The sequence below is a fragment of the Nocardiopsis sp. iso_25 genome (assembly GCF_056173305.1).
In genome coordinates, this window is the sequence record NZ_CM149667.1 from 341,161 (window position 1) to 397,913 (window position 56,753).

Annotated in this window: 52 protein-coding genes (2 of these 52 only partly in view); 32 read left to right on the top strand and 20 right to left on the bottom strand. The window is 73.2% G+C overall.

The window, feature by feature from the left end; all coding sequences use genetic code 11:
• Positions 1-1,076, bottom strand: partial view of an MDR family MFS transporter gene (locus AC0VX6_RS01555; protein ID WP_475469236.1) — the 5' portion only. The gene continues 691 nt to the left of window position 1, outside the view; only the first 1,076 of its 1,767 coding nucleotides appear in the window; the start codon lies at positions 1,074-1,076; its stop codon lies off the left edge, out of view.
• 206 nt (positions 1,077-1,282) lie between these two features.
• On the opposite strand from AC0VX6_RS01555, the gene AC0VX6_RS01560 reads away from it, so the two are divergent.
• On the top strand, positions 1,283-1,900 hold the full coding sequence (locus AC0VX6_RS01560; protein WP_274975889.1) for a TetR/AcrR family transcriptional regulator: 618 nt from the start codon (positions 1,283-1,285) through the stop codon (positions 1,898-1,900).
• 108 nt (positions 1,901-2,008) lie between these two features.
• The gene (locus AC0VX6_RS01565) at positions 2,009-2,665 is read left to right on the top strand and encodes an SAM-dependent methyltransferase (protein ID WP_274975890.1); all 657 of its coding nucleotides are present in this window, start codon (positions 2,009-2,011) and stop codon (positions 2,663-2,665) included.
• 63 nt (positions 2,666-2,728) lie between these two features.
• Here AC0VX6_RS01565 and AC0VX6_RS01570 read toward each other — a convergent pair whose 3' ends face one another.
• Positions 2,729-3,109, bottom strand: a complete 381-nt coding sequence (locus AC0VX6_RS01570; protein WP_047868469.1) for a RidA family protein — start codon at positions 3,107-3,109, stop codon at positions 2,729-2,731.
• Positions 3,110-3,292: 183 nt separating this feature from the next.
• Between AC0VX6_RS01570 and AC0VX6_RS01575 the strand changes: the two genes are divergently transcribed.
• Both AC0VX6_RS01575 and AC0VX6_RS01580 read left to right on the top strand, forming a co-directional pair.
• Positions 3,293-4,891 carry an N-acyl-D-amino-acid deacylase family protein gene (locus tag AC0VX6_RS01575; RefSeq protein ID WP_475467231.1) on the top strand — a complete coding sequence of 533 codons (1,599 nt, stop codon included), beginning with the start codon at positions 3,293-3,295 and terminating at the stop codon, positions 4,889-4,891.
• Positions 4,888-5,850, top strand: a complete 963-nt coding sequence (locus AC0VX6_RS01580) for a sugar kinase (RefSeq protein ID WP_475467233.1) — start codon at positions 4,888-4,890, stop codon at positions 5,848-5,850. Before AC0VX6_RS01575 ends, AC0VX6_RS01580 begins: the two co-directional genes overlap by 4 nt.
• 16 nt (positions 5,851-5,866) lie before the next feature.
• Here AC0VX6_RS01580 and AC0VX6_RS01585 read toward each other — a convergent pair whose 3' ends face one another.
• Positions 5,867-6,184 carry a hypothetical protein gene (locus AC0VX6_RS01585; RefSeq protein ID WP_013156478.1) on the bottom strand — a complete coding sequence of 106 codons (318 nt, stop codon included), beginning with the start codon at positions 6,182-6,184 and terminating at the stop codon, positions 5,867-5,869.
• Between the two features lie 232 nt (positions 6,185-6,416).
• Here AC0VX6_RS01585 and AC0VX6_RS01590 point away from each other — a divergent pair, with 232 nt between their 5' ends.
• Entirely contained in the window at positions 6,417-6,707 is a 291-nt protein-coding gene (locus AC0VX6_RS01590) for a DUF6412 domain-containing protein (protein WP_013156479.1), read from the top strand.
• 131 nt (positions 6,708-6,838) lie between these two features.
• Entirely contained in the window at positions 6,839-7,558 is a 720-nt protein-coding gene (locus tag AC0VX6_RS01595; RefSeq protein WP_475467235.1) for a YidC/Oxa1 family membrane protein insertase, read from the top strand.
• A 43-nt stretch (positions 7,559-7,601) separates the two neighbouring features.
• On the opposite strand, the gene AC0VX6_RS01600 is transcribed toward AC0VX6_RS01595, so the two are convergent.
• The 3 genes from AC0VX6_RS01600 to AC0VX6_RS01610 all read right to left on the bottom strand — a co-directional run bounded on the left by AC0VX6_RS01600 (position 7,602) and on the right by AC0VX6_RS01610 (position 9,496).
• Positions 7,602-8,219, bottom strand: a complete 618-nt coding sequence (locus AC0VX6_RS01600) for a superoxide dismutase family protein (RefSeq protein ID WP_274975894.1) — start codon at positions 8,217-8,219, stop codon at positions 7,602-7,604.
• Between the two features lie 63 nt (positions 8,220-8,282).
• Entirely contained in the window at positions 8,283-8,777 is a 495-nt protein-coding gene (locus AC0VX6_RS01605; protein ID WP_274978020.1) for a DUF3291 domain-containing protein, read from the bottom strand.
• 20 nt (positions 8,778-8,797) lie between these two features.
• Positions 8,798-9,496 (bottom strand): helix-turn-helix transcriptional regulator, encoded by a 699-nt coding sequence (locus tag AC0VX6_RS01610; protein WP_274975895.1) that lies wholly within the window; start codon positions 9,494-9,496, stop codon positions 8,798-8,800.
• Between the two features lie 80 nt (positions 9,497-9,576).
• Between AC0VX6_RS01610 and AC0VX6_RS01615 the strand changes: the two genes are divergently transcribed.
• Together AC0VX6_RS01615 and AC0VX6_RS01620 are read left to right on the top strand one after the other, a co-directional pair.
• Positions 9,577-10,197 (top strand): YigZ family protein, encoded by a 621-nt coding sequence (locus AC0VX6_RS01615; protein WP_475467236.1) that lies wholly within the window; start codon positions 9,577-9,579, stop codon positions 10,195-10,197.
• Positions 10,198-10,306: 109 nt separating this feature from the next.
• On the top strand, positions 10,307-11,890 hold the full coding sequence (locus AC0VX6_RS01620; RefSeq protein WP_475467238.1) for a hypothetical protein: 1,584 nt from the start codon (positions 10,307-10,309) through the stop codon (positions 11,888-11,890).
• Positions 11,891-11,946: 56 nt separating this feature from the next.
• On the opposite strand, the gene AC0VX6_RS01625 is transcribed toward AC0VX6_RS01620, so the two are convergent.
• A complete protein-coding gene (locus AC0VX6_RS01625; protein WP_475467239.1) occupies positions 11,947-13,404 on the bottom strand; it encodes a hypothetical protein in 1,458 nt (485 codons plus the stop codon).
• 317 nt (positions 13,405-13,721) lie between these two features.
• On the opposite strand from AC0VX6_RS01625, the gene AC0VX6_RS01630 reads away from it, so the two are divergent.
• The 8 genes from AC0VX6_RS01630 to AC0VX6_RS01665 all read left to right on the top strand — a co-directional run bounded on the left by AC0VX6_RS01630 (position 13,722) and on the right by AC0VX6_RS01665 (position 27,871).
• Positions 13,722-18,428: a hypothetical protein gene (locus AC0VX6_RS01630; protein ID WP_475467240.1), complete on the top strand. Its 4,707-nt coding sequence runs from the start codon at positions 13,722-13,724 to the stop codon at positions 18,426-18,428.
• Positions 18,429-18,463: 35 nt separating this feature from the next.
• Complete coding sequence (locus AC0VX6_RS01635) at positions 18,464-18,790, top strand: hypothetical protein (protein ID WP_274975900.1); 327 nt, start codon at positions 18,464-18,466, stop codon at positions 18,788-18,790.
• A 29-nt stretch (positions 18,791-18,819) separates the two neighbouring features.
• Positions 18,820-19,467 carry a hypothetical protein gene (locus AC0VX6_RS01640; RefSeq protein ID WP_475467241.1) on the top strand — a complete coding sequence of 216 codons (648 nt, stop codon included), beginning with the start codon at positions 18,820-18,822 and terminating at the stop codon, positions 19,465-19,467.
• Between the two features lie 155 nt (positions 19,468-19,622).
• Complete coding sequence (locus AC0VX6_RS01645; protein WP_017563317.1) at positions 19,623-19,919, top strand: WXG100 family type VII secretion target; 297 nt, start codon at positions 19,623-19,625, stop codon at positions 19,917-19,919.
• A 95-nt stretch (positions 19,920-20,014) separates the two neighbouring features.
• The gene (locus AC0VX6_RS01650) at positions 20,015-24,415 is read left to right on the top strand and encodes an FtsK/SpoIIIE domain-containing protein (protein ID WP_475467243.1); all 4,401 of its coding nucleotides are present in this window, start codon (positions 20,015-20,017) and stop codon (positions 24,413-24,415) included.
• A 131-nt stretch (positions 24,416-24,546) separates the two neighbouring features.
• On the top strand, positions 24,547-26,181 hold the full coding sequence (locus AC0VX6_RS01655; RefSeq protein ID WP_475467244.1) for a serine/threonine-protein kinase: 1,635 nt from the start codon (positions 24,547-24,549) through the stop codon (positions 26,179-26,181).
• A gap of 29 nt (positions 26,182-26,210) precedes the next feature.
• Positions 26,211-26,612: a spore-associated protein A gene (locus AC0VX6_RS01660; RefSeq protein ID WP_274975904.1), complete on the top strand. Its 402-nt coding sequence runs from the start codon at positions 26,211-26,213 to the stop codon at positions 26,610-26,612.
• A 20-nt stretch (positions 26,613-26,632) separates the two neighbouring features.
• Positions 26,633-27,871, top strand: coding sequence for a sulfotransferase family protein (locus tag AC0VX6_RS01665; protein WP_274975905.1), 1,239 nt, complete (start codon positions 26,633-26,635; stop codon positions 27,869-27,871).
• Positions 27,872-28,016: 145 nt separating this feature from the next.
• Here AC0VX6_RS01665 and AC0VX6_RS01670 read toward each other — a convergent pair whose 3' ends face one another.
• Together AC0VX6_RS01670 and AC0VX6_RS01675 are read right to left on the bottom strand one after the other, a co-directional pair.
• Positions 28,017-28,793 (bottom strand): DUF4184 family protein, encoded by a 777-nt coding sequence (locus tag AC0VX6_RS01670; RefSeq protein ID WP_274975906.1) that lies wholly within the window; start codon positions 28,791-28,793, stop codon positions 28,017-28,019.
• Positions 28,794-28,821: 28 nt separating this feature from the next.
• Positions 28,822-29,556, bottom strand: a complete 735-nt coding sequence (locus AC0VX6_RS01675) for a hypothetical protein (RefSeq protein WP_274975907.1) — start codon at positions 29,554-29,556, stop codon at positions 28,822-28,824.
• Positions 29,557-30,165: 609 nt separating this feature from the next.
• On the opposite strand from AC0VX6_RS01675, the gene AC0VX6_RS01680 reads away from it, so the two are divergent.
• From AC0VX6_RS01680 to AC0VX6_RS01700, 5 genes are all read left to right on the top strand, one after another.
• Positions 30,166-32,100 (top strand): methylmalonyl-CoA mutase family protein, encoded by a 1,935-nt coding sequence (locus tag AC0VX6_RS01680; protein WP_475467246.1) that lies wholly within the window; start codon positions 30,166-30,168, stop codon positions 32,098-32,100.
• On the top strand, positions 32,097-34,313 hold the full coding sequence (scpA, locus tag AC0VX6_RS01685) for a methylmalonyl-CoA mutase (protein ID WP_274975909.1): 2,217 nt from the start codon (positions 32,097-32,099) through the stop codon (positions 34,311-34,313). Before AC0VX6_RS01680 ends, scpA begins: the two co-directional genes overlap by 4 nt.
• A gap of 224 nt (positions 34,314-34,537) precedes the next feature.
• Positions 34,538-35,698: a methylmalonyl Co-A mutase-associated GTPase MeaB gene (gene meaB, locus AC0VX6_RS01690; protein ID WP_475467248.1), complete on the top strand. Its 1,161-nt coding sequence runs from the start codon at positions 34,538-34,540 to the stop codon at positions 35,696-35,698.
• Positions 35,699-36,118: 420 nt separating this feature from the next.
• Positions 36,119-36,490: an STAS domain-containing protein gene (locus tag AC0VX6_RS01695; RefSeq protein ID WP_061079278.1), complete on the top strand. Its 372-nt coding sequence runs from the start codon at positions 36,119-36,121 to the stop codon at positions 36,488-36,490.
• A gap of 38 nt (positions 36,491-36,528) precedes the next feature.
• On the top strand, positions 36,529-37,164 hold the full coding sequence (locus AC0VX6_RS01700) for a class I SAM-dependent methyltransferase (RefSeq protein ID WP_475469238.1): 636 nt from the start codon (positions 36,529-36,531) through the stop codon (positions 37,162-37,164).
• Between the two features lie 32 nt (positions 37,165-37,196).
• Here the strand turns inward: AC0VX6_RS01700 and AC0VX6_RS01705 are convergent, their stop codons facing one another.
• From AC0VX6_RS01705 to AC0VX6_RS01720, 4 genes are all read right to left on the bottom strand, one after another.
• On the bottom strand, positions 37,197-37,886 hold the full coding sequence (locus tag AC0VX6_RS01705) for a hypothetical protein (protein WP_475467249.1): 690 nt from the start codon (positions 37,884-37,886) through the stop codon (positions 37,197-37,199).
• 16 nt (positions 37,887-37,902) lie between these two features.
• A complete protein-coding gene (locus AC0VX6_RS01710) occupies positions 37,903-38,298 on the bottom strand; it encodes a hypothetical protein (RefSeq protein ID WP_475467250.1) in 396 nt (131 codons plus the stop codon).
• Between the two features lie 376 nt (positions 38,299-38,674).
• Positions 38,675-39,235, bottom strand: coding sequence for a hypothetical protein (locus tag AC0VX6_RS01715; protein ID WP_475467252.1), 561 nt, complete (start codon positions 39,233-39,235; stop codon positions 38,675-38,677).
• Positions 39,232-39,600 carry an MFS transporter gene (locus AC0VX6_RS01720; protein ID WP_274975914.1) on the bottom strand — a complete coding sequence of 123 codons (369 nt, stop codon included), beginning with the start codon at positions 39,598-39,600 and terminating at the stop codon, positions 39,232-39,234. The genes AC0VX6_RS01715 and AC0VX6_RS01720 overlap by 4 nt, the downstream gene beginning before the upstream one ends.
• 286 nt (positions 39,601-39,886) lie before the next feature.
• Between AC0VX6_RS01720 and AC0VX6_RS01725 the strand changes: the two genes are divergently transcribed.
• The gene (locus tag AC0VX6_RS01725; RefSeq protein ID WP_475467254.1) at positions 39,887-40,504 is read left to right on the top strand and encodes a DUF1707 SHOCT-like domain-containing protein; all 618 of its coding nucleotides are present in this window, start codon (positions 39,887-39,889) and stop codon (positions 40,502-40,504) included.
• A gap of 146 nt (positions 40,505-40,650) precedes the next feature.
• Here the strand turns inward: AC0VX6_RS01725 and AC0VX6_RS01730 are convergent, their stop codons facing one another.
• Both AC0VX6_RS01730 and AC0VX6_RS01735 read right to left on the bottom strand, forming a co-directional pair.
• Positions 40,651-41,118: an NUDIX domain-containing protein gene (locus AC0VX6_RS01730; protein WP_274975916.1), complete on the bottom strand. Its 468-nt coding sequence runs from the start codon at positions 41,116-41,118 to the stop codon at positions 40,651-40,653.
• Positions 41,119-41,125: 7 nt separating this feature from the next.
• Positions 41,126-41,866 (bottom strand): helix-turn-helix domain-containing protein, encoded by a 741-nt coding sequence (locus AC0VX6_RS01735; protein WP_274975917.1) that lies wholly within the window; start codon positions 41,864-41,866, stop codon positions 41,126-41,128.
• Between the two features lie 152 nt (positions 41,867-42,018).
• On the opposite strand from AC0VX6_RS01735, the gene AC0VX6_RS01740 reads away from it, so the two are divergent.
• The 5 genes from AC0VX6_RS01740 to AC0VX6_RS01760 all read left to right on the top strand — a co-directional run bounded on the left by AC0VX6_RS01740 (position 42,019) and on the right by AC0VX6_RS01760 (position 45,643).
• The gene (locus AC0VX6_RS01740; protein ID WP_274975918.1) at positions 42,019-42,195 is read left to right on the top strand and encodes a hypothetical protein; all 177 of its coding nucleotides are present in this window, start codon (positions 42,019-42,021) and stop codon (positions 42,193-42,195) included.
• 10 nt (positions 42,196-42,205) lie between these two features.
• On the top strand, positions 42,206-43,426 hold the full coding sequence (locus AC0VX6_RS01745; RefSeq protein ID WP_274975919.1) for a JmjC domain-containing protein: 1,221 nt from the start codon (positions 42,206-42,208) through the stop codon (positions 43,424-43,426).
• The gene (locus tag AC0VX6_RS01750) at positions 43,423-44,154 is read left to right on the top strand and encodes an aldo/keto reductase (protein ID WP_274975920.1); all 732 of its coding nucleotides are present in this window, start codon (positions 43,423-43,425) and stop codon (positions 44,152-44,154) included. Before AC0VX6_RS01745 ends, AC0VX6_RS01750 begins: the two co-directional genes overlap by 4 nt.
• Positions 44,151-45,026, top strand: a complete 876-nt coding sequence (locus AC0VX6_RS01755) for a protein kinase family protein (protein ID WP_274975921.1) — start codon at positions 44,151-44,153, stop codon at positions 45,024-45,026. Before AC0VX6_RS01750 ends, AC0VX6_RS01755 begins: the two co-directional genes overlap by 4 nt.
• A 131-nt stretch (positions 45,027-45,157) precedes the next feature.
• Complete coding sequence (locus AC0VX6_RS01760; protein ID WP_475467257.1) at positions 45,158-45,643, top strand: HIT family protein; 486 nt, start codon at positions 45,158-45,160, stop codon at positions 45,641-45,643.
• A 71-nt stretch (positions 45,644-45,714) separates the two neighbouring features.
• Here AC0VX6_RS01760 and AC0VX6_RS01765 read toward each other — a convergent pair whose 3' ends face one another.
• Positions 45,715-46,353, bottom strand: coding sequence for a hypothetical protein (locus AC0VX6_RS01765; protein WP_475467258.1), 639 nt, complete (start codon positions 46,351-46,353; stop codon positions 45,715-45,717).
• Positions 46,350-46,898, bottom strand: a complete 549-nt coding sequence (locus AC0VX6_RS01770; protein WP_475467259.1) for an ATP-binding protein — start codon at positions 46,896-46,898, stop codon at positions 46,350-46,352. Before AC0VX6_RS01770 ends, AC0VX6_RS01765 begins: the two co-directional genes overlap by 4 nt.
• A 389-nt stretch (positions 46,899-47,287) precedes the next feature.
• On the opposite strand from AC0VX6_RS01770, the gene AC0VX6_RS01775 reads away from it, so the two are divergent.
• From AC0VX6_RS01775 to AC0VX6_RS01790, 4 genes are all read left to right on the top strand, one after another.
• Complete coding sequence (locus AC0VX6_RS01775; protein WP_475467260.1) at positions 47,288-48,130, top strand: helix-turn-helix domain-containing protein; 843 nt, start codon at positions 47,288-47,290, stop codon at positions 48,128-48,130.
• Positions 48,130-48,342 carry a DUF397 domain-containing protein gene (locus AC0VX6_RS01780; protein WP_475467261.1) on the top strand — a complete coding sequence of 71 codons (213 nt, stop codon included), beginning with the start codon at positions 48,130-48,132 and terminating at the stop codon, positions 48,340-48,342. Before AC0VX6_RS01775 ends, AC0VX6_RS01780 begins: the two co-directional genes overlap by 1 nt.
• Positions 48,343-48,441: 99 nt before the next feature.
• Positions 48,442-49,113, top strand: a complete 672-nt coding sequence (locus AC0VX6_RS01785) for a hypothetical protein (protein WP_475467262.1) — start codon at positions 48,442-48,444, stop codon at positions 49,111-49,113.
• Between the two features lie 134 nt (positions 49,114-49,247).
• Positions 49,248-50,231 (top strand): LacI family DNA-binding transcriptional regulator, encoded by a 984-nt coding sequence (locus AC0VX6_RS01790; RefSeq protein ID WP_475467263.1) that lies wholly within the window; start codon positions 49,248-49,250, stop codon positions 50,229-50,231.
• Between the two features lie 324 nt (positions 50,232-50,555).
• Here AC0VX6_RS01790 and AC0VX6_RS01795 read toward each other — a convergent pair whose 3' ends face one another.
• From AC0VX6_RS01795 to AC0VX6_RS01805, 3 genes are all read right to left on the bottom strand, one after another.
• The gene (locus AC0VX6_RS01795) at positions 50,556-51,122 is read right to left on the bottom strand and encodes a hemerythrin domain-containing protein (protein ID WP_475467264.1); all 567 of its coding nucleotides are present in this window, start codon (positions 51,120-51,122) and stop codon (positions 50,556-50,558) included.
• A 229-nt stretch (positions 51,123-51,351) separates the two neighbouring features.
• The gene (gene xylA, locus AC0VX6_RS01800; protein WP_475467265.1) at positions 51,352-52,509 is read right to left on the bottom strand and encodes a xylose isomerase; all 1,158 of its coding nucleotides are present in this window, start codon (positions 52,507-52,509) and stop codon (positions 51,352-51,354) included.
• A 55-nt stretch (positions 52,510-52,564) separates the two neighbouring features.
• A complete protein-coding gene (locus tag AC0VX6_RS01805; protein ID WP_475467266.1) occupies positions 52,565-54,568 on the bottom strand; it encodes a beta-galactosidase in 2,004 nt (667 codons plus the stop codon).
• Between the two features lie 85 nt (positions 54,569-54,653).
• Between AC0VX6_RS01805 and AC0VX6_RS01810 the strand changes: the two genes are divergently transcribed.
• Positions 54,654-56,753 carry the 5' portion of a glycosyl hydrolase family 95 catalytic domain-containing protein gene (locus AC0VX6_RS01810; RefSeq protein WP_475467267.1) on the top strand. Its footprint extends 384 nt past the window's final position, so 2,100 of the gene's 2,484 nt are visible here — the first part of the coding sequence; it begins with the start codon at positions 54,654-54,656; its stop codon lies beyond the right edge, outside the window.

Here is a 56,753-nt window from a genome sequence, read left to right on the forward strand (position 1 = left end):
ATCTGGAGGTACTGCGGCATGTAGATGATCAGGCCGAACATCATCATCCCGACGCAGGCCGACCCGAGCGAGGACAGCACGAACGTCCGGTCGCCGAACAGGCGTGCCGGGATGATCGGCTCCCGCGCCCGCCGCTCGACCACCACGGCCGCGGCGGTGAGCAGGAGGGCCCCGGCGCCCAGGGCGTAGGACAGCGGCGAGTTCCACGGGAACTGGGTGCCGCCCAGGCTGAGCAGCACGATCACGGTGCTCGCGGCGCTGAAGATCAGCCCGGCGCCCAGCCAGTCCACCGGCGCGTCGCGGCGGGGGACGAAGGGCATGGTGAACATGAACTGGATGACGACGAAGGCGAACAGGGCCAGCGGCACGGTGATGAGGAAGCACCACCGCCAGCCGAGCGGGCTGTCCACGAGGAACCCGCCCACCAGCGGCCCCAGCACGGTGGACACCCCGAACACCATGCCGATGAGTCCGCTGTAGCGGCCGCGCTCGCGGGGCGGGACCACGTCTCCCAGGATGATGTTGGGCAGTGTGGCCAGCCCGCCGACGCCCAGCCCCTGGAGGGCGCGGGCCGCGATCAGCCAGTTGATGTCCTGCGCCAGGCCCGCGGCGACCGAGGCCACGATGAAGATGCCCAGGGCCAGCTGGAAGAGGAGCTTGCGCCCCCAGACGTCGGAGAGCTTGCCCCACACGGGGGTGGAGGCCGTCATCGTGAGCAGGGCGGCCGTGGCGACCCAGGCCAGGCGGTCCTGGCCGCCCAGCTCCCCCATGATCGTCGGCAGTGCGGTGCCCACGATGGAGTTGGTGAGCATCGAGGTGAGCATGGCCAGGACCAGGCCGACCATGATTCGGCGCACCACGCGGCCCGAGGGCAGCTCGGGGGTCCCGTCGGCGGCGGAGCCGGCCGGGGCGCCCGCCGCGGAGGAGGCCTCGGGGGCGTCCCCGGCCGGGGCGCTCCCGTTCGGGGCCTCCGTCAGCGGTGTCTCGGTGGGGGGATCATCGGAGGTCCGTGTTCGCGCGACCGTTCGGGGTTCGACGCCCGGGGGAGTGTCCCCGGTTCCGGCCCCTCCACGCAACGACTGTTCCACACAAGCCCCCGATCGCGGACGCACGAAAGGCCCCGCGGCGTGCTGCCGGGGGCGTCGTCCTGTTCCCAGGTATATGTAAACACTGTTGACCTGTCAAATCGATATCTCTCCGCACGTTTCGGTATGCGACGGTTCTCCAGAAGTGTCAACCTGGAGTACTGACCGCCAGTTCGCAGCCGCCAAGGGGTACGCAGATGGACCGTCCGGAGGAAACCGGAGGCGGCCCCGGGCCGACGCGGGGTCGCGAGGCCACCAGAGCCCGCATTCTGGCCAGCGCCAAGGAGCTGTTCACCAACGAGGGCTACGGGTCGGTGTCGTCGAGGATGATCGCCGCGCACGCGGGGGTCAACGTCGCGCTCATCAACCGCTACTTCGGCGCCAAGAGCGGACTGCTGACCGAACTCCTGCGCGAGGACGGCGTCTTCCCCGGGCTGATCGAGGGCGAACCCGCCACCCTCACCCGGCGCCTGGCGGAGCAGGCGGTGAGCCGCCTGCACGGCGAGGCCACCGCGCTCCAGCGCGCCCTGGACGACTCCGCGGGCGACCCCGACCTCCAGGCGGTCTACCAGGGGCGGATCACCAGCGCGATGATCGACCCGCTGACGGTCTACCTCGGCGGGAACGACGGCCGGGCGCACGCCTCCCTGCTCTCGGCCGTGATGCTGGGGCTGACCAGGGTGCGCGTGGTCGAGGGGGCCACGGCGCTGCGCGCGCTCGACCGCGACCGGCTCACGGACCGGGTCCAGGCGCTGCTGGACCTGTGCCTGGACGACTTCGCCGAGGGGGACGGGGACGCGCCGGAGGGCGGGTGACCACGGCGGTCCCGATCCGCCCGGGCGGGCGACACGTTTTGCCGGGACGGCAAAGAACTTCGCGCCCCGTGGACCGCGCGTGGAGAGTGGAGCGCGGAGGTGGTCGACATGACCGGTGAGGACACGGCGGACTCCCTGCCCGAGGAGATGGGCGAGGACTTCTGGAACGAGCGCTACCGCTCACGGGAACGGATCTGGAGCGGCAGGCCCAACCGCCACCTGGTGGCCGAGGCGGCCGGCCTCGAAGCCGGGCGGGCGCTGGACGTGGGCGGCGGCGAGGGCGCCGACGCGATCTGGTTGGCCGAACGCGGCTGGCGGGTGACCGCGCTCGACATCTCGACCGTGGCGCTGGACAAGGGAGCCGCCCACGCACGCGAGCGGGGCGGGGACGTGCCCGGGCGCATCACCTGGCAGCGGGCGGACGTGACCCGCTGGTCCCCGGACGAGGGCGCGTTCGACCTGGTGACCTCGCAGTTCATGCACCTGCGCGAACGCTGGCGCGCGCGGTTCTTCGCCGCGCTGGCCTCGGCGGTGGCGCCCGGGGGAGAACTCCTGGTCGTCGCGCACCACCCCCGCGACCTGGAGGAGGGCGTACCGCGCCCGCCGGACCCGGACCTGTTCTACACGGGCGACGAGGTGGTGGCGGCCCTGCCCCGGCGGGAGTGGACCGTGCTGGCCGACGAGGTCCGCACCGGGACGGCGGTCGTCGGCGAGGAGACCTTCACCGTGCACGACCTGGTGGTCCGCGCCCGCCGCGAGGCCTGACCGGGGCCGGTCGGAGGCGGCGGGGAACGGCCGGGGCCCGGGAGGGCCCCGGCCGACCGGGGCTCAGTCCCGGAGCTTGGCCACCACGTCGATCTCGACCAGGATGTTCGCCAGGTCCGAACCCACGGTGGTGCGCACGGGGTAGGGCGCGCTGAAGTGCTCCTCGTACACGGCGTTGAACTCCGGGAAGTCCGCCTTGAGGTTCTCCAGGTGGACGGTCGCCTTCACGACGTCGTCCAGCGTCAGGCCGTGCTCGGCCAGCACGGCGGAGATGTTGGCCAGCACCTGGGCGGTCTGCTCGCCCACGGTCGGGGCCACGCGGCCGGTCTCGGGCTCCTGCGGGCCGAAGCCCGCGGTGTACAGGAACCCGCCCGCGACCACTCCCTGGCTGTACGCCCCGGCCGGAGCGGGGGCCTTGTCGGTGCGGACCGCCTTCTTGGACATCCGTGGACTCCTTCGCTGGTCTGCTCCGGCGGCGCGTGCGCGCGCCGGTGCCCGTGCCGTTTCACGGGCGCTTTACTGGCAACAAAGTTATCAATTTTCTTCCGGGCAGCGTATCTTGGCCACACCGGACACCGGTCGGCCGCGCGCCGCACCGGAGTGACCGGTACGTCGAACGGAGGAACAGTGCATTCCGAGACCGTACTCACCGGCGGACTGGTGGTCGACGGCACCGGCGGTCCCTCCCGCCGCGCCGACCTCGTCCTCCGCGACGGACGCATCGCCCACATCGTCCCACCCGGCGGCGCGCGCACCACAGGCACCGTCGTGGACGTGGAGGGGCTCGCGGTCACCCCGGGGTTCGTCGACATGCACTCCCACTCGGACCTGGCCGTCCTCGCAGACCCCGCGCACGAGGCCAAGACCCTCCAGGGCGTCACCCTGGAGGTCCTGGGCCAGGACGGGCTCGGCTACGCCCCCGTCACCGACGACACCGCCGGGGAGCTGCGCGCCCAGCTCGCCGCGTGGAACGGCCGCCCCGACCTCGACCACTCCTGGCGCACCGTCGGCGAGTACCTCGACCGGATCGACGCGGGCGCCCCCGTCAACGCCGCCGTCCTCGTCCCCCAGGGCAACGTGCGCATGGCCGTCCTGGGCGGCGAGGACCGCCCGCCCACCGACGACGAACTCGACCGCATGCGCCGGATCGTCGCCCGGGGCATGGCCGACGGCGCGCACGGACTGTCCGCCGGCCTGACCTACACCCCCGGTATGTACGCCACCGACGACGAGATCGTCGCCCTCCTCGAACCCGTCCGCGCCGCGGGCGGCTACTACTGCCCCCACCACCGCAACTACGGCTCCCGGGTCGTGGAGTCCTACCGCGAGTGCCTGGAGATCGCGCGCCGCGCCCAGGTCGCCCTGCACCTGGCGCACTGCCACGTCAACTTCCCGCAGAACCGCGGCCGCGCCCCCGAGGTCCTGGACGCCATCGACGAGGCCACCGTCCACTACGGCCTCGACGTCACCCTCGACAGCTACCCCTACCGGGCCAGCGCCACCCACCTGGGCGCACCGCTGCCCAGCTGGGTGCAGGTCGGCGGCACCGCCGCCACCCTGGAGCGCCTGCGCGACGCCCCCACCCGCGCCCGCGTCCTGCGCGAGATCGAGGAGGAGGGCACCGACGGCAACCACGGGGTCCCCATGGACTGGTCCGCCATCGTCGTCACCGGCGTCGCCGACCCCGGGCTGTCCTGGGCCGTCGGATCCTCCGTCGCCGACCTCGCGCGCACGCGCGGACGCCTCCCCGGCGACCTCTACATGGAGCTGCTCGTGGCCGACGAGCTGCGCAGCGGCTGCCTGCTCCAGGTGGGCAACGAGGAGAACATCCGCACCATCATGCGACACAGCTCCCACACCGCCGGGAGCGACGGCATCCTCGTCGGCGCCGTGCCGCACCCGCGCGGCTGGGGCACCTTCCCCCGCTACCTGGGCCACTACGTGCGCGAACTCGGCGTGCTCACGCTGGAGGAGTGCGTCCGCCACCTCACCTCCCGGCCCGCGCGTAGACTCGGCCTCACCGACCGCGGCGTCATCCGGAGCGGTGCCGTCGCCGACCTGGTGGTCCTGGACCCCGCCACCGTGGACGCCCGCGCCACCTACGAGGAACCGCGCCTGGCCCCCCGGGGCGTCCACCACGTCCTCGTGTCGGGAGACTTCACCGTCCGGGACGGCCGTCGCACCGACCGCCTGCCCGGCCGATCCGTCCGGAGGAACCACCGATGAGCGAGCACCCGACCCCCGCGGGGAGCGAGCCGACCAGCAGAGCCGACGCCGTCTGCGTCGGCGAGACCATGGCGGTGCTCGCCTCGGCCGAGGCGCTCGCGGCCGGAACGAAGCTGGTCGTGGGCACCGGCGGCGCGGAGTCCAACGTGGCGGTCGCCCTGGCGGCCCTGGGGCACGCCGCCGCCTGGGTCAGCCGGGTCGGCGACGACCCCTTCGGCCGCATCGTCACCGGCGCCGTCGCCGGGTGCGGCGCGGACGTGACCGGCGTGGAGGTGGACCCCGAGCGCCCCACCGGCCTGTACGTCAAGGACACCGGTCCCGGCGGCGCGGGCGTGCTGTACTACCGCGCCGGTTCGGCCGCCTCCGCCCTGTCGGCCGCCGACGCCGAGCGGGTGTGGGCGCGCGACCCCGGCGTGGTCCACCTGTCCGGCATCACCCCGGCCCTGTCCGCGCGCGCCGCCGCGCTCGTGGAGCACCTGCTGGACCGGCGGACCGGGAACGGCGCGCTGCGCTCCTTCGACGTCAACCACCGGCCCGCGCTGTGGGGGGCCAGGACCGCCGCGCCGGTGCTGCTCGACCTGGCCCGCCGCGCCGACGTGGTCTTCGTGGGCCGGGACGAGGCCGAGCGGCTGTGGGGCACCCCGGCGGCCGAGGACGTGCGGGCGGTGCTGCCCGAGGTGCCGGTCCTGGTGGTCAAGGACGCCGAGCACGGCGCGACCTGCTTCGACTCCGAGGGCGCTGTGTTCGTGCCGTCCCCGCCGGTGGACGTGGTCGAGGCGGTGGGCGCGGGCGACGCGTTCGCCGCCGGTTTCCTGTCCGGCCTGCTCGACGGGCTGTCCGTGGAGCAGCGGCTGCGGCTGGGCCACGCGGTCGCGGGCGCGGTGCTGCGCTCGCCCGGGGACGTCCTGGAGGCCCTGCCCGCGGACGTCGCCCTCGTCCGCGGTTCCGCGGGGGCCTGAGCGCCCGCCCCGGCCCTCAGCCGATGACGATGGCGCCCGCCAGGACCGGGTCGCCGAAGCTCACCGAGCCGTGTCCGGAGGCCAGCGCGCGGCTGCCCTGGCAGCTCGTGCCCGCGAAGAGCGCGAACTTGACCCTGCTCTCCGTGGAGATCCCGGTGACGCCCCCCTGCCCCGTCTTGAGGGTGCGGCAGCCCCCGTTCTCCACGGTCTGCTGGTAGCCGGACTCGAAGGTGACCCGGACCGGGGGAGCCTGGTCCTGTCTGCTCGACAGCCCGGCGATCGCTCCGGCGATGGTGGCGGACATGGTGGCGAGGTTCGCAGGGCGGATCGGCACGGTAACTCCCCTTCTCTGCCGGCCCGCAGGGGGCTCCCGGCGAGCACGGAGTTGGTTACTCTGTGTCATTTAGCTACAGCTTCACGAGAACCGAGAGGAGCCCCGGCGGAGTGTCGGCGGATTTCTGCGCCCGCCGACCGCCGCCGTCCGCCCCGGGGCGCGGCCGGGCGTTGTGGGGCGCCGCCGCCGCGCATACAATGCGGTTCGACCGGAACGGGGAGGTGAGGGCGCCATGAGCCTCCTTCTCGCGTTCTTCGAGTTCCTCATGCTGGGCGTGGTCCCCGCCGAACTCCTGCCGGTCCCCGGCTCCCTGGCGCTGCTGGTCGCCGCCGTCGGCGCGGCCGTCGCCTGGTACGTCCTCCGCGGTACCTGGGCCTGCCCGGCGCGCGACGCCGCCGCGGGAGCGGTGCGCGCGATGCGCCGCAGGTCCGCGCGCCTGCCCGTGCTCACCCTGTGTGACCCCGATGCGGCGGGACGGCCCCGTCCCAGAGCCCCCGGCGCGGCCCTTCCGGCCGCTCGCTGACCCCTTCTCCGACACGCTCCCGTGTGCGCGCGCCCGCGCCGCGCCCCGGGTGTGCGCTGCGCCCTGCGCGTGCGCGGTCGCGAGCGGCCCGACGTCTGTTCCCCTCCCACCGGACGAAGGGCCTTCCCGCCTTGTACAGCCTCGGGCCGATCGCGGCCGCCATGACCCTGCTCTCGACCGTCCTGTCCGCCCTCACCTCACTGCTCGCCCCCCTCGCCGGGGGCCTGGCCGCCGGGCTGGCCGTCGTGGCCCTGACCGTGGCCGTGCGCCTCCTGCTCGTCCCCCTCGGGGTGGTGCAGGTCCGCGCCGAGAAGGCACGCGCGCGCCTTGCCCCGCAGCTGGCGAGGATCACCGCCCGGCACCGCGGGAACCCCGAACGGCTCGTCGCCGAACAGCGCCGGGTCTACGCCGAGGCGGGCACCTCCCCGCTGGCGGGCTGCCTGCCCTCCCTCGCCCAGGTCCCCGTCATGATCGCCCTCTACGGCGTGTTCATCGGCGCGGGCGGCGGTGAGGAGGCGATGCTCGCGCACACCTTCGGCGGCGTCGAACTGGGCGCGACCCTGCTGGGCGGCGCGGGCGGTGCGTCCGCGGCTCCCGTGTTCGCCGCGCTCCTGGCCCTGATCGCCCTCGTGGCCTGGGCCAACCGCCGCTACCTCATGCTGCCCGCGATGCGGGCGGGCGCCGAGGCCGACCCGGGCCGGCCCCAGCTCCCCGGGCTCCTGACCTACACGCAGTTCACGACCGTGGCGGTCGCCGCGTTCGTACCGCTGGCGGGGGGCCTGTACCTGCTGACCTCCAGCGCGTGGGCGCTGGGGGAGCGGCTCCTGCTGCGCCGGGTCGTCCCGGACTGAGCCGTGGCGCGGTCCCCGGAGCGCTCCGGGGACCGCCGGTCCGTCAGAAGTCCACGCTGACGCAGGCCAGGCGGTCGCCCGCCGTGCCCGCCTCGCCCTCACCGGTGTGGGTGTGGTGCTCGTGCAGCACCAGCGACCGGGCCTCGCCCTCGCGGAACCCCCAGTCCACCGTGCTGGTCGCGCGGGCGTTGCCGTCGTCGTCGGTGGTGAAGTCCAGCCAGACCTCGTTCTCGGGGTTGGCGTAGGCGGGGTCGCTGGAGGGCTCGTCCTCCGTGGCGGCCGGGTCGGGCTCGTTCTGGTAGTGGGGGCCCGCGTCGGCCGGGTCGTCGCCGCAGGGCCGGGTGTGCACGTGGGCGCCGAAGTCGCGGCCCCCCTCCAGGCTGGTGCCGGTGAACTGCACGTGGGTCTGCCCGTCCTGGGTGCGCACCTGCACGTCGGAGGTGGCCCCCTCGGGCACGGCGGTCTCGTCGTAGGTGATGGCGCCCGCGCCCTCGCCGGGCGGCAGGAAGATCGACGCGGTCACGCTGGGGGAGGCGCTGGGCGAGGACTGCGGGGACTCCTGGGCGGCCGAGCCGTCGTCCTCCGCGGTGTCGGACTGCGCGCAACCGGTGGCGAGGGTCGCGGTCAGGGCCAGGCCGACGGCGAACGGTGTGATGCGCATGACGGAACTCCCGGTTGCTCTCAGCGGTCGCCCGCAAGACTACCCAAGGTACCCGAGGGATAACTAGGCGTGCGGAACGCGTTCTGCCGGGGGCGGGAAGGGCGACCTGAGGGTGAAGGCCCCGGGGGTGGGGCCTTCGGCGCGCAACAGGTCCAGGCGCCTTCCGGCCTCCTCGACAGTGGGGATCGTACCGCTGGGAATCCACCACAGGACCAGATACGCCTCCCGCAGGTGCTCGAACCACTCGCGGCGCCCGCGCAGCAGCTCCAGGTGCTCACTGCGGTAGGTGAAGTTCCACAGCGACTCCACGTCCCGCCAGACGGAGTAGTTGATCAGGAGGGCGCCGCCGAAGGGCCGCAGGCCGGTGGCGTCCTCCTTGCCCTCCTCCACCAGCCGCCACACGAACCCCGGGGCGCTGTCGGCCAGCGCGTTGATCGGGTCGATGCGGGCGGTGAAGCCCGCCATGGAGGGGTCGTCGAGGGGGGCCTTGAGGACGCCGACGTTGATCTGGGCCAGGTGGTACCCGGAGGGGGAGGTCTCGTTCACGGGACACAGCAGACCACGGCCGGTCTTCTATGTCAATGCTCGTTGTTTTTGGAAATCACCACGCAGCACCGGCCCGGACGGGCGTCCATCCGGGCCTCCGCGCCGTCCTCGCCGCGCCCCTCCAGCAGGCCGCGCAGCAGTTCCAGGTTGAGTCCGCAGGCGAGCGGGGGGAAGGCGCGGGCCAGGGTGTGGAAGGGGCAGTTGAGCAGCCGCACGCCGCCGTCCTCCTCCGGGGCCCCGTCCGGCCCGGAGCCGTCCCCAGGGGTGCGGGCCGCCCCCTCCCCGGGCTCGTAGCCCCGGGCGCGCAGCAGCTCCACCAGGGGCTCCTCCCGGTGTCCCGCACCGATCCGGCGGCCCTCCTCGCGGGCGGCCGCGTGCAGGGCCTCCTCGGCCCCGTGCCGCTCCACCGCCTCCGCCAGCACGTGCGCGGCCAGTTCGTAGTCCCTCGGCGGCAGGTGCAGCGACAGCTCCCGGTCCGCCCGCCGGTACAGCTTGGCCGGACGGCCCGACCCCGGCCCCTCGCGGCCGCTCACCTTGCGGCGGGCCACCTCCAGCAGGCCCGCGTCGGCCAGCCGGTCCAGGTGGTGCGCGGCCAGGGTGCGCTGGATGCCGAGGGCGTCCGCGGCCTGGCCGCGGCTGACCTCTCCGCGCGCCGCGGCCACGTACTCGTACAGCCTGCGGCGCACGGGGTCGGCGAGGGTCTGCGCGGCGTCGATCGAGGAGTCGTCCATGCCCCCCATTGTCGGCGCGGCCCGGTACGGCGCGCGGTGGGACACTGGTGGAGGACCACGACCCCTGCCGAACAGGTGACATGCGAACGATCAGACACGGCGGCGAGCACGAGCTGGAGATCCGCAGGTCCCGCTTCGTCTGCGCCCTGGCCAGGGCGGACACCGAGGACGCCGCTCGCGCCTTCATCGCCGAGCGCCGCAAGGAGCACTGGGGCGCCAACCACAACTGCACCGCCTACGTGCTCGGCGACCAGGGCGAGGTCCAGCGCTCCAGCGACGACGGCGAGCCCTCCGGGACCGCGGGGCTGCCCATGCTGGAGGTGCTGCGGCGCAGGGGGATCACCGACACCGTCGCCGTTGTCACCCGCTACTTCGGCGGTGTCAAGCTCGGCGCGGGCGGGCTGATCCGCGCCTACGGCAACGCGGTGTCCGCCGCCGTGGACGCGCTCGGGGTCCTGGAACGCCGCGAGCTCCTCGTCGTGGACGTGTTCGCCGACTACGTGCTCGGCGGACGCCTGGAGAGCGACCTGCGCGACTCCTCCCTGACCGTGCGCGACGTCGCCTACGCCGACAGGGTCCGGATCGAGGTGGCGCTGCCCGGGGCCGACCTGCCCGCGTTCGGGGTCCGCCTGGCCGAGCTGACCGGGGGGAGGGCGGAGTTCGAGGTGCGGGGGACCACGGTCGTCGAGGTGGAGCCCTGAGCCCGCGCCACGTCCCATGGCTGTAACGACTCGCTCTCCCTGTGTCCGCCCGTCGCGGCGCGGCTTAGGATTTGCCGTAAACGTCATCGTTCGTGGGGAGAAACCGTCCATGCGCCGCTCACGGGTGCCCGGGGCCCTCACCTGTGGACTCGCGGTGCTGCTGGCCACCGCGTGCACCGGTGATCCGGAACCCTCCGCGCCCCCTCCGGGGGAGGAGCCCGCCCCCGTCCCGACCGTGTTCGAGGGGCAGGCGCCGCCCGGTGTCGAGGGCGAGGTACTGCGCTACCTGCACGGCGGTTCCGCCGACGTCCACGAGATCTTCGCCGACCCCCTCGGCGTGCGCATCAGCCCGGTCGGCGACGCCTTCCTGGTCAGCTCCGGCAGCGAGGACCGCCACCTGCTGCACGACGCCGCCACCGGCGAGACCCTGTGGGAGGGCGCGGCTCGCTTCGACGGCTTCGGCACCGACCGCGACGGCGAGCGGGTACTGCTCATGGCGGACGCCGACGGTCTGCCGTTCGTCCTCGACGCCCGCGGCGAGCTGCTGTGGGAACCGGAGCGGGAGGGCGACGCCTACCTCGACGGCCTCGCCGTGCGCCGCCCCGAGGGGTGGACCGCGGAGGAGCCCCACGGATCGTTCTCGCTGCTCGACGGCGGGGGCGACGCGCTGTGGGACTACGAGTTCGAGGCTCCGGCCGAGCCGGAGGAGGAGTCCTCCGAGGGCGGGTCCGGCGAATCCGGGTCCGGCGAGGAGGAGCAGGGGTCCGGGGCCGAGGAGGAGCAGGGGTCCGGGGCCGAGGAGGAGCCCGGGGAACCGGCCCTGGGCGTGCCCGTGGCCGCACGCGAGGACTTGGTCCTGCTCGCCACCGGAGGCCCCGTCCTGCACGCCCGCTCCGTCGGAGCCGACACCGCGGGCGAGGAGCTGTGGACGGTCGACGGCGGGGACGAGGACCTGGGCCTGCCCACCTCCTCCCCGGTTCCCGCGCCGCAGGTGATCGGCTTCTACACGCTCCCCGAACCGGACTCCGCCACCGGGTCCGCGAGCGAGTCGGAGGCCGCGAGCGAGTCCGCGTCCGAGAGCGCCGGGGACGGAGAGGACGGAGCGGACGGGGAGGGCCCGGGGGAGGACGAGTCGGGGGGCGAGGACGTCCTGCTGCTGCGCTGGGCCCAGTCCGAGGCGCCCTCGACCCTCTCCGCGCACGACCCCGGCACCGGCGACCTCCTGTGGATCCTGGAGGAGCCGGGCATGAACCCGGTCGCCGGGGCCTTCGACCCCGACGGCGTCGCGGGCAGCCTCTACGACGAGGCCACGGGAACCCTCCTGCTGCCCCAGGCCAGCGGTGCCGCGCCGGTGGTCGCGGTCGACCTGGCCGGGGGAGAGGTCCTGTGGGGCCTGGAGGAGGAGGCGGGGTCGATCTCCCCGGCCTTCGCCTTCGACGGCCTCGTCTACGGCGACTCCCGCGCCAGCGGCGGACAGGACCGGCAACTGGTGCTCGACGCCGTCACGATGGACGTGGTCGAGGACGAACTCCCGGCGTACGTGGAGGCGGTCACCGAGAGCGGGCACGCCATCCTCGTGCACGACCGGCAGCGCTTCGTCTACGGACCCCTTCCGGACGAGCCCTCCGAGGGGGAGTCCGAGGAGCCCTCCGACGCGGAGGGTTCCGGGGCTCCGGACGACGACGCCAGCTGACCGGCGGCGCCGAGGGGGCGCCCCGGCGGTGGCCTCCGGACACCCGGCCGACGGGCTCAGTTCCTGGGCTCGGCCATCCGCAGGACCACGTCGATCCCCAGCGCGCCCGTGTGCACCGTGCCGTCGTCGAAGGCCTCCCACTGCCAGCGCGCGGCGTGCGAGGAGCCCGCGGCGACCACGATCACGTCCGGCGGCAGGCCCGTCAGCACGTGTTCGTCGGCCTGGCCCAGCGGGCGCGGGACCACCACCACCGTCGGCGCCTGCGTTCCCGGGTCCAACCCGTGGATCGGGTCCGGGGCCGACACCACCGGGACCGTGTCGGGGACCAGCGAGCGCAGGGGGCGCCCCTGCCTGAGCACCCGTACCCGCAGGCCCGCCGCGTGCAGTCCGTCGGCGACCACGCGCACCGCGTCGGCGGCCACCCTCGGGTCCCCGTCCACCGCCAGCAGCCCGCGCACACGTGTGAAGTCCACGTGCACCAGGGCGTCCGTCCCCTCCTTCTGCCCCAGGCACACCAGCACGCCCCGCAGCGCGGCCCCCGTCATGGTGTGCACGGACGTGCCGAAGCGCACCGGCGCAGACGACCGGCCGCTGCCGTGGCGCCAGGTGGTCGTGTCCACGGCCCGCCAGGAGGAGGCCGGAGGGGTCGCCCCGGCGGGTACCACGGCGGTCGTCTCCGAGGGCGTGGTCAGCAGGGCCACGGGACGCACGGGCACGTCGGCGGGCGCGCCGACCAGCTCCGCGTGCGCGGTCCCGGCCCGCCGGGCCGCGTCGGGGTCGGAGGCGATCAGGTCCGTCGCGGCCCGGCGGCGCCGCGCGGCCGCTCCCGGGCGCGAGGACCGCCGCTTCTGCGGGCGCTCGGCCCGGGCCGCCGCGACCCTGCGGAACGGCCAGGCCAGGGCCCGGCCGATCGGCTGCCAGAACAGGGTGATGAGGGTCAGCAGGACCAGGCCCGCCGCGCCCGCCGCGAGCAGCCGCGGGTCGATGCTCGGCTCCTCCTCGGCCGCGGCCTCCCCCGGGGCGGCCTCCGCGGAGGGCTCCTCCTCGGGGGGAGGCGTGTAGGCGGGAGGGGCGGGAGGAGGCGAGGGCGGTTCCTGCCCCAGCGCGTTGGCCTGGTCGACCGAGACCACGCACAGGGGGTCCAAGCCCTCGTAGACGCCCTCGCCGCCGGCGTCGAAGGGCACCACCAGGCGCCACTCGGGGAGCACCGCGCGGTCCTCGCCGAGGGCGCCGCCGTCCGCCTGGGTGCGGCCCGCGTTGTACTCGTAGATCTCGTCCGCGCGCCCGGGGTCGCCCAGGACGAGGTCGGCGACGCCCTCCAGGCCGGGGGAGCCCTCCGGGACCACGTAGTAGTACACGGTGGGACAGATGTCGTAGGTGCCGGTGGCGGTGTCCGCCGCGGCCGGTGCCGCGGACGCGACGCACCAGGTGGCGAGGACCGCCGTGAACGCCATGGCCCCGCGCACCGGGCGCGCCTGCGAAGATCCGGACCGTGCCGCCGCTGTCAGGGTCACTCGCTCTCTCCTGTGACTGTCTTCGCTGCTGGGGAACGCCTTCCGGGCCGCGCGGACCGGCGTCGCCGGGCCCGGGGCCGGTTTCCGCGGGGCGGCGGGCACCGTCAGGGGCGGGCGAAGGCAAACCCTACGAGGTTCGGGAGAACTTTGCGCGCCCCTGGGGCATCTGTTCACTCGTGGGCGTGGCAGTCTATGATGTCGGACTCTCCGAGCGCCCCCGGCCCCGGGCCCGCACAGTCCCCTCCCCATCCCCGTGGCAGGTGTGAGATCGCCTGAACCGCGCCGTTCTGCGATCTGGAAAGCGAGCGATACGGGACGTGGCCAAGCAACCGCGCACTCACCACAGGTGGGACCTCCTCGACAGGGAGGGGGACCCGGTTCCGTGGTCCGCCTACGACGTACGTTCGCTCAAGACGTTCTACGAGGGGCTGGCGGACGCCGCCGAGCAGGCCGCCGCCGACCTCCGCAGGCTGGACAAGGGGCAACTGGGCGAGGGCAGCACCGTCGACGCCCTCAAGGAACTCATCGAGGAACTGCCCAAGTACCTGGACAAGGCCCACAACGCCTACGAGAAGGGCTACAAGGCCCTCGAAACCTGGACGGGCGCGCTGGAGACGGCCCGCGAGCAGAGCGGGATCATCGTCTTCGAGGCCGAACAGGCCTACCTCGCCCTGGAGGACCCCGAGGAGTGGAAGCAGGAGACGGACGGTGACGACCCCGTCCGCGACGCCTACGTCACGCGCCTCCGGACGGTGCTCGGTGACATGGACGACGCCGTCAGCACCTGCAAGAACGCCCTGGAGGAGGCCAAGCAGGGCGACCCGAACGAACTGTGGGGATGGCTCGACGCGATCGTCACGTGGGTCGAGGAGAACCCCCTCATCTACGCGGCGATCCTCGTGGTCGGCGGTATCGCCGCCATCTTCATCCCGGGCCTGGGCATCGCCCTGGCCCTCGGGGCGCTCGCGATCAGCGCGTCCACCCTCCACCGCGAGGGCAAGCTCGGTTTCAACATGGAGACGGTCACCACCCTCGGTCTGGACCTGATCTCCCTCGTCCCCGGCGGTGTGCTCCTGCGCGGCGGACGCGCGGTGACTCGGGGTCTGACCGCCGCGGCTCCGCGCGTGACCGGGAGCATCTCCTCGGGAGTGCGCAGCGCCTCCTCGGCGGTACGGGGCGCCACCAGCGGGGTACGGGGCGCGGTGGGCGGCAACCGCGCCGTCCGGACCGTCACGTCGACGGTGGGCCGCGTCAGCCGGGACCACCCGATCATCTCCACGACCATCACCACCGGCGCCCGGGACACCGCCGTCGGCATGGGCTCCTCGATCGCCGTCCAGATGGCCGCCGGTACCTCCTGGGAGGACATCGACCTCGGGTACGAACTCGCCAGCGCCGCCGCGACCAACGTGCCCGGCGCCGCTGTCGGCGCCGCCCGCGACCACGGATCGCTGCCGTCCTTCCTCGGCGGCTCCGACGGTTCGGGCGGCGGCTCCGGCCCGGCTCCGGGGCCCGACACCGCGCCGACGGTCGGCGACGGCGCGCCCCCGGAACCGGTCGCCACTCCGGACACTTCCGACGCTGCCGTGGGCTCCGGCGACTCCGACACGGGCGGGAACCCGGCCACGTCGGAACCGGCTGCCACTCCGGCCACTTCGGACCCGGGCGGAACCCCGCCCGCTCCTGACACGGCCGCGTCCCCCTCCACCTCGGGACCGGTCGCCACTCCGTTCACTTCGGACGCGGGTGAAACCCCCTCCACCTCGGGACCGGCTGCCACTCCGGACACTCCCGACGCGGGCGGGACCCCGTCCACCCCGGAACCGGTCGCCACCCCGTCCACTCCTGACACCGGCGGTGCTCCCGCGACCGCCGACGCGGGCGGCACTCCGGGAGCCGCCCATCCCTCCAGCTCCTCGGGGGAAGGCCCGGACGCCTCCCCGCAGGGCGGTACGACCTCCTCCGCCACCGCGGACGCGACGGGCGGCGGTCCCGGCCCCGAGGGCCAGCGCTCCGAGGGCGAGTACGGGGGCTCCACGGGCGGGGCCAACGTCGCGGGCGAGGGCGTGCGCCTGCCCTCCCAGCGCCCGGGCCAGCCCGGAGAGCCGATGGTCGACGACCGCGCGCCGCACCGGAACGACACCCCCGCCGCGGGACGGCCCGGCGAGGAGTCCCCGGCCGCCTCCGGCCGGACGGGCCAGGACGAGGGTTCCGCGGCGCCCACGGGGCCGCGGGCGGAAGACACCCCGGTCGGCCCCGGCAACGGCGTGCCCGCCGCCGCGCACGACGGTACGGGAGCGGCGGACGGCCGCACCGCGGCCTCCGGCGACTTCGGCGAGTACCGCACCGGCCGGGGAGCGGACGGAGAGCGCAGCGTCTCCTACCGCTATCCGGCCGACGGCGGCGACTACACCATGGACGTCACCCGCGACGGAGTGGACGTCAACGGCACCTCGGTGCGGCGTACCGACGACGGTTTCCAGGTGGCCCGACCGGACGGCGCTTCGGTCACGGCCTCACGCGGCGGGAACGACGAGCCGCGGGGCGTCACCCTGACCGGACCGGACGGCGCCCCCGGCGCCTCCTACCGGGACGGGGAGGTGCGCGTCCCCACCGCGGACGGGGACGTCACCGTCTCCCGGGACGGGAACGGCTCCACCATCCGGACCGGCGACGGCCTCACCGTCCAGCAGCCCCGCGGCGACGGCGATGTCCGCATCACCCGGAGCGGAGACGGGCCGGTCGACCTGCGGTTCGGGAACGGGGGCCCGGAGATCTCCCGGCCCGGGAACGACGGCTCCTCCGCCGTGCCGCGCACCCGGGTGACCGACCCCGCCACCGGACGGAGCACGGAGATCGGCCCCGACGGCTACCGGCTCGACACCGGGGGCTCGACCTCGCAGAGCTACGACCGCGGGACCGACAGCGCCACCGTGGACTCCGGCGACACCCGCGTCCGGGCCGACCAGCACGAGGTCAGGGTCACCGACGGCGCACGCGGAGTCGACCTGTGGCAGGGCCGTGACGGGGTTGGCACCGCCACGGGCGCCGGCTCCAGGGCGGTCGTCCGGCCGGACGGCAGCGCCGAGATCAGGACGGACAACCCCTCGCTGACCCCGAGGGCCGTCCAGGACGCGAACGGCCACGTCACCGTCGGGGACACCCGTACCGCGACGGGGCGTGTGCGCACCGAGGACGGCGCCACCGTCGGGATCACCGAACGGGACGGCCGGACCGTCGTGGAGGTGCGCGGGACCGACGGGGCCACGCGCTCCTACGGCACCGACGGCCGCCCCCACGGCCCCTACCCGCCGCTGCGCACCGATCCCGCGACGGGCCAGCCCTGCGTACTCACGGGCGGCACCAGGGTGACCCTCGTCCAGGGCTCGGACCCCGCGCTGCGGGTGGACACCCCCCAGGGCTGGACCGTGACCACCTCGCGCGACGGCCAGTCCTCGGTGAGCACGCCCCCGGACGCCCGGGGGGACCGGCTCCAGACCGTCCGCGAACCCGACGGTTCCACCGCGGTGAGGAGCGGCGACCACTGGGTCGCGTCCGGACCCGAGAGGCCCGGCGGCCCCGGGCGCGTGGTGGCGGGCGGGCCCGACGGCGTCCACGCCCGCAGCTCCGCCGACGGCGCCCACGTGTCCGACGGAACGACGCGGACGGACGCCCGGCCGGGGACCTCTCCCGGTCTGGGGAGGGGGGAGACCACGCACGCGGCGCCCCCGTACGGGCAGGTGGCCGAGCACTCGGGCACGGGAGGCCGCGTGACCACCGGCGACGGGGTCACCGTCCACACGCGCGCGGACGGGCTCCGGGTGGACGTGCCCCGCGACGCGGACCGCACCGTCCGCGACGGCGACCGCACCATCGGCGTCGGTCCCCGCGGCACCGACGTGCGCGGCCCCTCCCCGGACAGCCCGGGCAACCCCCCGCTGCGCATGGGCGAGACCGCCGGGGACGCGGGCAGGGTGCCGCCGAGCTGGCGCGTGTCCACGGACCCCGAAGGCGGCATGACCGGACACACCCGCCCCGACCAGGGCGTCAGCGTGCGACCGGAGCCGGGCCGGCTTCCGTCCCCGTTCCACGGGGCCGACGAGGTCAGCTTCCGGTCGGGGGACATCGAGGGAACCCAGACGCGTTCGGGCCGGACCACGGTCACCGACGGCAACGGAAGCACGGTCCGGGACGGCCGGGGAGGGGTCCGGGTGGACGGCGGCGACGGCCGCCCCGACCTGCGCGTCACCGACGACCACGTCCGGGTGACCACTCCCGGGGGCGCGCAGCACCGGGTGGACGTCCCCGGCGCCCGGACGGACGGGGACGGCACCAGCGCGCCCCGCACCGACGGCGCCCCGGGCGCGCGGACCGACGGTGACGGCGCCCCCGCGCGCGCCGACGACGGCACCGGTGCCTCCGGCGGCCGGGGGGACGGGGACTCCCCGGACGGGGACCGTTCCCCCGTGCGGCCGAGCCTCAACAGCTTCGGCGCCATGCTGGAGGAGATGCGCCTGACGCTCGCCAAGAACTTCGTCAACGTCCTCGGCGGCCTGGGGGTGGAGATCGCGTGGCAGGAGTTCGCCGACGGCGACTTCACGGGTACCGACGTCGTCCAGGCCGTCGTCCAGCTGGGCACCGCCGTTCCCAAGGGCCTGGCCGAGGGCCGGATCTCCGGGACCACCGCGCTGCCGACGGACGGCATGGGATCCCATCTGTCGGCCTTCCCGCTGGAGATGGGCCACCAGGCGGTCCGCAACGACCTCCGCGACCTGATCACGAACGAGTACCTCGACGAGGAGGTCGCCATCACCGCGGAGAGGGGCGCCATCGCGGAACAGGCCGCGTTCCTCGAAGGCGAGCTGATCCCCGAGCTGAGGGCGGAGATCGAGGCCGCCCGTGCGGACGGGAGGCGCCCGGAGGACCTGGAGAGGCTGGGCGCGGTCCTGGACGCGGCCGAGGCGCTGAGCGCGGACCTGGCCAGGAGGGACGCCGCGCTCGACGAGAGGGTCAACCTGCTCTAGGGCCCGGACCGCACACACCGAGGAAGGGAGTACGCATGGCACGTGTCGTGAGGATCGACATCGGCGCCCTGGAGGAGATGGAGCGCTCCCTGTGGCGCATCCAGAACGCCTTCGCGGGCGAGAACGTCGAGAGCCCCGAGGACAGGTCCGAGGACATCGGCCCCGGCGACCTCGTGGACAAGGCCAAGGACTACGGCGAGGACTGCAAGAAGAACTACGAGCGCCAGGCCGAGGACCTGGGCGCCCTGCTCCAGGCGATCACCCCGGTCATCGACAGCTTCCGGGAGGCCGACGAGAAGCTGGGCGCGAGCCTGACGGAGGGCGACAAGCCCGCTCCCCCGCCCAACCAGGTCGCCGTCTGACCCCGAGGCAGCAGAGGAGAGGCACCTCCATGCCCTACCAGTTCGAAGAGGACGTACCCGAGGTCGACATCCTGTTCGACATCGCCGTCCCCGAGACGTGGACGCAGTACGACCTCAGCGGGGACGCCCTCGCCCGGCTGCGCGCCCAGGCCGTCGAGATGCACGGGAACAGGCCCGAGGAGCTGGCCGCCCTCAACGACATGTTCGGTGACATCGCCCAGGTGACGAGCGACGTGGTCGGAGCGGGCCTGCTGGCGGCGGCGGGTGTCTTCGAGGAGTACGACGACGGCTTCTTCATGGCGACCGTCTGCGTGTTCGCCTTCCCGGCGGGGAGGGGGGCGCACGCCATGGACCCGATCCGGATGATCGAGCACGTCTACCCGGACACCGCCACCGCGCGCGAGGGCACCTGGCTGCGCAAGGACGTGGTCGACCTTCCCGAGTCCGGCGCGGGGACGTGCGGTCGCGTCTTCGGCATCGCCGACCACGACCTGGAGGACGCCGTCGTCCGGTCGGTGGTCATGCACACCGCCTTCGAGCTCCCCGGGCTCGACAGGCGCGTCATGGTCAGCTGCACCAGCCCCAACTCCCAGCAGGTCGAGGAGGTCCTGGACCTCTTCGACGCCGTCACCGCGAGCGCGCGGTTCCGGTTCCGCGAGGTCGAGCGGACCACCTGAGGGGACCGGGACCGGTGGTGAACGGGGCGAACCACCACGCGGGATGACGTATCCACCACAATGGTGCTCGCGGAAGCGGTCCAGGCCCCCGCCACGACCGCGCCGACCGGGCACGAGCGACAGGACCCACCCGACCAGACCAGCAGGAGGCACACATGCCCGTGTACAACGTCGACAGCGACAAGACCGAGGAGACCTCGTCCTCCCTCATCCAGGAGTTCAACGAGTTCACCGAGCGCCTGGAAGGCATCAAGAGCAAGGTCGACGGCCTCATCTCGGACGGCTACAGCACCCCGGCCGCCGAGAAGCACTTCCGCCCGTTCTTCGAGGAGTTCAACACCGGCTTCGAGGGTGTGAACAAGGGCCTCGAAGGCATCGGCAAGTACATCAAGACCGTCGGCGAGACCTTCAGCGAGACCGACGACAAGCTGGGCGAGGGCCTCAGGGGCTGATCCCGGGGAAGACCCCGGCACCACCCGGAAGGCGGGGCGGCGCCTTCGCGCCGTCCCCGCCACGACCCGACGACGAACCCGGAAGCAGTCCCACCGTGCGCCTCCTCTTCACAGCGACCCCAGCCACCGGTCCGGCCGCGGACGGCCCCGACGGCGGCGGCCCCGTGGCGTCCTCCGCGCTGCGCCTGGACGTCCTCGTCGACGCCGACCCCAGCGCCACGGTGCGCCAGCTCGCCGAGGCCGTCGATCCGATGGTGCGCACCCTGCCCCGCGCGCCCGGCCAGGACGTGCCGCTGTACCTGGGCGACCGGCCCGTGGACCCGTCCGCCTCCCTGGCCGACGCGGGCTTCCTGGACGGCTCCCTCGTCGGCGTGGGCGGTCCCGCCCCGGTCAAGGGCGAGCCTCCCGGCGTGGTCGAGGTCCGCGTGGTCTCGGGCCCCGACGCCGGGCGCGTGGTCCGCCTCGACCCCGGCGACTACGTCGTCGGCGACGACGAGGTCGCCGTGCTCGCCGTGGAAACCGAGGGCTACTGGGCGCGGATCCGGGTCGCCCCGGACGGGACCGCCACCATCCTGGGCACGAGCGGGGGCCGGGGCTGCTCCCTGGAGGGCGACGAGGTCGGCCCGGACACCGTCTGGCCGCAGGGCGAGCAGCTCACCCTGGGCGGCACCCTCTTCGAGGTGTGGCCCAACCACCGCCCCGACGCCTCCGTGGTGGCCTCCGACGACGGCACCGGGCTGGACTACAACCGCCCGCCCCGCCTGCACCCGGCACCCACGAAGACCAGGTTCAAGCTGCCCACCCCGCCCGAACCGCCGGACCGCCCGATCACCCAGCTGATCATGATGATCCTCATCCCGATCACCATGGCGGTCGGCAGCGCGCTCATCATGGGCCGCCCCCAGTACCTGCTCATCGGCCTGCTCGCCCCCGTCTCGGTGCTGTTCATGCAGATCATGCAGCGGCGCACCACCAAGGCGCGCTACGACAAGCAGCTCACCGAGTACGAGGAGAAGAAGGAACGCGTCACCCGCGACGCGCGCGACGCCCTCGTCGCCGAACAACGCAAGCTCCGCGACACCTGCCCCGACCCCGCCGCCGTGCTGCTGCTGGCCACCGGCCCGCGCGCGCGGCTGTGGGAGCGCCGCCAGATCGACGAGGACTTCACCCAGCTGCGCGTGGGCACCGGCAGCATCCCCTCCCAGGTGGTCCTGAGCGACCCCACCAAGGACGAGCACCGCCGCGACGTCACCTGGGACATGCGCGACGTCCCGGTGAGCGTGTCGGTCAAGGACAACGGGGTCGTGGGCGTGGCCGGGCGCGGCGAGGGGGCCGAGGCCCTGGAGCGCTGGCTGGTCGCCCAGCTCGCCGCCCTGCACAGCCCCGCCGAACTGCACCTGTACCTGCTGTCCATGGAGGGCGACCACAACCGCTGGCGCTGGACCCGTTACCTGCCCCACCTGCGCGGCGACCGCCCCCAGCTCTCGCTCGGCCGGATCGGCATCGACGCCACCACCTGCGCCCGCCGGGTGTCGGAGCTGCTCATGCTCCTGGAGACCCGCCAGCAGGCCCGGCGCGACCTCGCCGACCAGCCCGCGGTCGTGGTGGTGCTCGACGGGGCCCGGCGCATCCGCTCGCTGCCCGGCGTGGTCCAGCTGCTGCGCGAGGGCCCCGAGGCCGGAATCTACGTCCTGTGCCTGGACGCCGACGAGCGCCTGCTCCCCGAGGAGTGCCAGGCCGTGGTCAGCTCGACCCCGCACGGCATGCGCCTGCGCCGCACCTCCTTCGACAACGTCGAGGACGTGCGCGCCGACGTGCCCTCCGCGGCCTGGGCCGACCGGCTGGGCCGCGCCCTGGCGCCCATGCGCGACAGCAGCGTCGGCGAGGGCGGCGGCTCGCTGCCGCGCAGCGCCCGCCTGCTCGACGTCATCGGCCTGGAACCGCCCGACGGCGAGGCCATCGCCGCCCACTGGGCCTCCGGGGGGCGCAGCACCGTCGCCACGCTCGGCACGGGTCTGGACGGCCCGTTCTCGGTGGACGTGCGCCGGGACGGCCCGCACGCCCTCATCGCCGGCACCACCGGTTCGGGCAAGTCCGAACTGCTCCAGACCCTCGTGGCCTCCCTGGCGGCGGTCAACCGCCCCGAGTCCATGTCGTTCGTGCTGATCGACTACAAGGGCGGCAGCGCGTTCAAGGACTGCGTGGAACTACCGCACACCGTCGGCATGGTCACCGACCTGGACACCCACCTGGTGAGCCGGGCCCTGGTGTCGCTGGGCGCGGAACTGCACCGGCGCGAGCACATCCTCGCCAAGGCCGGGGCCAAGGACATCGAGGACTACCTGGAACTGCTGGACCGCGACCCGCGCATGCCGCAGATGCCCCGCCTGATGCTGGTCATCGACGAGTTCGCCTCCATGGCCCGCGAGCTGCCCGACTTCGTCAAGGGCCTGGTCAACATCGCCCAGCGGGGACGCTCCCTGGGCATCCACCTGGTACTGGCCACACAGCGCCCCGGCGGCGTGGTCACCAACGACATCCGCGCCAACACCAACCTGCGCATCGCCCTGCGGATGACCGACGAGGCCGAGAGCCGGGACGTCATCGACGCCGCCGAGTCCGCGCACATCGGCATCGACACCCCCGGGCGCGCCTACGCGCGCCTGGGGCACGCCTCCCTGCTGCCCTTCCAGTCCGGCCGGGTGGGCGGGCGCAGGGTCGTGGCCGCGGCCAACGCCTCCGACCCGGTCGCGCACGCCGTGAAGTGGTCGGACCTCGCACTGCCCGCGCCCGCGGCCGTCCAGGGCCCCGCCGACACCGGCGACGTGGAGGTCACCGACCTGACCGTCCTGGTCGCCGCGGTCAAGGAGGCCGCCGAGCGGTCGGGCGCCCGCCGCCAGCCCAGCCCGTGGCTGCCCGCGCTGCCCACCGCGCTCACCCTGTCCGAACTGCTGCGGGGCCGTTCCCCGCAGGCCGTGCACGGCCGGGTCCAGCCCGCTCCGGTGGGGCTGGTCGACGTGCCCGCCCAGCAGCGCCAGTTCCCGTACGTGTTCGACCTGGGCAGGACGGGACACCTGCACATCATGGGCTCGGGCCGCACCGGCCGGTCCCAGGCGCTGCGCACCATCTCCGCCTCCCTCGCCCTGGCCCACCACCCCGGCGACGTGCACATGTACGGCCTGGACTGCGGCAACGGCGCCCTGCTGCCGATGGAACGGCTCCCGCACTGCGGCGCCGTGGCCCAGCGCACGCAGGGGGAGCGGGTCGTGCGCCTGCTGGGCATGCTCGGCGAGGAGCTGGACCGGCGCCAGAAGCTGCTCGCCGCGCACGGCTGCGCCGACCTGGAGGAGCTGCGCGCCAAGCTGGCGCCGGACGAGCGCCCCGCCCACGTGGTGCTGTTCATCGACCGCGTGGACGCCTTCGAGCAGACCTTCGGCGAGTACAACTACGGCGCCCTGGTGGAGGGCGTCACCACCCTCATGCGCGACGGGGCGGGCGTGGGCGTGCACGTGGTGGCCACCGGCGACCGCCTCCTGACCCGCACCAAGTACTCCTCCACCACCGAGGAGCTGCTGGTGCTGCGCTGCAACGACAACGGCGACTACAGCGCCGCGGGGCTCAACGCCCGCTCGCTGCCCGAGGAGATCCCCGACGGCAGGGCCTTCCGCGCCGGGGACGCCATGGAGGTCCAGCTCGCCCTGCTCAACCGCGACCCGCAGGGCTCGGTGCAGGGCGCCGAACTGGCCCGTATCGCCGACTTCGTGTCCCGGAGGCCCCAGGAGGAACCCGGGCCGCGCCCGTTCCGGGTGGACGTCCTGCCCGACCGGCTCACCTACGCCGACACGGCCCGGTACCGTTCCGGGGCCCCGCGTCCGCTGCACGCGCTGCTGGGCGTGGGAGGCAACGAGCTGACCGCGGTCAGCGCCGACCTGTCGCGCGTCCCGACGTTCCTGGTGAGCGGGCCGCCCCAGTCCGGACGCTCCAGCATGCTCGCCACGATGGCCAGGTCGCTGCTGGAGGCCGGCACCGAACTCCTGCTGGTCACCCCGCGCTCCTCGCGACTGGCGGACCTGCGCCACCAGCCGGGGGTCCAGGGGGTCCTGGACGCGGCCGAGCCGAAGCTGTCCCAACTGCACGAGGCGCTGGGCCGGTTCCAGGGCGAGACCGCCGTGGTGATGATCGACGACGCCGAACTCCTCCTCCAGAGCGACCTCGGCAAGGAGTTCACCCGTATCGCCCGCGGCATGGTCGGCGCCGGGTGGGGCATCGTCGCGGCGGGAACCAACGAGGCCCTCCAGGGCGGCTTCAACGGGTGGCACGTCCACCTCAAGCGCAACCGCGTGGGGGCCCTGCTCTCGCCGCAGGCCCAGAGCGACGGCGAGGTGCTGGGCATGCGCCTGCCCAAGGGCGTGTCCAGTCCCCGTCTCACCCCCGGCACCGCCTACCTGCACCTGGGCGACGGCCGTATCCAACAGGTGAGGGTGCCGATGCCCTGACGCCCCGCCCGGGGCGGCCGGACCGGAACCGGTGATATTCATGAGTGTGCCCCTTTCCTCCCCTTCCCCCCTCCGGCGGAGGACCCCGTGCCCCCCACCCCGTCCCGAACGAGACCTGTGAGCAGACAGCAGTGAGTACGCACCCCTCAGCCGTCACTCTCCCCGCGACCGCGACCGAACTGACCTCCACCGACCCCGCGCGCATCGGCCCCTACCGGCCGCTCAGGCGCCTGGGCTCCGGAGGCATGGGCGTCGTGTACGCGGCCCGTGACCAAGGCGGTGCCCTGGTCGCGGTCAAGCTCATCCACCCCGAGTACTCCGCCGACCCGGAGTTCCGGGCACGCTTCGCCCGCGAGGTGGAACTCCTGCGCCGGGTGGGCGGCGCCTGCGCCGTGCCGCTGCTGGCCGCCGACACCGAGGCCGAACGGCCTTGGCTGGTCACCCCGCTGGTGCGGGGCATGACGCTCAGCGCCTACATGCGCAAGAACGGCCCGCTCGGCGAACAGCTCCTGCTCGGCCTGGCCGCCGGGGTGGCCGAGGCGCTCGCCCAGATCCACGAGGTCGGCATCGCCCACCGCGACCTCAAACCCGCCAACATCGTGCTGTCCCCGGAGGGCCCCCGCGTCCTGGACTTCGGCGTGGCCCGCGCGATCGACCAGACCGCGCTGACCCGCACCGGGTCCGTGCTGGGCTCACCCGGCTGGATCAGCCCGGACCACTACCGGGGCGCGCCCGCCAGCACCGCCGACGACATCTTCGCCTGGGGTGCGCTGGTCTCCTACGCGGCGACCGGGCGCCCGCCCTTCGGCACCGGCGACCCGGCCGCCGTCGCCCACCGGGTGATCAGCGGCGAACCGGACACGGAGGGCTTCAGCGGACCCCTCGCCGACCTGGCCGCCCGTGCGCTCAGCAAGGAGGCGTCCGAGCGGCCGACGGCGCTGGAGCTGGTCAGCGGGGTGGTCGCCGCGGGCAACCCGGGGCGCTCCTACGCCCCCGTGGAGTCCGCCGCGGCGGCGGGCGGCGTCATGGCCGCCGTGGTCGACCACACCTGGCAGGGAGTGCAGGCCGCCCCCGAGCGCGAGTTCGCGGTGGCCCCCGACCGGAGCTCCGGCGGCTCCGGCAGGGTGCTGGCCCTGGTCGGCGCCGCCCTGGGCGCCCTGGTCCTGCTCGCGGGGCTGGGATTCGGCGGTGTGGCCCTGGTCGGCAACTGGGACTCCCTGCCCATGGCCGCCTGGTTCGGGGACGAGTCGGCCGACGCGGCCGAAGCGCAGCAGACCGCGGAGGAACGGCGGCGCCCGGGGCCGGTGGGCCAGGAGCCGCAGGAGAGCGCCTCGCCCTCCGACGACCCTTCCGGGGAACCCTCCGAGGAGGCCTCCGAGAGCGAGGAGGACGGGGAGGGCTCCGGCGGCGGTTCCACCACCACGACGGCCACCGTGGGCGCCGGGGTGGGCGCGGGCGGAACACGCCCGCCGGGCGAGCACGTCGTGGCCTTCCAGCCCTCCGGCGGCTCGGGACAGTACGCCGTGCTCGACGGCGCCACCGTGGTGTGCGCGTGGAGCTTCTGCCAGAGCCAGGGCGGATCGGTGGGCGACGGCGGCGCCGGTTCGGTCCCCTCCAGCCCCTCGGCCCTGACCGGCTACGTCAACCAGGGCAGCCGCACCATCACCGCCGAGGTCACCTACACCACCGGCGCCGACGGCACCGTCACCATCACCCGCCTGGTGGAGCGGCACAGCACCAGCGGTACGGGCACCCCGCCGTGGTAGGGGCCGGAACTCGAAACGACGGGAGAGACATGCCGAAGACCCTCGTACGCGGGGCCGCCGCCGTGGCGGGCCTGGCCCTGACCGTTGCGGTGGCCACCCCCGTGCCCGCCACCGCCGCCTCCTACGGGGGCCAGTGCGGGAGCGGATACGGGGTGGTCAACGAGGCCTCCGTCAACGGAGGCACCGTCTTCCTCACCTACAACAACTCCAACGGCCGCAACTGCGTCGTCGTGGTGCGGACCGACCCGGGCAGCGCCGTCAACATGGACGCGGCCCTCAAACGCAGCGACTCCACGTCCTGGGACACCGACCCGGGCGACTGGACGGAGTACGCGGGCCCGGTCTACGCCGACGCCGCCGGCCACTGCGTGGACTGGGGCGGCGTGGTCGGCGACGAGTGGGTCCTGCGCAACGGCACCAACTGCGGCTGAAACAACAAGAGAGGGCGCTTGTGAACGTGCACCACCCGTGGTGGATGAACCCGGTCAACACCCTGCTCAAACCCTTCGACCAGAGCCTGGGGGCCGCCGAGGGCGCCTTCGACGCCATGCTGGCGGAGGCCTCCGCCAGCAGCGGTCTCCCCTGGCCCTCCGACGAACCCTTCCTCTCGGACATGCGCGTGCTCCACGACGCCTGGCAGGCGGTGCCCGGCGTCACCCCCGTCGGCCGGATCGGCCTGCGGGGCGAGGTCCGGCGGCGGCTGGAGACGCGCCTGCGCATGCTCCACCTGCTCGACGCCAACCCGGAGGTCGCGGCCCAGCCCGTCGAGCGGCCGGTGTTCATCACCGGACTGCCCAGGACGGGCACAACGTTCGGCCACGGGCTCCTGGCCCAGCACGTCCGGGCCCGCGCCCCGCGGCTGTGGGAGATGCTGAGCCCGGTCCCCGACACGGGCAGGCCCGGCGAGCGCACCGTGAGCAGGCGCGAGCGCCTCGCGCTGGCGCGGAGGCTGGTCCGGGGCATGGACGCCATGGGACCGGGGTTCCAGACCATCCACCCCATGCACCCGCTCGAACCCGAGGAGTGCGTCTTCCTCCTGCCGCACGGGATGTTCTTCCACGTCCGCGCCGCCTCCCCGGACTACCGCGCCTGGGTCGAGGGGCGCGACGCCACCCCCGACTACGCCTACCTCAAGCAGCAGCTCCAGGCGTTGCAGTGGAAGCGTCCCGCGCGGCGCTGGGTGCTCAAGTCGCCCCTGCACCTGTTCAACCTCGACGCCCTGCTCAACGTCTTCCCCGACGCGGTGGTCGTCATGACCGACCGCGACCCGGTACGGGCCATGGCGTCGTGGGCCAGCCTGACCGAGGCCTCGATGCACATCCACAACAGCGACGTGGACCCGCACCGGATCGGCCGCGAGTGGCTGGGGATCTGGGCGGCGGGCGCCGAGCGGGCCCGCCGCGTGCGCCGCGAGCACGGCCCGGAGCGCTTCCTGGACCTGCCCTACGGCGAGCTGACGTCCGACCCGCTCGGGGCGGCCGAACGCGTCTGGAGCAGCCTCGGCGAGGAATTCGACGCCGACACCCGGGCGCGCACGCTCGCCTACACGCGAGCGGACCGGCGCACGAACCCGGGCGGCCACCGGTACAGCCCGGAGTACTACGGCCTCACCGCCGAGGAGGTGCACGCGGCGTTCGGTCCGGACCTGACCGGCGCCGGGGCGGCCCGCGCCCGAGGGGGCGGGGCCTGAGGAACCGCGGTGCGAGCCCGGCCGGATCCGGCCCACGCCGTGGCGTGCGGCCGGTCCGAGCCGGGCTCGCACCGCCCGGTCCGAGCGGGGTCCGCGTCCGCGCCCTCGCGGTGGCCGTCCGGACGGCCACCGCGAGGGCGCTGTGTCAGCGCGCCGTGCGGCGCAGTGGCCGCCGCGACCACCAGACCGCCGTCCACGCGGCCAGGCCCAGCCCGCCGCCGGTGACCGCCCCGACGAGCAGGCACCGCACGAGGTCGTAGCCGCTCACCTGCGCGCGGTCGGACAGACCGCCCGCCACGGCGCCCGCCACCGCGCACACGGCGAGGGCGGACAGGGCCAGGACGCGCACGCGGCCACCGGGGACGGGCCCGGAGCGCTCACCCGCCTCCCGGCCCGCGCTCCCGGTGCCCGCGCGGCGGGCGCGCTCGCGGTGCACCCACCAGGCCAGGACGGCCAGGCCGCCCGCCGAACTCGCGTACATCAGCACGTTGTAGAGCAGGTGCGGGCCCGCCACCGGGGTGCTCAGCAGCGGCCAGGCCCGCACCAGGGCCCCGCCCGTCTGGGTGAAGGAGTCCCAGGCCATGTGCGTGACCGAGCCCACCGCCAGCGCCGCGGAGGTCAGCGCGGCGGCCCGCGTCGCCCCCCGCGCCGACCGGGGAGCCCGGACACGCGGTGCCGTGGACCCTCCGGCCAGCGCGTGCAGCGGCGGCCGGAGCACGTACGCGTACAGCGCCAGCACGGCGCCGCCGAGCAGCACGTCCAGCCACAGCCCGGCGGGGCCGTGCGTGGTCGCCGCGGCCACGGGCAGCGGCAGGTAGTACGGCAGGTCCGGCGCCACCGACCCGACGACCAGGGCCGCGGGCGGCAGCCCGGTGCGCGCCAGGGGCAGGACCGCCGCCACATGGCTGGGGGTGAAGGGCACCTCGTCCTCCCCCTGACGGGCCCGGCCGCTACTCCGCGTCCAGGTACTGGTAGGTGGCCAGGGTCCCCCCGATGAGCACGAAGACCTCGTAGGGGGAGACCGTGTCCTCCGGGGAGTCCGACCCAGCGAGCCCTCCGTCCCGGGCGTAGCAGAGGTAGGGGGCCCGCTCAGCGCCCGGCTCGACGGCCACGACGTCGTCCATGTCGCAGTACACCGCCTCTACGCCGTGGTCGAAGCGGATGGTCTCCTCGACGACCTCGCGCACGGTGGGCAGCTCCGGGTACTCGAACCGGAAGGCGGCGCCGCCGTCCCCGGACAGGACCGGGAACTGCATGTCCAGGCCGCCGTAGGTGAGGGTGCAGCTCAGGCCCGGTTCGACGGGTTCCGTCATCTGCTCGGGACACGCGGCGGCGGCGCCCGGATCGACGCGGGAGGCCTTGCGGGTCACCTCCGTCAGCAGGGCCCAGGCCGCCCGCTCGGACACCGACGCGGAGGACTCCGGCTCGGCTGGCAGGGCGGACTCGTCCGCCTGTGGTCTGGAGACGGGAACGGGGGCTTCGACGAGGAGCTCGGCGAGCTCCTCCTGGGACAACGCCTCCGGCGGAGTGCCCTCTGCGGCGGTGGTCTCCTCGACGGCCTCTTCCGAGGGCGCCGAGGCCTCCGCGGTGTCCTCCCCGCCGCCACAGGCGGACAGGGCGAACACGAGCGAGAGGGAGACCGCCGGGGTAAGGGCGAAGCGGCCGTGAGGGGGGAAGAAGGGCATCTCTGTCCTTTTCATCCTTGATGGGGGTTGGGGGGATGCCGTGGACCGTGAAACGCATGGGGTGGCCCGCCAATCCGACTCCCGTCACCCTCCGTCGGTTCACCGAATACCAGGAGTGTGTTCCACTTCACTGAAAGAAGGCGTGTGGTGACACTTCGGTGAAGTGCGGGACTCCTGAGGCGTCGGAGACCCCCGAGACCTCCGTCCCCGCTGTGAGCAGGCACGGAAGCGCGCGCCCCCTCGCGGCCGTGGGCGTGCGCCGCGTTCCCGGGCCCCGGTGGACCGCTGCACCCACTCGGAGGCTGGATAGGGGTCCGCCGTCCACGTCCTCTCGGTGGCCTCCGCCAGGGCACGGCGGGCGAGCGGTTCGTGCCGGGGCGCGCCCGGGGCGGGCTCGGGCGGCATCGGCGACTCGTCGGTGCTCGGGCCCCGCCCGTTCCCGGTGGGCGCCCCGCCGCAGGTGAAGCCCGTCGTGTCGACCTCCGGCGCGGCCTCCGCCCCGGGGCCGGCGTCTCCGCCGCACGCGGTCGGGGCCGGTCCGACACGCGGTGTGCCGTGCCCCACACCCCGGGGCGGCGCGACCGAACGCGATTCTCTACCATCCACTATATGGACGTCCCTGAGAGCGGGGCCGCCGGATCCGGCGCCCCCAACCCGGCCGACGGGTTCCCCGCCGCCACACACGAGCGGTGGCGCGAACTCGTGGCGGGGGTGCTGCGCAAGAGCGGTGTCCCCGAGGACCGGCTCACCGACACACCCGAGTCGGTACTGGCCACGCACACCTACGACGGGTTCGACATCGAGCCCCTCTACACATCCGACCCCCCGGCCGCCGACCCCGGCTTCCCGGGACTGCCCCCCTTCACCCGGGGCCACCGGCCCGGCGGGTCGGTCCCCGAGGGCTGGGACATCCGCGCCCGCCACACCGACGCCGACCCGGCCGTCCTGCGGCGGCGCCTGCACGCCGACCTCATGAACGGCGTCAGCTCGCTGTGGATCGCCGTCGGCGGCGCAGGCCTGCCCGTCTCCGCGCTCGGCCAGGCCCTCAGCGACGTCTACCTCGACCTCGCGCCCGTGGTCCTGGACGCCGGAGCCGACCACGCCGACGCCGCCACCGCGCTGCTCGACGCCCACGCCGACGCGGGCGTCCCCGACGGCCGGATCATCTCCCACCTGGGCATCGACCCCCTCGGCACCGCGGCCCTGGCGGGCGGGCGACCCGACGTCATGGACCCCGCACGCCTGGCTGCGGAGCTGGCCCGCGGGCGCCCCGGCCTGGGGCTGCTCGTGGCCGACGGCCGCCTCGTGCACAACGCGGGCGGCTCCGACGCCCAGGAGCTCGGCTTCGCCATAGCCGCGGGGACCGCCTACCTGCGCGCCCTGCACGCCGCCGGGATGGACCTGCCCGACGCCGCGCGGCGCATCGAGTTCCGCCTGGCCGCGAACGCCGACCAGTTCGGCGTCATCGCCAAGCTGCGCGCCGTCCGCGCCATGTGGGACCAGGTCCTCGACGCCAGCGGGGTGCCCGCCGACCAGCGCGCCATGCGCCTGCACGCCGCCGCCTCCGAGGCGATGACGACCCGGCGCGACCCCCACGTGAACATGCTGCGCACGACCGTGGCCTGCTTCGCCGCCGGGGTCGGGGGAGCCGACGCGGTCACCGCCGTCCCCTTCGACTCCGCGGTGGGCCTGCCCGACGACTTCGCCCGCCGCATCGCCCGCAACACCCAGTCCCTGCTCATCGAGGAGTCCCACCTGGCGCGGGTCATCGACCCCGCCGGGGGCTCCTTCTATGTCGAGGCGCTCACCCGCGACCTGTACCGGGCGGGCTGGGCGTTCTTCCGGGAACTGGAGGCCGCGGGCGGAGCCGCGGAGGCCGTCGAGCACGGCCTGCTGCGCGAGCGCGTGGACGCGGTGTGGACGCGCCGCCGCCTCGACCTCGCCCACCGGCGCTCCCCGCTCACCGGCGTCAGCGAGTTCCCCAACGCCGACGAGGTCCCGCTGGTGCGGCCCGCCGACCCCTCGCGGCCGCCGGCCCCGGTCCCCGGCGGCTTCCCGGTGCGCCGCTACGCCGAGGACTACGAGGCCCTGCGCGACCGCAGCGACGCCCGCGCGGGCGACACGGGACGGCGGCCCACCGCCTTCCTGGCCACGCTGGGACCGGTCGCCGCGCACACGGCCCGCGCGTCCTTCGCGGCCAACCTGCTCGCCGCGGGCGGCGTCGCCTCACACGAACCCGGCCCGCTCGACGGCGCCGCCGCCGTCGCGGAGGCCTTCGCCGCCTCGGGCAGCCGCGTCGCGGTGCTCTGCTCCTCCGACGCGGTCTACGCCGAGCAGGCCGAGGACGCCGCGCGGGCGCTCAGGCGCGCGGGGGCCCTCCGGATCCTGCTCGCGGGCGCGCCCGACGACTCCTACCGCGAGGCCGGGGTCGACGCCTTCGCCCACCGGGGGTGCGACGCCGTCGCCCTCCTCACCGACCTGGTCGACGTCCTGCTCGCCGACCCGCCGGCACCGTCCGCCACTGCCGAGGGGGCGCACGCATGATCCCCGACTTCTCCGACGTCCCGCCGCGGCTCCCCGCCTTCCAGGGCGACACCGCCTCCGGACACGCCGCCTGGCACACAGCGCTGGAGGCCGGGACCGGCAAGGCCGCCGACGCCCTGGAGTGGGAGACCCCCGAGGGCATCGGCGTCAAGCCGCTGTACACCCCCGCCGACCGCGCGGGCCTGGACTTCGTGGACGGACTGCCCGGCATACCGCCCTACCTGCGCGGGCCCTACCCGACCATGTACGTCAACCAGCCGTGGACCATCCGCCAGTACGCCGGGTTCTCCACCGCCGAGGAGTCCAACGCCTTCTACCGGCGCAATCTGGCCGCCGGGCAGAAGGGCCTGTCGGTCGCCTTCGACCTGGCCACCCACCGCGGCTACGACTCCGACCACCCCCGGGTGGCGGGCGACGTCGGCATGGCGGGCGTGGCCATCGACTCCATCTACGACATGCGCCAGCTGTTCGACGGGATCCCGCTGGACAGGATGAGCGTGTCCATGACCATGAACGGCGCGGTGCTGCCGGTCCTGGCGCTCTACATCGTGGCCGCCGAGGAGCAGGGCGTCCCGCCGGAGAAGCTGTCGGGGACCATCCAGAACGACATCCTCAAGGAGTTCATGGTCCGCAACACCTACATCTACCCGCCGAAGCCGTCGATGCGGATCATCTCCGACATCTTCGCCTACACCTCGCAGCGGATGCCGCGCTTCAACTCCATCTCCATCTCCGGCTACCACATGCAGGAGGCCGGGGCCACGGCCGACCTGGAGCTGGCCTACACCCTGGCCGACGGCGTGGAGTACATCCGCGCCGGGCAGCGCTCCGGGCTGGACGTGGACGTGTTCGCGCCGCGCCTGTCGTTCTTCTGGGCGATCGGCATGAACTTCTTCATGGAGGTCGCCAAGCTCCGCGCCGCCCGCCTGCTCTGGGCGCGCCTGGTCAGGGACCTGGGCGCGACCGGGGACAAGTCGCTGAGCCTGCGCACCCACTCCCAGACCTCGGGGTGGTCGCTCACCGCCCAGGACGTGTTCAACAACGTGGCCCGCACGTGCGTGGAGGCGATGGCCGCCACCCAGGGCCACACCCAGTCGCTGCACACCAACGCCCTGGACGAGGCGCTGGCCCTGCCCACCGACTTCTCCGCGCGCATCGCCCGCAACACCCAGCTGCTGCTCCAGCAGGAGTCGGGCACCACCCGCGTCGTGGACCCCTGGGGCGGCAGCTACTACGTGGAGCGCCTCACCCAGGAGCTGGCGGCCAGGGCCTGGGAGCACATCCGGGAGGTCGAGAAGGCGGGCGGTATGGCCGCCGCGATCGACGCCGGGCTGCCCAAGATGCGCATCGAGGAGGCCGCCGCCCGCACCCAGGCGCGCATCGACTCGGGCCGCCAGCCGGTGATCGGCGTCAACAAGTACCGCCCCGACGGCGCGGACGAGATCGAGGTCCTCAAGGTCGACAACTCCCGGGTGCGCGCCCAGCAGCTGGAGAAGCTGCGCCGCCTGCGCGAGGAGCGCGACGAGGACCGGGTGCGCGCCGCGCTCGACGCGCTCACCGCGGCCGCCGGGGGCGAGTCCCGGGCGGACGAGGCCCTGACCGGCAACCTCCTGGCGGCGGCGGTCGACGCGGCCCGAGCCAAGGCCACCGTGGGCGAGATCTCCGACGCCATGGAGAGGGTCTTCGGCCGCCACTCCGGGCAGATCCGTACGATTCAGGGTGTGTACAGGGACGAGGCGGCGGGCAGCGCCGACGCGGCCGACCTCATGGAGCGCGTGACCCGCCGGGTGGAGGAGTTCACCGAGGACGAGGGCCGCCGCCCCCGCATCCTGGTCGCCAAGATGGGCCAGGACGGCCACGACCGGGGCCAGAAGGTCATCGCGACCGCCTTCGCCGACCTGGGCTTCGACGTGGACGTCGGCCCGCTGTTCCAGACCCCGGCGGAGGTCGCCGCGCAGGCCGTGGAGGCCGACGTGCACGTGGTCGGGGTGTCCTCCCTGGCCGCGGGGCACCTGACCCTGGTGCCCGCGCTGCGCGAGGAGCTGGCCCGGCTGGACCGGGGGGACATCATGATCGTGGTGGGCGGGGTCATCCCCCCGGCGGACTTCGCGCCGCTGCGGGAGGCGGGCGCGTCGGCGATCTTCCCGCCGGGGACGGTCATCGCCGAGGCCGCCGTCGACCTGCTCGACCAGCTGGACGAACGGCTGGGGTAGCGGAGGGCGCGAGGGGCGCCGACCGTCGTGTCGGCCGCCCCGGCGGCGCGGGCACCTGTCGGGCGGGGCGCGCCCGCGCGGGAACGCCGCGGACCGGGACGCGGCGTGTGCGGACGCGGTGGCCGAGGGCCCGCCGGAGGGAACACGCTGCGGGCGAGGGCCCGGCAGAGCGAAGACGGGCCGGGCCGGGAGGCGGCGCCGGGACAGGGAAGAGGGAGGCAGGCGTGGCGGAGCAGGGTTCCGTGCCGGGCGCGCGGCGTTCGGGGCGGCGCCGTCAGGTGGACGTGGACGCCCTCGCCGAGGGGGTCCTGGCCGGGCACCGGCCCACCCTCGCACGGGCGATCACCCTCGTGGAGTCCCGCCGTCCGGACCACGCGCGCGCCGCGCAGGAGCTGCTCGTGCGGCTGCTGCCGCACACCGGCGGGGCCCGCAGGGTGGGCGTCACCGGGGTCCCCGGCGTCGGCAAGTCCACGTTCGTCGACGCGCTGGGCACCCGGCTGACCAAGGCCGGGCACCGGGTGGCGGTGCTGGCCGTGGACCCCTCCTCCACGCGCACCGGCGGCAGCATCCTGGGCGACAAGACCCGGATGGAACACCTGGCGGTGGACCCCAACGCGTTCATCCGGCCCTCACCCACGGCGGGGACCCTGGGCGGTGTCGCCCGGGCCACGCGGGAGACCATGCTGCTCATGGAGGCGGCCGGGTTCGACGTGGTCCTGGTGGAGACGGTGGGCGTCGGCCAGTCCGAGGTCGCGGTCGCCGCCATGGTGGACTGCTTCTGCTTCCTCACGCTCGCCCGCACGGGGGACCAGCTCCAGGGCATCAAGAAGGGCGTGCTGGAGCTGGTGGACCTGGTCGCGGTCAACAAGGCCGACGGGCCGCACGCCGACGACGAGCGCAGGGCGGCCCGCGAGCTGTCGCGGGCGCTGCGGCTGCTCCAGCCGGTGCACCCCGACTGGCGTCCGCCGGTGCTCACGTGCAGCGGCCTGACCGGCGACGGGCTCGACGAGGTGTGGGACGCCGTGACCCGGCACCGCGCGGTGCTGGAGCGCGACGGCGCGCTGGCCGAGCGCCGCAGCCGCCAGGGGGTCAGCTGGATGTGGGACCAGGTCCGCGACCAGCTCATGGACGCGTTCCTGCGCGATCCACGGGTGGCCTCGCTCCTGCCGGGGACGGAGGAGCGGGTGCGGTCGGGGGAGACCACGGCGACCCTCGCCGCGCGCACGCTGCTGGACTCCTTCACCCGGGACCGCGGGTCCCGTCCGGAGGGTGAACGCGTGGGCGGCGCGGTGCGGGGAGCGGACCCGACAGGTGAATCCGAAGGCGGCGCTGTGCCGGAGCACGATGCGGAGCCTTCCCGGGATCCGGGTCCGTCCGGCGGGTGAACGCGGGGACGGCACCGGGCCGGGGCGCGGTCGGCCTCCCCCCGGCCGGGGCGCGGGTCCGGTCCGTCGGGTGAACGCCCGGTGACCGCGGCGCCGCCGTGCAGCGTTGCCCGGGTGTCCATGGCGCATCCCATGTCATGAAATGTCCCCGTGACAACGGCAGATAACGGGCGCTCACCGCCGAGTTCGTGCCCAGGAGGCGAAAATTTCTTCCGGTATGCCATTCCCGAACGGGCGGTTCGCTTATACCGTGTGTGTCCAACGACTTACCAGGCTCGCGGACGTACCATACGCTCCCCCCTGACGTCGGACCGGCTCTGTGGGAGTGGCGCCGGTCCGGGTGGGCGTGGTCCGCCGGTCTGCGTATGGTTAAGCGAAGGGTCCCCTCACCATCTCAACGTGGGGCCGGGAGGAGTGAACGTGCACAGGCTTGGGCTGAGCACGCGGGTGGAGAGCCGCAGCGTCATCGTCGCGATCGAGGGAGAACTCGACATCGCGACCGCCGCCGACCTCCAGGAACACATCCAGTCCGCCGTCGAGGACCACGGTCCTTGGCTGATCCTGGACCTGTCCGGTCTGGACTTCATGGACTCCAGCGGTCTGAACGTCATCATCAACGCCTACAGGACCGTCCGCGAACTGGGCGGATCGCTGGCGCTGGCCGCTCTGAACGAACGCGTCACCAAGGTCGTCCGCCTGGTCGGCCTGCACCGCCAGGTCCCGGTCCACCAGACCGTGGCCACCGCCGTCGCCGCCATGGAGGCACTGGAGGCCAAGCGCCAGGCCGGATAGCCTCCGGGCGCATGAGTCCAGTCCTCCCCCCGAGTCCCGTGGACATCTCCTGGGACCACAACAGCCACTACCACGAACACCTCCTCCGCCACGTGCCCCCGCACTGCACCCGAGCGCTCGACGTCGGGTGCGGCGGCGGTAGGTTCGCCAGGTCCCTGGCCTCCCGCGGGATCGCCGTCGACGCGATCGACCCCGAACCGCGGATGATCTCCTCGGCCCGTGAACGCACGCCCGCCCGGCTGCCGGTCGACTACCGCGTGGCCGCGCTGGCGCAGACGGAGCCGCGTCCCGGGGGGTACGGGTTCGTCAGCTCGATCGCCAGCATCCACCACATGCCGTTCGGGCCCTCGCTCGAACGGATGGCCGCCGCCCTCGCCCCCGGCGGCACGCTGGCCGTCCTCGGCCTGTACGCCGAGAGGGACGCCGCCGACGTCGCGGCCGGTCTGGCCGCGCTGGGCCCGCAGTGGGCGGTCGGGCTCGGCCTGCGGCTGGGCCGCGCCCTCACCGGCACGCCGAACCTGCACAGCGTGGGTCCCACCGCCGAGATGCCGGTGCGCGACCCGCGGATGGGTCTGCGCGAGATCGCGGAGGAGGCCGGTGAGGTGCTGCCCGGCGCACGTCTGCGGCGGCTGCTGTTCTGGCGCTACTCGCTGGTCTACACGCGACCGGCCTGACCCCGTTCGAGGTCGGGCCGGTCCTCCGGAGATCAGTCCCCGCCGCCACCGCCACCGCCACCGCCGCCGCCGTCACCGGAGGAGGAGCCTCCCCCGCCGTCGGAGTAGGGGCCCGATCCACCGCCGAAGCCTCCGCTGTTGCCCGGACTCCAACCGGTGCCGCCCCCGGGTTCACCGGACGGGGGCTGGTGGCCCTCCGGGCCCGGGTGTCCGGCGGCTCCCGGGTGTCCGGCGGCCCCGCCGCCGGGGTGGGCGTACCCGTACCCGGTACGGTCGTGCTCGGGCGGCGCCGGGTAGGCCTGCCCGTACCCGTACGGCTGGCCGGACGCGGGCGGCGCGGACGCGTGACCGGCCGCGTGGCCCGCGGCGGCCGGACCGGCGGCGCGGGCGGCGGTGGACTTCGACCGGACCAGGGCCACGGCGAGCACGACCAGCGCTCCGGTGACCGTGAGCCCGTACAGGAGCTCCACGATGACGTTCGTCAGCCCGGTGGCCGTCATGACCGCTTCGAAGGACAGGTCCATGGCCCCGAAGGCGAAGCTGACCACCGAGCTCGCGACCTGGACGAGCACGGCGGCGGTGAGCAGGGCCCCCACGGTCCGGACGGCGCCGGGGAAGGGCGATCCCTTCGCGCGGACGAACGCGGTGATCCCCACCGCGAGCAGGAGGAGCGTGCCGATCAGGTAGAGGAGCGAACCCAGGGTCGGAGGGAGGGAGGTCATCGAAGGGCTCCTCGTGTCAGCGGGTCGGGAAGGGCCGCGGACCGGGGTGGTCGCCGGGCGGCGGTGGCGGAGCGGTCGTCCGGGCCGTGAGGCGCTTCGCCGCGGCCAGCACCAGAGCGAGCAGGCCGCCGACGAAGAGCAGCGTGAACACCAGGTGCAGGGCCGGGAGCACCGTGGTGTGCACCGTGATGTCCACGCCCGCGTACATGGGGGTGAAGGTCCAGATCTGGACCGCCAGGTCGCCGAGGGCGCCGAGGACGATCAGGGCGCCGCCCGTCGCCACGAGGCCCCTGCGGTCGGAGGCCACCACGCCGCTGAGGGCCAGCACGATGACGCCGAACAGCAGGTAGAGGACCTCGAACAGCAGGGAGATGACGGAGGAGACGGTGTAGAGGGGGGAGATCAGGTGCATCCGGGGCCTTTCCTGTGGGTCACGCGCGGAATCAGGCTCTCACGCCGGGCCGCTCGCCTGGTCAGCGCCGGTGCGAGGGGCCGCCGACACCCGCGCGGGGCGGGGCGGCGGGTCCGTCCGCGGCGGCGGCCGGGCGTCGCCGTCCGCGTATGTGAGGTGGGACGGCGGACCCGCCGCGGGAGTTTTCCACAGATCCCTTTCGGCTGTGGCGGCCCCCGACCCCGGTGAGGAACATGGGATCGGGAAGGGCGGCAGAACAGCCGGAGGTGACGTCGTGCTCGTGTCGGGACCGGATCGGAGCGTCGTGGGAAGCGGTGGCGGAACAGTCGGAGGTGACACCGTGCTCATGAGGGAAGCGGATCAAAGCGCCGGAGGGCTAGAAGCCGCCTCCACCGCCTCCGCCGTCGGCCCCGCCGCCGTAACCGCCTCCGCCGTCGAAAGCGTCGCCGCGGTGGCCGGGATCGCCCGTTGCCGGGTGGGCGTTCGAAGCGTGCGCGGAGGACCGGCCACCGTCGTACGGGTCGCCGCCCGGACGTTTGCCCCGTGGTTCCGGCTGCTGCTCCGGTCGTCGCGGAACGGTTCCCCGGGGCGCGTGACGCCGTCCCCGGGAGCTGATCACCGCGCACAGCAGCAGGACGAGCGCCGCCGCGAGCAGCACGTGGACCCCGATGTCGAGGGCGAACAGCACCGGGAACGGGACCGGCACCTCACCGTTCTCCACCAAGGACGGGAGGAAGAGGAACCGGAACCAGAGTTCCCGGGCCCCCTGGATGATGCTGAGGAGCACGAGCAGGCCGCCTCCGGTGCGGACGAGGCCGCGCCCGCCGGGAGCCCTCCCGGCGAGGGCCAGCGCGACGGCCCCCGCCAGCAGCGGGGGGAGCACCACGGTCAGCAGGTTCAGGAGGAACTGCACCAGGTCGGGTCCCTGATCGGTCATCGCCGGGCCTCCTCGTGCGTTCCGCCGTAGGTGGAGGAGGTCGGAGGGGGCGGTTCGGTCCGCGATGTCCTCCGGGTGGCGGCCAGGACCAGCAGGAGCATGCCCGCACCGAGGAGGGCCGCGGACAGGTGGTGCGACACGCCAGTGATCAGCGCGGTGGTCTCGGAGTCCGCCACCTGCTCGCGCACCCAGGGGGAGAAGAGCTGGTCGAGCAGGGACAGGACGGAGGAGGCCAGCAGCGCCGCCGCGCCCAGCCCGGTGGTCGCACGGCGTTCCGGCGCGGCCGCGAAGCAGCAGACCAGCGCGAAGAGGCCCACCAGCAGAAGGAGGAGAGGTCCGATCAGGTAGGGCAGGTGGAGGTTCACTGCGGTCCTCTTCGGTGGGGGAGTCGTCGGGGCCGTGGCCCGGTGCGCGTCCGAGCCGCGAGGGAACCTACCCGCCCGAGGGGTGTCCGAGGCGGCGACGGCCGCTTGTGGCCACACCCGTGGAACCCGCACCCGCCCTGCCCGCATCCCAGACCGTGGCCTCGCCGAGCCAGCGGGGCTGCTCCCAACCCGGACACGCCCAGGCCAGGCACTCCAGCCTCCACGGCCCCGACGGGTTCGGCCTCCGCGATGTACAGCCCGGTTCGCCCGCTCTTATCCTTGTGCCATGAACGCCCAGCCTCCGAAGCCCCCCGCGCGCACCGCTCCCCACGCGGAGCTGCGCGCCTCCCACGCCGACCGGGAAGCGGTGGTGGAGCAACTGCGCGACGCGGCGGCCGAGGGGCGCATCGACCTCGACGAGCTGGACACGCGCCTGGAGCAGGCGCTGAGCTCCAGGACCCACGCCGAGCTGGCCGTCCTGACCGCCGACCTGCCCAAGCCGCAGCTCCCCGAAAGCCAGCCGCCGCTGGTGATCAAGGGAGGCCTGCACGGCGCGTCCCGCGGCCCCGGGCGCTGGGAGGTGCCTGGTCACGTGATCGCCCACGGGGGCATGGCGGGGGTGAAGATCGACTTCAGCCGGGTCGAGTGCCGCTTCACGGAGGTCGTGGTGGAGGCGTACGGGGAGGCGGCCGGTGTCACGATCGTCATCCCCGACGGCTGGGCGGCGGACACCGGCGGCGTGGACCCCGGCATCGGCGGTCTGAAGGACAAGACGACCCCCGACCGGCTCGCGGGGACCCCGCTGATCCGGCTCACCGGGACCGGCGGCATGGCGGGAGTGGTCATCCGCCACCCCAACCGCTGGGAACGGCGCAAGTTGAACAGCAGCCCGAAGCAGGACTAGCCGCCCCGCCCGGGGCTGTCGGCATCGGTCCCGGGGAGACGCGGCGTCTCTGCCCAAGGCCTCTTCGAAGTCGGGGTCGTCAGCGCACAGCTACCCCTCAGGTGGCGCCATGGTGACGGCCGCACCGGCCCTCGGGCCCGGTGCGGTCAGCCCGCGTACGGTCCTCCCCGTCCCAGCGCGTGCCCCACCCGGAGCCGCTGGGTGTGGTGCATCTCCAGCCCTGCCGCCTCCTCAGCGGTGAACCAGCGCACCTCGTGCGACTCGTCGCTGACCGCGAGTTCTCCCCCGACGACACGGGCGCGGAAGCACACGTTGAACTGGCGGCGCACCTCTCCATCGCTGTAGGCGATGACGTGGCGGGCGTCGGTGTAGGTGCCGACCAGCCCGGTCACCTCGATCTCGTACCCGGTCTCCTCACGCACCTCGCGCACGGCGGCTTCGGGCAGGCTCTCGGCCATCTCCATCGCTCCGCCCGGCATCGCCCACAGCCCGTTGTCCACTCGCCGTTGCAACAGCAGACGGTCCTGCTCGTCCAGGACGGCAGCGCTGGCAGCGACCACCAGGCTGTTGGGAACGGGAGCCGCAGGGTCGTCGTAGTACTCGGTACGGGCCATGTCCTACTCACTCCCCAAGAGGTCGGGCGGTACACCATACGGCGTCCATGCTGGCGGCATACGCGTCGAACAGCCCCTGGGGAGCCGTGCGTTTGAGCCGCAACAGCGGGTTGCCGTAGGCGTTGACCCCGTACATGTGCGTGTTGACGTACATGTGGTCGTCTGCTCGATAGAGCGAGTTGTACAACGTTGTGGAATGCACCCTCACCGAGACTCCCGGGACTGCTGCCAGAGGTCGGTAGTGCATCGCGGCCAGGTGGCATCGGGACTGGATGCCATGGCCGAAGCGCTCCTCCCCGCCGCGGACACGCACGGCCTCACAGTCGGGGTCTCCGATGAGTACACGCACATGGACACCGTCTTCGGCTCTGGCCTTGAGTAGGTCGTTCCACCCGGGAATCTGTTCATGGAGAAACAGGGCCGCGTAGACCAGGATGTCGATCGTCCTCTCAGCAGCCGCGAACATGCTGCGCCACTGTTCGGCCGATACGTCGGGGCGTTGCCGGTGAACGGCTACCAGGTCCGTGTCCGTAGCTCTCCGGGCCCGCCGCTCCAGGGCGGGCCAGAGTTCGCGGACGTCTGCACCGAGTACACGCGCCACGGCGTGGGCGTTGCGGCGGTGGGGCACTCGTCCGGTGCTGACCCACCGTGCCACGGTCTTGGGGTCGGTGCCCACGTGCAGGGCAAGCGAGGCCATCGTGTGCCCGGACCGCTCCAGACAGATGCGAAGCCGCTCGTTGGGGGGCATGGGGACGTTTCTATCGCACCGGGACGTCTTTCGAGGCGTCCTTCATGCGGTAGCGGCGTCCCAGAGAAGTGGAAAAACTGGCGCCAGCTGAGATTCCCCTCAGGGGCCCAGGACCGCTTTCTGGGCGCAAACCTCGCAGAAGGGAAAGTCGCATGGGCGACCTCGCGCATACCAGTGACACGGCTGAGCACGACGGGCTCCTCCTCTTGGTTGAGCAGGTGGGCGTGGCACACGACCGTCACCGTTCGGAGCACTCCGACATCACCAGTTCGCAGAACTCGGCCGGGGACGACGGTGAGAACCGTGACTTGAACCTGCCCAAGGAATAGGAGCACGTCCATGGATCACCGGCTTGTCACCGGAATCGAGAAGGCGCTCGGTTGGCAGGGGCCGGCGGTGGTGGGTACCGCGTTCGCCCGTGGCACCCTGACCGACGACGGACTGCTCGAACGCCTGATGACCCCCTACCGGTTGATGGAGATCATCCAGCGCCGCCACCTGTCCAACCCGCAACTGCGCTGCTACTCCGAGGGACAGGAACTTCACCCCTCCAGCTACCTCTCCACCGCCGTCAATCGCCGCCGACAGGCGGTGCAGCAGGCGGACATGGCCGCGCTGGGTGCCATCCTGAACAATGACGGCACCATCGTGCTCGACAGCGTCGACACCTTCGACCCGACCATGGAGGTCGCCTGTCGGGCGCTGGGATGGTGGTCGGGGGAACTCGTCTCCGTCAACTGCTACCTGGCCGTGGGCGACACCCCGGGTTTCCATCTGCACTGGGATGACCACGATGTCATCGCCGTGCAGCTCTCGGGCGAGAAGTCCTGGCAGGTTCGTGGCCCCTCGCGGTCATCGCCCATGTACCGGGACGCCGAACAGAACCTGGAGCCGTCCGAAGAGGTCGTCTGGGAGGGGACGATGTCCGCCGGGGACGTCATGCACATCCCGCGGGGCTGGTGGCACACCGCGACCCGGGTCGGCTCAGGTAACCAGGGCCACTCCCTGCACGCGACGTTCGGTATCACCAAGCGAACCGGTGTCACGTGGGCGAACTTCCTCTCGGACACGATGCGCGCGGACGAGGGGTTTCGGACCGACCTGGAGAGCGCTCGTGGTCCTATCGACGACGAAGGGCTGGTGGCCAGGCTCGCGGAGGCGGCACGCGCGAACCCGCCCTCGCACTACCTCGACCAACTCCGGGCGAACACGCCACCCCAACGGCACATGCCTCTGGTGCACTCCTTCGGGCCTTTGACCGGTACGGATGTGGTCGCGGTCACCGAGTTTCCGCCCGTCCTCACCGTTGACGACACAGCGGTCCGGGTGACCGGCGGAGGGAAGAAGCTCACCTTCCACCCGCGTGCTGAACCGGCGCTGCGTGCCCTGTTGTCGGGTCATCCCGTCCGCCTCGGGGAGGAGGACAGCGATCTCCGGGCCGTGGCCGCACATCTGATCAAGGAGGGACTGTGTGCTCCGCTGACCGAAGGACTGTCCTGGGGCTATACCGGTCTGGTCCCAACCGTGACCTGCTCGGACAGGCCCTTGAACTCGGTGTGACCAGGCTGGACACCGCCTTCAACTACCAGCGGTTCACTGCCCACCGGTTGCTGGCGGATGCAGCCGGAGGCCTGCTCACCTCCTTCGAGATCAGTACGAAGGTCGGATTCTTCCCCGACGGGCACGACCTGACCCCGGAAAGACTGAAAGCGGCGGTGCGGGAGATACCCGAAGAGCTCGGGTGTGTGCCGGACACCGTGCTCCTGCACAACCCTGAAAACTCGATCGAGGGTTTCGAGGATGCCTGCGCGGCCCTGGCGGAGATGCGCTACGCGGGGTACTGCGGTGCGTGGGGGCTCTCCTCTTGGAACCCCCGGGTGCTGGCTGCACGTGACTGGTCAGTTCCTCGCCCGGATGTGGTCATGGTCCGCGCGGGCCTGAGTGTTCCAGCCCCGGTCCTGGAAGCCGCCGAACGGTTCTCGACACGGGTCGGGGCCCGAGCGGTGTGGGGTATGGCGCCCTTCGGTGGTGATGCGGCCGATCCTCTCTGGTCGTGGGTCGACACATCGCTGTTCCTCGACCCCGGGCAGCGGGCAAGCCGTGTTCAGGCGACGGTGGCGGCGGCCTGGGCCGTCCCTGAGGTCGAAAGGCTGACTGTTGGCACCTCCTCGCCGGCACATCTGGAGGAGATCGTGCAAGCTGAGTCCCTGACCGTCTCGGCCGACATGGTCGACCGGTATCGCACACTGTTGCGCCGCAGAGCCGAAAGGGTCGACACCGCATCATGACGCCTGCTCAGGACAGCATCCCGTTGGTTGCGTTGGACGACCTGTCGACCGTGGACATCGAAGACGTGGTGGCTCAGGCCGAACAGCGTCTGGGTCGTGGACTGCTGTACGAGGACGCCCACTACAGCCGGTTCAACGGCACCGCGGGGTTCCGCACCGACGCCGACACGTGGGTGCGTCTGGCCTGGAGGCGCGACGCACACGTCGATATCCCCTCCTGGACTGGGACGGAAGAGGCGGCGGCAACTATCCGCGGTGTTCCCAAACCCGCCTGGATCGCCGCCGCAGCCTGGTCTGACCCCGGACGTGGTGTGGTCTGGAAGGCCGAGGAAACGTCTCTGGCCCCTGACAACGCAGTGTCGACCACCGCTGAGATCGCTAGTGACCCGCACCTGCCGGAGACCTGGTGGTTCAGCCTGAGGAGCGGGTTGGCCGAACTCTCCGTGCATGCAACGGAACGCGTTGCCCTGGATCAGGCCCATTTGTCTCGGCGTGTGCATGAGGTCTACGGCACAGGTGTCGACACACGGATTCCGGACGACGAATGGGCGTGCTCCCACGGTGACCTCGGGTACGCGAACCTGACCGGGCCCGAACTGGTGCTGTTGGACTGGGAGAGCTGGGGGATGGCACCCATTGGATGGGACGCCTCCTGCTTGTGGGCGGCTTCGTTAGGCGTCCCCGAGGTCGCGGACAAGGTGATCGGGGGATTCACCGAGCAGCTAGCCACCAAGAGCGGGCTTCTGTGCCGGTTGCTGCTCTGCGCCAACGTCGCCCGAGCCAGCAGACGTGTGGGAAGGGACTTGCCGCTGACCGAAGCGATGGCCTCGACCGCTGACACGCTCCTGGCTCGGCTCGCGGACCTGTCCTGATTCGCTCCGAGGGGCAAGGACGTTCGGCGATCAAGCCATGATGGCTGCTGTTCTGCAGCTTGTCAGGTGGCGGAGCGCGGCCACGCCTGTCCCACGTGTACCGATGCCGTTCCGTCCCGTGAAGGAGTCCGATGAACGCCGACCGCGACGCAAGCTGCGTCTTCTGCCGGATCGTGTCCGGGGACGCGCCCGCGCACCGGATCTGGGAGGACGACGACCACCTGGCGTTCCTGTCGATCTTCCCCAACACCGAGGGGTTCTCGGTGGTGATCCCCAAGGTCCACCGCACCAGCTACGTGGTCGATCTGGAACCGTCGGAGTATGCGGCCCTGCACCTGGCCGCACGCGAGGTCGCCCGCCGCCTGGACGCGGCCTTCCCCGACGTGGCGCGCACCGGGATCATGTATGAGGGCTACGGGGTGGACCACGCCCACGCCAAGCTCTTCCCCATGCACGGCACCGCGGGCAATGCGGGTGAGGACTGGCGCGAGGTGGCCTCACCGATCGAAGGTTACTTCGACCGCTACCAGGGCTACCTGTCCTCGCACGACCACACCCGCGCCGACGACGCCTGGCTCGCGGACGTGGCCGAACGCGTCAGGCAGGCCGGGCCCTGAGGCCAGTGGCCGCGCCGGGCCCTTGATCCGGCGCGGCCTCCTGGAGGGGTTCAGGTACGGGCCGATCTCGGCTACAGCAGGACCGTGGCCAGGTGCTGGGCCAGGGCTCCGGCGCTGGTCGCGAGGGTGTAGGCGGCCAGCAGACGGGCCGGGCCGGTGCGGGTCCAGCCGAAGCGTCGGGGTCTGCGGTGGCTGTGCGGGCGCTGGGGTCGGCGGCGCGGCAGCGGCGGGCGTTCCGGACGTTCCGGGTGTTGCGGACGGGGCTGGAGCGGGTCGTCGTCGCTGGCGGGTCGCGGGGGCGGAACCGCTGGTGCCTGTGGGCGTTGCGGTGACGGTGAGGGTTTGCGCGGGCCTTCGGGGGCCTCGGTGCCCCGAGTGCCCGGCGTGCCCCGAGAGGCCTGAGCGCCCTGAGGTTTCCGGGAGCCGTGTTCGGCCAACCGGGCGGCTTGGACATGCATCCAGGTGGGCAGCTCGCCGTGGAGTTGGCGGTAGGCCACGCGTGGGTTGTCCGCCATCTGAGCCAGGAGCCGCTGTTCCCGGGTGGGTTCGTTGGGATCGCCGGTGTTCCTGGGGCGGTTGAGGCTGTCGGGACGACCGGAGGGACCAGTGTTGCTGGCGGTACCCGGGCGGACGAAGCGCTGTCCCCGGGGCGCGTCCAGGACCCGGCGGATGCGGTCGGTGCTGGGTCCGCTGACGGTGGGGGCGCTCACCTGTCGGCCCCGGCGGTGGTGACGCTGGAGGGAGCGGTGGGGGTGAGGGTGAACTCGGCCCACACGACCGTGCCCAGCCCCGCGCAGAACGGGAAGTCCACCACGGCACGGGTGCCCCACCTGGTGGCCAGGGAGTTGATGAGCAGCAGGCCACGGCCGCGTTCGGCCTCCTCCCAGTCGGACGCGGTGCGCTGGTGCGGGATGTGCGGGAGGGAAGGGTTCTCGGTTCGAACGCCGTCGTCGGTGATGCCCAGGTGCAGGGTGGTGGCGGTGGGCATGGACAGGGTCCGGATGACCCGGCCGTTCTCCTGGCCGGAACGGGAGTGGTCGGCGGCGTTGGCGAACATCTCGCTGGCGCAGAGCACGATCGTGTCGGCCAGGTCGGGGCACAGCCCCTCCAGGCGGAACAGGTCGGAGCGCAGGTCCTCACGCACCCAGGCGGCCTGGGCGAGGAGACCGGGATAGACCCGGGAGGGCCAGCGCCGCCCTGCGATGGGCGGGGTGGAAGTGTGGATGGTTGCGCGGGGACGCGGCACAATGGTCATGTCGGCACGCTCCTTCAGGCATGAATCGGGTTGTCGATGTGGGCTCTGGAGGCGCTGCTATCGCCCCCAGAGCCCGTTTTCGTGTCAGCCGCCCCTTGGTGGACGGCCGCCCCGGCGGTGAGTGTCATCCCGCCGTGGATCGGCCAGATCCCAGGCTCTTCTCCCGCGCCGCCTCGTGCCACGCAAGGCGTCTGCCGAGGTAGGCGTCCCTTTTCCAAGAGCCGCGCCGGAATCTCGCTTCGTCCTCTAAGCTAGAGACCAGCCTTAGAACTTACAAGGCCTGTATAAAAACTGGCCTGCATTGTTGGCACATGTCCTTTTTGGTGCAGTGAGATGATCGGGCTGTCCCCGCCATCCGCTGTGACGACGACGGAACGAAGGAGGCCTTCGTGGCCCAGGGCTCCCCCGTGCGCAGGCACTACCTGGTGAGTCAGCTCAAGCGACTCAGGACCCAGGCCAAGCTGTCCCAGGAGCAGGTCGCCAACGAGTTGGGGTGGGACACCAGCAAGCTCTACAGAATCGAGAACGGGCGGTTCGTCCGGCTGACGACGGAGGCCGTCGCCGCGCTCTGCCGCCTGTACGGCTCAACGGATGCGCTGCGCGAGGAGCTGGTGGAGATCGCCAAGGCGGCCCGCAAACAGAAGCCCTGGTGGTTCCAGCATGAGGACGTCGCGGGCAACGCCTTCTACAGCCTGGAGAACGAGGCCACCAAGATCCAGGAGTACGCCATGGGCGTCATCCCAGGCCTCTTCCAGCACCCCGACTACATCGAAGCTCTGATGGCTCGGGGATTCGTAGCGGACTCGAAGGAGCGGCAGAAGCGTGTCGCGGCTCGGATCGAGCGCTGTAGCAGCATCCTGGATCGCGAAAACCCGCCTCGGATCTGGGAGGTCATCGACGAGTCGGCGCTGCGCTGCCTCGTCGGTGGGCCAGAGGTGATGCGGACTCAGTTCCAGCACCTGATGGAGCTGAACAAGCGCCCGAATATCGACATTCAGGTCCTGCTACTGTCCAAAGGCATGGCGCAGTCCTGCGGCTACACTCTCCTGCACCTCGGCGAAACCGACCGGGTGGGCTACCTTGACGTCCCTCCGAGCGGGCACTTCTTCGAGGGCGGCGACGAACTCGCGAACCACGAGCACGGATTCGAGTACATGCAGGCCGCTGCCCTGCCGTTGGACGACACGCAAGAATTCATCCGCGATCTGGCGGACAACCTGGAGAAGTCCTGATGACTGAGCACGAAGCCGCCGAGGCGACGTTGGTGTCCGCCGCCCTCTGGCACACCTCCAGTTACAGCGTTGAACGTGGTGCCTGTGTGGAGGTTGCAGAGGGCCCGATTACCGGGGTCCGGGACACCAAGCACCGTGAGCTGGGCGCGCTCTTCTTCGGCGGTGGCGAGTGGCAGGCCTTCCTGGGTGCCGCGAAGGACGGCCGCAGCTAGAGCCCTGTGGCCCCAGGGGTTGCCCGGGGCCCGGCCCGCCGTGCGCCCTTCGGGCCGTTGGTCCCATGTGTGCGGCTCGCCCCGGGGTAGTTCGCCGGTATGAACAGGAACCGCGGCATCCCCCGTACCCCCGGGCGGTTCGGCACCCTCATGGGCCGATTCAACATCTACGCCCAGAACAACCCGCGTCAGTTCGGCCTCCGCACAGCCCTGGGCGTCGGCGTCTTCAGCGTCTTCTGCGCCTCCCTGCTGTTCGGCCCCCTGTTGGTGGCCGAGGGCTTCGGCGGACCGCTCCCCGTCATCGCGGGAGGCACCCTGGCCGGGGCGCTGGTCCTCACAGCGCTCGGCGGCTTCTTCTGCACGTGGATGATGCGCCGCATGGTCAAGGGCAGACCGCTGCCCCTGGACGCCGACCCGGCCAGGGCCTGGGCCGCGCACTGGCAAATCATGCGGGGCACCCTCCATCCGGACCCCGAGACCAACCGGCTCGGGCGCATCCTCGCTGACCAGAGCGACACGTCCCGCTCCCCGAAGTTCATGCTCGTTTTCGGCTGCTTAGTTGCCGTGCCCAACGTCGCCAATGCCCTGCTCGTCTACGACAGCGGTTCTCCGGTCGCCCTGATCAACCTGTTCATGGCAGGAGCGCTGGTGGCCATGATCGCTGCCTTCGTCCCCCTGATGATGCGCCGCCAGCGCAGGGTCCGCCAGTTCCGCGAGACCTACGACCTCGCCGCCGCGGGCTCCTCCGGTACGCTCGGAACCGAGGACTGACCACGGCGCCCCTTTCCCTCACCCCCCACGCTCCGTGACCACGCCTCGCCCGGCGGCGCCCATCGGCGCCACACCCGGTAAACACGGTGCGTAACAGCGCATCGAATCGGTTCGAAAACGGACGGGACGGCACGGTGCGGATCTCCGATGTGGCCCGGCACGCTGGCGTGTCGCCGAGCACGGTCTCCTACGTCCTCAGCGGCAAGCGGTCGATCTCCGAGACCACCCGGCGGCGCGTGAGGGAGAGCATCGACGCACTCGGTTACCAGCCGCACGCGGGCGCCCGCTCCCTTGCCAGCCGCCGCAGCAACGTGATCGCCCTGGTCATCCCGCTCCGCGGCGACGTGCACGTTCCCGTCGCGATGCGTTTCGCCGTCTCCGTGGTCACCGCCGCCCGCGCGCACGACCACGACGTCCTCCTGCTCACCCAGGGCGAGGGCCCCGACGGCCTGCGCCGGGTCTCGGGCAGCGCCATGGTGGACGGCGTCATCGTCATGGACGTGGAGGCCGACGACGCCCGCGTCCCCGTCCTGCGCGAGTTGGACCTGCCCTCGGTCCTCATCGGCGTCCCCGAGGACACCGAGGGCCTGACCTGCGTGGACCTCGACTTCGCCGCCGCCGGGGCCGCCTGCGTGCACCACCTCGCAGACCTCGGCCACACCGACCTCGCCTTCGTCGGGCAGCCCCCCTCGGTGTACGAACGGCGCACCGGGTTCGCCGAGCGCACCACCACCGGCTTCGAACGCGCCGCCGCCGAGCGCGGCGTGCGCGCCACCCTGCACCCGTGCTCCCCCGACACCGCGCACGGCCTCGCGGAGGATCTGCTCCGCGAGCGGCCCGGCCTCACCGGCCTCATCGTGCACAACGAACCCTCGGTCGGCCCGCTGCTCGAATCCTTCGCCGAGCACGGCCGCACCCCGCCCGAGCTGTCCGTGGTCGCCATCGGCCCGGTCCCGCCCGGCGCCCCGCCGCTGACCTCGGTGGACCTGCCCGCCGAGGAGGTCGGAGCCCGCGCGGTCGGCCTGCTCATGGACAAGATCGACGGCCCCGGCAACCCCGGGGTGACCCTGCTCGAACCCCGGCTCACCTCCCGGGAGAGCACCGCCCAGCGCGCCTGACCGTCCCGCTCGCCTGGCCGCGCTCCGCGCCCGACCGGGGGATGTGGCGGGGGACACCGGAAAAAGTGTCCCCGGGTCGCGGAATACCCACCCCCACCCTCCCGTTGTACGGGGTGCCGGAAGGTGCGGTAGAAAGTGTCCCCCGGGCTCCACTCAAAGCCTTCACGGAATACCGCGCCCGCAAGGGCGGCAGGAGCCGTGTTGTGCACCGCGCCGTGAGGCGACCGCCGCACCGTTCCGGTGTACGTGACGGCCCCGCCGGGCAACTGCCCGGCGGGGCCGTTTCACGTCTCGCGCCCGGCGGGGAGCGCACCCAAGGGGGTCTCAGCCGCGCCGGGCCTTCTGCACGGCCTCGGCCAGCTCCGCCTTGTTCATCTTGGAGCGGTTCCCGATGTCCAGCTCCCTGGCCTCCTCGTAGAGGTCGCGCTGCCTGGGAACCCTGCCCTTGACGTCGAAGCGCTCCAACTCCTGGGCGCGCCGCTCCCAGAACGCCCTGCCCAGCTCCTGGGCCCGCTTCTGACTCACCGCCTCCCTCAGGCCGGGCAGGACGTCGCTCTCCTCCTCCTCGACGTGGTGCTTGACCGCGTCGACGAACTCCTTGCAGCGCTTGTCGAACTCCTTGCTCTTCGGGTCGCAGTCCTTCAGCTTGCGGAGCAGCTCCTCGGCCTCCTGGTGCTCCTCCGTGCCGTGCCGGACCTCGGGCCCCTCGCCGGCGGCCTTGGCGGCGGCCGGGTACACCTCGTCCTCCTCGGCGCGGCTGTGCGCGGTGAGGATCGCCTCGATCTCCTCCAGCAGGCGCGGCCGCTGGTCGGGCTCGGACTGGAGCCGGTCGAACAGCTCCTCCATGGTCCGGTGGTCCTTCAGGATCAGGGTGACGGCGTCCTCGGCCATGTTCGCCTCCGCTTCGGTGGGGTGCTTCCGACCACCGCCACTACCCACGGCCCCGCTGCCCAGACACGGCGCCGACCGGCCGCCGACCCGACTCCACCCCATCCGGCCAGACCCCGACTCCACCCCGCCCGCCCGGAACCGGCCGCCGCCCCGCACCGACCCCGGAAACAGCCGGGGCCGCGCCCCGCGCGCCTCGCGCGGAACACGGCCCGGATACGGGAGCGGAAGGTCAGCGCAGGCCGAACAGGTGCTCCATGGCGAGCTGGTCCAGGCGCTCGAAGTGGTAGCCCCGCGCGCCGACCTCGGCCAGGTCGATCTCCTCGGCCAGCAGGTCGGACAGGGACTCGCCCTCGCCCAGCGTGGACTGGGACAGCTCGGGCACGCGCGAGGCCGCGAGCGCCTCCACCACCTCGGGGTCGGCGCGGAACGCCTTGGCCTTCTCCTTCAGGATGAGGTAGTTGCGCATGCAGGCCGCCGCCGACTCCCACACGCCGCTCATGTCCTCGGTGCGCGGCGTCTTGAAGTCGAAGTGCAGCGGGCCGTCGTAGCCCGCGCTCTCCAGCAGGTCCACCAGGAAGAACGCCTCCTTGACGTCGCCCGAGCCGAAGCGCAGGTCCTGGTCGTACTTGATCCCGCGCTGGCCGTTGAGGTCGATGTGGAAGAGCTTGCCCGCCCACAGGGCCTGCGCGACGCCGTGCGCGAAGTTCAGCCCGGCCATCTGCTCGTGGCCGACCTCCGGGTTGACCCCCACCATCTCGGGGTGCTCCAGCTCGTTGATGAAGGCCAGGGCGTGGCCCACCGTGGGCAGCAGGATGTCGCCGCGCGGCTCGTTGGGCTTGGGCTCCAGGGCGAAGCGCAGGTCGTGGCCCTGCTCGCGCACGTAGCCGCACAGGATGTCGAAGGCCTCGCGCAGCCGGTCCAGGGCGGCGTGGTCGTTCTTGCCCGCCTCGGTCTCGGCGCCGTCCATGCCGCCCCAGCACACGTACGTCTTGGCGCCCAGCGACACGGCCAGCTCGATGTTGCGGATGACCTTGCGGATGGCGTACCGGCGCACGTCGCGGCTGTTGGAGGTGAACCCGCCGTCGCGGAACACCGGGTCCGAGAACAGGTTGGTGGTCGCCATCGGCACCTTGAGGCCGGTCTCGTCCAGGGCCGCGCGGAACCGCTTGAGGATGTCCTCGCGCTCGGTGTCGGAGCTGCCGGGCGGGATGAGGTCGTCGTCGTGGAAGGTGATCCCGTGCGCGCCGAGGTCGGCGAGGCGGCGCACGGCGTCCGCCGGGTCGAGCACCGGGCGGACGGGGTCGCCGAAGGTGTTCACCCCGCGCCACCCCACGGTCCACAGACCGAAGGTGAACCTGTCCGCGGGCACGGGCTGGTAGCTGCTCATGTCGGGTCTCCTGAGGTAGGCGCAGGACTCCGGAATAGTTTGTCTAGAGTCACAACTAATTGTCAACGGGGTGGCCGCGCAACACCGCCACCCCGCCGCCCGGCAGGGTCATCCCCTGCGCCGAAACGCCCGACACCAGGTCGCGGGCGCCCGCGTCCAGCCCGAACCGGGCCGGGTCGATCCACCGCGGCCGGTTGTCGTGGTTGGTGACGAACACCCACGCGCCGTCCCGGTCCACCCGGCGCACCACCTCCAGCCCCGGCTCCGGGAACGGCCCCGTCCCCGCCGCCTCGGCCAGCAGCCGTGCCAGGCCCCGGTCCGACATCCGGGCCGACAGGTACCAGGCCTCGCCCGCGCCGTGGCGCCGCCGCGTCACCGCGGGCAGCCCGTCCAGCGGTCCGCCCGCGTAGTGGGCCACTGCCTCGGCCCCCGCCAGGTGGACGTGCTCGCTCCACAGGGTGACCTCCTCGCGCACCGAGCCCAGGTCCACGCCCACCGAGTCCCCGGGCAGCAGCGGGTGCACCTCCTCGACCCGGACCCCCAGCAGGTCCCGCAGCGCGCCCGGGTACCCGCCGGTGCGCACGGTCCCGTCCGGGTCGGCGGCCCCGCTCAGGAAGGTCACCACCAGCGTTCCGCCGTCCTCGGTGTAGCGGGCCAGCCGCTCGGCCGCCTCGTCCGAGAGCAGGTACAGGGCGGGCACCACCAGCAGCGGCACCCGCGGCAGGTCGCGGTCGGGTCGCACCATGTCCACCGTGCGACCCGACCGCCACAGCACCCGGTGCACCTGGCGCGCGGCCTCCAGGTAGTCCACGCCCCGCACGGGCAGCGACGGGCTGCCCAGCGCCCACCAGCACTCGGGGTCCCAGGTGAGCGCCGCGTCGGCGACCACGTCGGCGTCGCGCGCCTCCGCCACGCGGGGCAGCACGCTCCCCAGTTCGCACACCTCGCGGAAGATCCGCGAGTCCGGCCCGGCGTGCGGCACCATCCCCGAGTGCCACTGCTCGGCGCCGCCCCGGGAGGCCCGCCACTGAAAGAACATCGCGCCCCGCGACCCGCGCGCCACGTGCGCCAGGCTGTGCCGCGCCGTCTCCCCGGGGGCCTTGGGCCGGGCGACCTCGCCCGTGTAGGTCACACCAGCCGCCTGTTCCATCAGGAGCCACGGCCGTCCCGGGCCGGGCACGCGCTCCGCCCACGAGCGGGCCAGGTCGGCGGCGAAGGCGGTCTGCTCCGCCCCGCCCTGCCCGGTCCGGTCGGGGTAGTCGTCCACGGCCACCAGGTCCAGGTGCTCGGCCCACCGCCACGGGTCCACCGGCACCCAGTCGCCGAAGGCCAGGTTGGTCGTGACCGGCACGTCCGGCCGCACGGCGCGCAGCACGTCGCGCTGGGACAGGAAGTGGTCGAGCATCGCGTCCGACAGGAACCGCCGGAAGTCCAGCACGTGCGCCGGGTTGGGCAGGTACTGGGTCGCGCGCGGCGGCTGGACCTGCTCCCACTCCGAGTAGTGCTGGCTCCAGAACGCCGTGGTCCACGCCGCGTTGAGCCGGTCCAGGTCCACGTGGCGACCCCGCAGCCAGTCGCGGAAGGCCCCGGCGGTGTGCTCGGAGTGCGACCACGTCCCGTACTCGTTGTGCACGTGCCACAGGCGCAGCGCCGGGTGCGCGGAGTAGCGCTCCGCCAGCGCGCGGGCGATGCGCACCGAGGCCTCGCGGTAGTCGGGGGAGCATACGTCGTAGGTGTCGCGGCTGCCGTGGGTGAGCCGGGTCCCGTCCGCGGTCACCGGCATCGCGTCGGGGTAGGCGAGCCCGAACCACGGCGGGGGAGAGGCGGTCGGGGTGGCCAGCGCGACCCCGATCCCGGCATCGGAGAGCCGGTCCAGCACCCGGTCCATCCACTCGAACCGGTACTCGCCCTCCTTCGGCTCCAGCAGCGCCCACGAGAAGACGCCGACCGTCACGAGGTTGACCCCGGCGCGGCGCATCAGCTCCACGTCCTCCGCCTGGACCTCCTCCGGCCACTGCTCGGGGTTGTAGTCGCCGCCGAACCACAGCGGAGAGGACATGGGGAACTCCTTCTGGTTTGGTGTGTGCGCCAACAAAGTAGGGCGAAAACCCTTCCGGGCGACACCCCCCACACGAGGAGCGCGCATGTCCGCAGCACGACGGGTCCGCACCCGCCATCCGGTCGGGAACTGGGAAGACGCGCTGGTCACCGGAAACGGGCGGCAGGGGGCGCTCGTGCACTCGACGGCGGAGCGCGTCCGCCTGACCCTGTGCCACGAGCGGCTCTTCCTGCCGGTCACGGAGCCCCTGCCCGCCCCCGGGACCGCGTCCCTGCTGCCCGAACTCAGGGAGCTGCTGCGCCGGGGCCGCTCCCGCGAGGCCGCCGAGCGGATCGCGGAGTCCGCGGCGCGCGAGCACCCGGGCTACGCCGACACCCGGTGGATCGACCCGCTGGTGGGGGCCGCCGTGCTCTCGTTCGCACCGCGCGGGCTCCGGCCGGGGCCGGTCACGCGCACGTGCGACCTGGACTCGGGGCTGGTCACCGAGGAACTGCCGGACGGGACCGTGCACCGGGCCTTCGCCTCCCGGCCCGACGACGCCGTGGTCGTCGAACTCGCCTCGCCCCGCGGCCTGGACGGAACGCTGCGGCTCACCGCGCTGGAGGAGGCACCGCCGGTCCCGATGACGGTGGTCCGCGAGACCGGCCCCGGCCTGCTGACCCTGCGGGCGGACTTCCCCGGGCGCCCGCCGGGCGGCCTGTCGGGGTACACGGTGACCTGCGCCGTCAGCGCCGAGGGCGGCCGGGTCGGCGCCGACGGCGAGGGGCTGGACCTGCGGGGCGTCCGGCGGCTGCGGCTGACGGCGCGCGTGCGGGTGGACGGGTTCGCCGCGCCGGAAGCGGGGCCCGGGGCTGATGGGGTTTCCGTGTCCGGCGGGGAGGTCCCGGGGGTCGCGTTCTGTCCGGACGTGCCGATATCCGGCTCGGAAGCTGGTCCCGCTGGTCCCGCTGGTCCCGTTGGCCCTGCTGGTCCCGCTGGTCCCGCTGGTCCCGTTGGCCCCGTTGGGGCCCGGACCGGGGACGCCTGGGAACCGGCCGGTGGTTCCACCGGGAGTCCGGAGGGCTTCGCCGGGGCGCTCGAACGCCACCGGACGGTGCACGGCGACCTCATGTCCCGCTTCCGGCTGGAGCTGGAGAGCGGTCCGGCCCGCCCCGACGCGCTCGGCGAGGACCTCCTGGCGGCGGGGGCCGCCCCCGCCCTGATCGCCCGCCTGGTCGACGCCGGTCGGTACGCGGTCATCTCCAGCTGCGGCGATCTGCCGCCCACCCTCCAGGGGGTGTGGAGCGGCACCTACGACCCCCCGTGGCGGTCGGGGTACACCTTCGACGGCAACCTGCCCTCCGCCCTCGCGGCCCTGCACACCACGGGCACGCCCGAGCTGATGACCGGCCTTTTCGACCTCCTCGACGGCATGGCCGACGACCTGGCGGAGAACGCGCGGCGGCTCTACGGCTGCCGGGGGATCCTGCTGCCCGCGCACGCCTCCACCTCCGGCAGGCACAACCACTTCGGCCCCGAGTGGTGCCTGACCTGCTGGACCGCGGGCGCGGCGTGGACGTCCCGCCTGTACTGGGACCACTACTCCCACACCCGCGACCGCGCCTTCCTGCGCGAGCGCGCCCTGCCCTTCCTCACCGCCGCCGCGGAGTTCCACGAGGACTTCCTCACCGACGAGGGCTTCTCCCCCTCCTACTCGCCGGAGAACACCCCCGGGGACGGCGACGGCCAGGCCGCCGTCAACGCCACCATGGACGTCGCGGCCGTGCGCGACCTGGTGCGCAACCTGCTGCGGGCGCACCGCGTGCTGGGCGTTCCCGGCTCGCGCCGCTGGGCCCGGCTGGGGGCGCGGCTGCCCGGCTACCGGGTCGCCCCGGACGGCGAACTCGCGGAGTGGGCGGGACCGGCCGGGCCGGTGGAGCAGAGCGAGCGGCACGCGCACCGGCACGCCTCCCACCTGTACCCGCTCTGGTACGAGACCGACCCCGCCCTGGCCTCGCCCCGGCTGCGCGCGGCGGCGGTCGCCGCCGTGCGCGCCCGCCTGGCGTGGTGGCGCGGGCAGGAGTCCGACGAGATGGCCTTCGGGCTGGTCCAGCTGGGGCTGGCCGCGGCCAACCTGGGCCTGGCCGCCGAGGCGCACGAGACCCTGTGCCTGCTGGCCACCCGCTACTGGCGCCCCACCCTGGTG

Excerpts from the sequence above, each read along its gene's own strand:
- AC0VX6_RS01560 (WP_274975889.1), top strand. The coding sequence starts at position 1,283 with ATGGACCGTCCGGAGGAAACCGGAGGCGGCCCCGGGCCGACGCGGGGT.
- AC0VX6_RS01565 (WP_274975890.1), top strand. The coding sequence starts at position 2,009 with ATGACCGGTGAGGACACGGCGGACTCCCTGCCCGAGGAGATGGGCGAG.
- AC0VX6_RS01570 (WP_047868469.1), bottom strand. The coding sequence starts at position 3,109 with ATGTCCAAGAAGGCGGTCCGCACCGACAAGGCCCCCGCTCCGGCCGGG.
- AC0VX6_RS01580 (WP_475467233.1), top strand. The coding sequence starts at position 4,888 with ATGAGCGAGCACCCGACCCCCGCGGGGAGCGAGCCGACCAGCAGAGCC.
- AC0VX6_RS01590 (WP_013156479.1), top strand. The coding sequence starts at position 6,417 with ATGAGCCTCCTTCTCGCGTTCTTCGAGTTCCTCATGCTGGGCGTGGTC.
- AC0VX6_RS01600 (WP_274975894.1), bottom strand. The coding sequence starts at position 8,219 with ATGCGCATCACACCGTTCGCCGTCGGCCTGGCCCTGACCGCGACCCTC.
- AC0VX6_RS01610 (WP_274975895.1), bottom strand. The coding sequence starts at position 9,496 with ATGGACGACTCCTCGATCGACGCCGCGCAGACCCTCGCCGACCCCGTG.
- AC0VX6_RS01615 (WP_475467236.1), top strand. The coding sequence starts at position 9,577 with ATGCGAACGATCAGACACGGCGGCGAGCACGAGCTGGAGATCCGCAGG.
- AC0VX6_RS01620 (WP_475467238.1), top strand. The coding sequence starts at position 10,307 with ATGCGCCGCTCACGGGTGCCCGGGGCCCTCACCTGTGGACTCGCGGTG.
- AC0VX6_RS01635 (WP_274975900.1), top strand. The coding sequence starts at position 18,464 with ATGGCACGTGTCGTGAGGATCGACATCGGCGCCCTGGAGGAGATGGAG.
- AC0VX6_RS01640 (WP_475467241.1), top strand. The coding sequence starts at position 18,820 with ATGCCCTACCAGTTCGAAGAGGACGTACCCGAGGTCGACATCCTGTTC.
- AC0VX6_RS01645 (WP_017563317.1), top strand. The coding sequence starts at position 19,623 with ATGCCCGTGTACAACGTCGACAGCGACAAGACCGAGGAGACCTCGTCC.
- AC0VX6_RS01660 (WP_274975904.1), top strand. The coding sequence starts at position 26,211 with ATGCCGAAGACCCTCGTACGCGGGGCCGCCGCCGTGGCGGGCCTGGCC.
- AC0VX6_RS01675 (WP_274975907.1), bottom strand. The coding sequence starts at position 29,556 with ATGCCCTTCTTCCCCCCTCACGGCCGCTTCGCCCTTACCCCGGCGGTC.
- AC0VX6_RS01680 (WP_475467246.1), top strand. The coding sequence starts at position 30,166 with ATGGACGTCCCTGAGAGCGGGGCCGCCGGATCCGGCGCCCCCAACCCG.
- scpA (WP_274975909.1), top strand. The coding sequence starts at position 32,097 with ATGATCCCCGACTTCTCCGACGTCCCGCCGCGGCTCCCCGCCTTCCAG.
- AC0VX6_RS01705 (WP_475467249.1), bottom strand. The coding sequence starts at position 37,886 with ATGACCTCCCTCCCTCCGACCCTGGGTTCGCTCCTCTACCTGATCGGC.
- AC0VX6_RS01710 (WP_475467250.1), bottom strand. The coding sequence starts at position 38,298 with ATGCACCTGATCTCCCCCCTCTACACCGTCTCCTCCGTCATCTCCCTG.
- AC0VX6_RS01715 (WP_475467252.1), bottom strand. The coding sequence starts at position 39,235 with ATGACCGATCAGGGACCCGACCTGGTGCAGTTCCTCCTGAACCTGCTG.
- AC0VX6_RS01725 (WP_475467254.1), top strand. The coding sequence starts at position 39,887 with ATGAACGCCCAGCCTCCGAAGCCCCCCGCGCGCACCGCTCCCCACGCG.
- AC0VX6_RS01730 (WP_274975916.1), bottom strand. The coding sequence starts at position 41,118 with ATGGCCCGTACCGAGTACTACGACGACCCTGCGGCTCCCGTTCCCAAC.
- AC0VX6_RS01735 (WP_274975917.1), bottom strand. The coding sequence starts at position 41,866 with ATGCCCCCCAACGAGCGGCTTCGCATCTGTCTGGAGCGGTCCGGGCAC.
- AC0VX6_RS01740 (WP_274975918.1), top strand. The coding sequence starts at position 42,019 with ATGGGCGACCTCGCGCATACCAGTGACACGGCTGAGCACGACGGGCTC.
- AC0VX6_RS01745 (WP_274975919.1), top strand. The coding sequence starts at position 42,206 with ATGGATCACCGGCTTGTCACCGGAATCGAGAAGGCGCTCGGTTGGCAG.
- AC0VX6_RS01755 (WP_274975921.1), top strand. The coding sequence starts at position 44,151 with ATGACGCCTGCTCAGGACAGCATCCCGTTGGTTGCGTTGGACGACCTG.
- AC0VX6_RS01760 (WP_475467257.1), top strand. The coding sequence starts at position 45,158 with ATGAACGCCGACCGCGACGCAAGCTGCGTCTTCTGCCGGATCGTGTCC.
- AC0VX6_RS01770 (WP_475467259.1), bottom strand. The coding sequence starts at position 46,898 with ATGACCATTGTGCCGCGTCCCCGCGCAACCATCCACACTTCCACCCCG.
- AC0VX6_RS01780 (WP_475467261.1), top strand. The coding sequence starts at position 48,130 with ATGACTGAGCACGAAGCCGCCGAGGCGACGTTGGTGTCCGCCGCCCTC.
- AC0VX6_RS01785 (WP_475467262.1), top strand. The coding sequence starts at position 48,442 with ATGAACAGGAACCGCGGCATCCCCCGTACCCCCGGGCGGTTCGGCACC.
- AC0VX6_RS01795 (WP_475467264.1), bottom strand. The coding sequence starts at position 51,122 with ATGGCCGAGGACGCCGTCACCCTGATCCTGAAGGACCACCGGACCATG.
- xylA (WP_475467265.1), bottom strand. The coding sequence starts at position 52,509 with ATGAGCAGCTACCAGCCCGTGCCCGCGGACAGGTTCACCTTCGGTCTG.
- AC0VX6_RS01805 (WP_475467266.1), bottom strand. The coding sequence starts at position 54,568 with ATGTCCTCTCCGCTGTGGTTCGGCGGCGACTACAACCCCGAGCAGTGG.